Consider the following 54255-nt stretch of genomic DNA (forward strand, 5'->3'; position numbering starts at 1 on the left):
ACGAACCTGATCGGCGACGAGGTGGCGGACTGGGCGCGGCTCGCCGCCGAACCGCAGACCGCGATCCATCTCTACGGCAAGCGGGAAGCCCGGCCCGGCCGCAAGATGGGCCATGCGACAAGGCTTTACCCGCTGGGCAAGAGGCCGCCGGTTACACCTTCTTAACTCTCGAGGTTCCAAGCTGGCAGGGGGACAAAACGCCCCCGACCGAAAGCGCATCGAATGAAGCGCGGCGGAACCGCAAGAAGGGCATCGACATGGCCGCAGAGCAGGCCGTAGCCGAGCGTGACGAAGGCGCCGCAACGAAACTGCGGCGCTTCATGGACGAAACAGCGCCAAGCGCGGGACGTGCCAGCGCCTCGCCGCGTTTTGGCCCGCCCGCACTCACCGATCTCTTTGCCTATTGGAACGACCTGCCGCGCCGCGACGGCATGCCCGATGCCGCGGACTTCGACCCGCTGACGCTGATGCAGTGGCTTCCCGACATGACAATGGCAAGCCTGAACTCCCCGGACGAGATGATCTTTCGTCTCGTCGGTACGCGCGTCGCCGAACGCATGACGCACGACCCGACAGGCACGAATATGCTCGACCTCCTCTCGGCGGAGACGCGCCGGCAGGTTGCCCGCGACATGCACGAGATCGGCATGCGTCCCTGCGGCTATCACGCACGCTACATGAATGTTTACGGCTCGGGCCGCGTGTCGCATGTGCAGAGCATCTATCTGCCGCTGCGCGCACCCGTGGGACAGCCCTGCCGGCTCATCGCCGTGCACGCGCCGGAAGAAGCGCTGGAATATCAGCGCCCCGCCGACCTCACGATCTGCGCCACATCCATCGACGAAATCGTCTGGATCGATGTGGGCTATGGCACGCCGGAAACGGCCTAGCCGCGATACCGCAATCTGCCGAGCAGCGCGAAGGGATCGGGGAGTTTCGCGGCGACATTCTTTGCCGCCGCCTTCGCCTTCTCGATCCGCATGATGTCGTCGATACGGCGGTCAAGAAACTCCCAGGTCCGCGCGAAGCCTTCGGAATCGTCCGAGAACCAGTAGAGCGTGACCGACGAGAAGACGCCGGCGAGCGTCGCCCGCTTGGTGTAGAAATTGAAATCGGTGGAGGTGTCGCCGACGGCGCGCCAGATCGCATCCACCGTGCGGTAGAGCGCGCGGGGCCCGCGCGCGCCGGATGTCGGCAGCGCCAGCAGCGTGATGGCCCGGCGCATGGCCTCGCGATGCGCGAGATCGGCCTCGATGCGCGTGACGACCGCGAGCTTGATCCGCTCCCGGATTTTCATCGTGGCCAGGTCTTCCTTCGCCAGCGCCTCTTCCATGCGGCGGTCGCCATCGGCGAGGAAATAATCGACGAGATCGACGACGCCGTCCGGGAAGGCGAGACGCATTTCGCCATGCGCGACGCCCGCCGCGTCCGCCGCCTCGCGCAGGAGCCGCGGCGTCCAGCCGTCGAAGGCGACATTGGGCAGCGCACGGCCGAGGATTTTCGCCCGCACGGCTTCGAGACGATCCGTCTTCGGCTTGCCCGTACCGGGACGCTTCGCCCCGGGGCTTCGTGTCTCAGGCATCGGCTTTCTCCTTTTCGCTCTCTCTGGCCTCCGCGCGCGCGGCGAGCCATGCGCGGGCTTCCGTCTCGAAGATCAGTTCGGTGAGATCGTCCATCCGCTGCGGATAGAGGATGCCGTCGAGATGGTCGCATTCATGCTGGACGACCCGGGCATGGAAGCCCTTCGCCCGGCGCTCGATCAGCGCACCGTCGGGCCCGTAACCCCGGTAGAGAAGCTCGGTATACCGCGGCACGGCGCCCCGGAGGCCGGGAACGGAGAGACAGCCCTCCCAGCCCTTCTCCATCTCCGCCGTCAGGATCTCGATTTCGGGGTTGATGAGGATGGTGAGGGGGGCGGTACGGTCGAAAGCCTCCGCTTCGTCGATCCCTTCCGGCAGGCGGCTCTCCGGCGCCTGGAAGACCACGATCCGCCACGGCTCATGGACCTGCGGCGCCGCGAGCCCGGCGCCATTGGCGTCGATCATGGTTTCGATCATGTCGCGGACAAGCGCCTTCACCTCCGGGGCGGTCGGGTCCGGAACGGGCTTGGCGACACCCCGGAGGACGGGGTGGCCCATGCGGGCAATCTTGCGTATGGCCATGCGAGGAATATGAGGCCGGGGGCCGGTTCCGGCAACGGCCACCAAGCCGCAGGGGCCGGATTCAGGCGCTTTTCAGGGCTCGACAGTGGACAATCCCCCCAAGCTTTGCTAGAAAGCGGCTCGTTTGCGGGGCCGGACCCGGTCATCGCTGCTAACCTATTGAATCGAAAACAGGATCAGCTCGTGCAGGTACTCGTTCGCGACAACAACGTCGATCAGGCCATGAAGGCGCTGAAGAAGAAGCTTCAGCGCGAAGGCGTGTTCCGCGAAATGAAGCTCCGGAACTTCTATGAGAAGCCCTCCGAGAAGCGTGCCCGCGAGAAGGCCGAAGCGATCCGCCGCGCCCGCAAGCTCGCGCGCAAGCGCGCCCAGCGCGAAGCCGGCATCGTGACCGCCCCCGTCAAGAAGTAATCCGGCCCTTCGGAGCCGAACGGAACGCCTCCGGTTTTCGGGGGCGTTTTTGTTTTTGGGATCAGAGCCGCTTCGACATCAGCCGCTCATAGTTGCGGTAGCCGGCTTCCCGATAGATGCGCTGCGCGCGCGCATTGCCTTCCAGCACATAGAGCCTGATTTCGCCGATGCCCGAGGCCTTGGCATGGGCCTCCGCCGCGTCCAGCAGCAGGCGGCCTATGCCCTGCCCGCGCGCCGCCTCGTCGACGCTGATGTCCCAGATCATCGCGTGGCGGCGGTGCTCGGGCCGCACGAAGGCGCCGGGGTCTTCCTCGAAGGTGTAGCAGATGAACCCGGCGACGCGGCCCTGCGCCTCGGCGACCAGCATGACGCCGCCCTGGGCCTCGATCTGGCCCTCGACCCAGGCGAAATGCTCGGCGGCCGCGGAGGCATCCGCGCGGTTATCCTCGATCTCCGTCTCGAAATCGTTGAGCACGCCCATAAGGCGGACAAGCATGGGCCTGTCTTCGGCCCGTGCGGGACGCACAACGGCATCGGCCATGTCAGAAGCGTTCCTCTCCGCGCTCGCGCACCGGATCCGGGAAGTCGCGGTAGAGGCCGAACTGGATGTTGCGGACCAGCGAGTTGACGCCGTGATGCTCGACCTCGACCGGCTCGGCGCGCGTCGCGACCCAGTTGAAGGCGCTGTCGAGCTGCGTCATGTCGGTCACTTCGATCATGAAGTGAAACTCGCCGAGATGCGATGGCGCGAGGCCGAGCTTCTTGCGGGTGAGCCGCCAGCCCTCGATGACGCCTTCGGCTTCCAGAAGCTCCATGTAGCGCGTGAAGGCCTCCGCGAAGTCGATGTCGCGGACGCCGGGCTTCAGGTCGCACCAGCCGTGATAGATGTCCATGGATTCAGCTCCGGCTGAGGGTCCTGGCGGCGAAGACGGCAAGCACCACCATCGTGAATTCGACGACGAGCGGCGTTGCGATGCCTTCCGGCGCACCATCGACGGCAATGCCGACAAGACGGCCGAGAAAGGCGAGACCGTAGAGCGCCGCCGCCCCGAGCAGCCAGTGCGGACGGCCGCCGAAAAGTGCCAATCCGCTCGCGAGCGCGCTGGCAAGAAAGAAAGCACCGATATCGGCGCGAAGCGCATTGAGCCCGATGGGCGAAAGCGCCCCGAGGCCAAGCCCCTCACCCGTCTCAGCGGGCGACAGAATCATCATTACGCCCATCGCGAGCGAAAAGAGCCCCACCAGCACGGCAGCGATACGAGCTATCCAGATCATTTTTGTTTCTCCCCTCTTGATACCCACCCCGGACGAAAACGGGCGGTGCCCATCTTGAGCACCGCCCGCCTGTTTCGTCCAGCCGGAACCTTGCGCGGTTCGGCTCAGAGGTTCTTGACGATTTCCTCGACCATCTTCTTCGCGTCGCCGAACAACATCATCGTGTTGTCGCGGAAGAAGAGCTCGTTCTCGACGCCCGCGTAACCCGAACCCATGCCGCGCTTCACGAAGAGAACCGTCTTCGCCTTTTCGACATCGAGCACCGGCATGCCGTAGATCGGGCTTTGCGGGTCGGTCTTGGCCGAGGGATTGGTGACGTCGTTCGCGCCGATGACGAAGGCGACGTCGGCCTGGCTGAACTGATTGTTGATGTCTTCCAGTTCGAACACTTCGTCGTAAGGCACGCTCGCTTCGGCAAGAAGCACGTTCATGTGCCCGGGCATGCGGCCCGCGACCGGGTGAATGGCGTAGGAAACCTTCACCCCTTCGGCCTTCAGGACATCCGCCATTTCACGCAGCGTGTGCTGCGCCTGCGCGACCGCCATACCGTAGCCCGGCACGATGATGACGGAGCCGGCATTCTTCATGATGAAGGCCGCGTCGTCCGCCGAGCCCTGCTTCACGGGGCGCGTCTCGACCGCACCGCCACCCGCCGCCGACGTATCGGCGCCGAAACCGCCGAGGATGACTCTGATGAAGGAGCGGTTCATGCCCTTGCACATGATGTAGCTGAGGATCGCGCCCGACGAACCGACCAGCGCGCCGGTGACGATGAGCGCGAGATTGCCGAGCGTGAAACCGATGCCCGCCGCCGCCCAGCCCGAATAGGAGTTCAGCATCGACACCACCACCGGCATGTCGGCGCCGCCGATCGGGATGATGATCAGAAAACCGATGACGAAGGAGAGGATGGTGATGGCGAGGAAAAGCTCGGTCGTCTGGTTGGCCGGATCGGCGACGATGTAGCCGATGCCGCCGACGATGGCGAGCGCGAGCGCCGCATTGATGACATGACGGCCGGGCAGCATGATCGGCGCGCCCGACATGTTGCCGTTGAGCTTCGCGAAGGCGATGAGCGAACCGGAGAAGGTGATCGCGCCGATGGCGACGCCGAGACCCATTTCAATGAGGTTCGCGCCGTGGATGGCGTGATAGGCGCCGATGCCATAGGCCTCGGGCGCGAGGAACGCCGACCAGGCGACGAAGACCGCCGCGAGACCAACCAGCGAATGGAAGGCCGCGACGAGCTGCGGCATCTGCGTCATGGCGATGCGGCGCGCAATGACGGCACCGATACCACCGCCGATGGCGAGACCGACGACGATCAGCGTCCATGTCAGCGTGTTCTGCGCCTGCAGCACGGTGAGCGTGGTGACGATCGCGATCGTCATGCCGATCATGCCGTAGGTGTTGCCCTGACGGGAGGTCTCGGGCGAGGACAGGCCACGCAGCGCGAGAATGAAAAGAACCGCTGAAACGACGTACAGCAGGGCCGCTATGTTGGCTGACATGTTCGTGGCCCTCTCAGCGCTGCTTTTTCTTGTACATGGCCAGCATCCGCTGCGTGACCAGGAAGCCGCCGAAGATATTGACGGCGGCAAGGACCACGGCGACGAAGCCGAAAATCTTGGAGAGCCAGCCGCCCTCACCCGCCAGCGCGACATCGAGGCCGACGGCGGTGAGCGCGCCGACGATGATGACCGACGAAATGGCATTGGTGACGGACATGAGCGGCGTGTGGAGCGCGGGTGTCACGCTCCAGACCACGTAGTAGCCGACGAAGATCGCGAGCACGAAGATCGCGAGCCGGAAGATGAAGGGATCGATTGCGGCCGCTTCCATCAGTTGCCTCCCTCGCGAAGTGACGGATGCACGACCTGACCGTCCCGGGTCAGGCAGGTGCCCGTGATGATTTCGTCTTCCCAGTTGATCGCGAGCGCTTTCGTCTCCTTGTCGATCAGGGGCGTGATGAAGTTGAGCAGGTTCTTGGCGTAGAGCGCGGAGGAATCGACCGTGAGCTGGCCGGCGACATTGGTGTCGCCGATGATCGTGATGCCGTGCTTCACGACGCGCTTGCCGGCTTCGGAGAGCGGGCAGTTGCCGCCCCGCTCGACCGCGAGATCGACAAGGATCGAACCCGGCTTCATGGTCTTCACCATCTCTTCGCTTACGAGCTCAGGCGCCGGACGGCCCGGGATGAGCGCGGTGGTGATGACGATGTCCTGCTTCTTGATGTGTTCGGCGACGAGAGCGGCCTGGGCGCGCTTGTACTCGTCGCTCATTTCCTTGGCATAGCCGCCGGCGGCGTCGCCGCTCTCTTCCGATTCGACCATGATGAAAGTGCCGCCGAGGCTCTGCACCTGCTCCTTGGTGGCGGAGCGCACGTCCGTCGCCGAGACGATGGCGCCGAGACGCTTCGCCGTCGCGATCGCCTGCAGGCCCGCGACGCCGACGCCCATGATGAAGACGCGCGCGGGCGCGATGGTGCCCGCCGCCGTCATCATCATCGGCATGGCGCGGGTGAAGGCCGCGGCCGCGTTAATGACCGCCTTGTAGCCGGCGAGGTTCGACTGCGAGGAGAGCACGTCCATGGACTGCGCGCGCGTGATGCGCGGCATGAATTCCATCGCAAAGGCATTGATGCCCGCGTCGGCATATTTCTTCAGGCGGGGCTTGTCGTCCCACGGGCTGAGGATCGCGGCGAGCATCGTGCCGCGCTTCATCATGCCGATCTCTTCATCCGACGGGGCGCGCACCTTGAAGACGATGTCCGCATCCTTGAGCGCCTCGGCTTCGCTCGACGCGATGGCGGCACCGGCTTCCCGGTAGACGTCATCGGCGATGGAGGCATGCTCGCCGGCGCCCGATTCCACGATGATCTCGAGGCCGAGCGCGGTCAGCTTCTTCACCGTCTCGGGCGATGCCGCCACACGCGTTTCGCCGTCGAGCCGTTCCTTGGGGATCGCAAGTTTCATGGACCGTCGCCTGTTTTCCGGGCGGCTGCGAAAACCGCAGCCGCCAAGTGCGAATAAGAATTATTCTTATATGAAGCGTTAGAGACTGAAAGCAAGCATTGATTCCAGCCTGCCCTGCCCCAACTCGCCTTAAAGGAGGAAAATCGCCATCAGCACCAGCGTGAGCGCGATCAGGGCCGAGCCCCATTTGCTCGCCGTGATGAAACTGTCATAGGTGCCGAGGTGCAACTTAACGTCCATCTCTTCGCCCCAGCCGTCTTGCTTCTCTGCCATGGTACCTCGCCCGCTTGATGCCGCTCGTTAACGTCGATTTGAGCGAGGCGGACTATAGCAAACGAACCGTCCGCGGCAAGCACCGCGACCGGCGGCATTGCGCTAAATCCATGCAGCTCATGTGCAATTTCGTACAAGGCGACGCGAAGGCTCAGCCTCCGAAAGGCGACGGGATCGGCCCCGTTGCCGCCTTGCGCGACGGCGCGGAATGGTCCCAGTCGGCCAGCAGCGCCCGGAGCGCCGCCACGAAGGCCAGCGGCTGGTCGAGCATGACGTGGTGGCGTGACTGCGGGATCTCGATGACGGGCGCGGAACTGCCGAGCAGGCTGAACATGTAGTCGCCGATCTCCGCCGGCAGCAGCACGGAGAACTCGCCCCGCATGATGGCGATACGGCACCGCGTGGCGGCAAGCCGCGCGCTCATGTCGCCGATATCGAAACGCTGCCAGATGGCCGGATCGAACTTCCAGGTCCAGCCGCCCTCGACTTCCTTCAGCGAGTGGCGCGCGATGTAGTCGACGATATAGCGGTTTTCGCAGGGCTGCGGCGGCGCCAGACGGAAGCGCCCCATCGCCTCTTCAAGCGTCGGATAGATGCGGTGCGGCCGGAACTCGCGATTGGGCGGCCCGCCCGGCCGGTCCGGCGGATTGACCGGACTGTCGACGATGACGGTTCCGGCGAGGCGGTCGCCATAAAGCGCACCCGTCAGGATGGTGATGAAGCCGCCGAAGGAATGGCCGACGATGATCGGCGGCTCTTCGCCGTCGAAAAATCCCGCATCCTCGCAAACCGCGATCTGTTCCTCGGCGAAGGTCTCGATCGTGTATTTGTCGCGCCAGCCGCTGTCGCCCATGCCCGTGACGTCGATGGCGGCCACGGAATATTCGCGTGCGAGAAAAGGCGCGACGAACGACCACCAGCGCGCATGCGCGCCATTGCCGTGAACCAGCAGCAGGCCCGGCCGGGTGCGATCGCCCCAGCGGAGATAATGGACCTTCGTGCCCGCTACCTCGACATGACGGCTCTCGGGCTCGACGGCGATGGCGCGCGAGAACCAGCCGGGCGGAACCGCGATGGACGGGCCTTCCTCGTCGCCCGGCGCAAGTGCGAAATCGCTCATTTGGGCGGCCTCTCGCCAAGCGCCTTGAAGACGCCCGTGCCCGACATGATGGTGCGCTCGCCGCACCAGATCCGGCCCTGCACGGTGAAGAAATCATCCTCCGCGCCGACGACCTCGCCGGTGCCCTCGACCCATTCGCCGATCTTCGCGCCCGACAGAAAATCCGTCAGCAGGCGCACCGTCACCCAATAGCGGTGGGTGCTCATGGTAATCGCGTGGCCGAAGGCCATGTCCGCGAAGGCCATCAGCATGCCGCCATGGCAGTTGCCCATGCCGTTGGTGTGATACTCCTGCACGAGAAAGGCGCGCGTATAGCGGCCATCGGCCTCGATCTTTTCATAGAGCGGACCGATCTGGCGCCCGAAGCCGTGGAACCAGTTGAGGTTCACATAGCCTTCGGGCAGCGCGATGGTGTTTTCCTCGAGGAGATCGTCCGTCATCGCCGGAAGCCTTCGTTAAACGCGGAAAGGAAGGGAACCGCTCAGGCGGCGAGCGGTACGCCCGCCTTCTTTAGCGCGGCGCTCTGGCGCTTGTCGAGCTTCGCAACGTCGAAGTTCTCGATGGTCTCGTTGAAGAGCCTGTGGAAATTAAGCTCTGCGCCGAGATGGAGAAAGACCGAGCCGAGACCGACGGCCGCGCGATCCATGAAGACGAATTCCCGTGGCGGCGTCACGGGCCCGAGCTCGCGCAGACGCTTGTGGACACCGAAGGCTTCCTTGCGGCCATATTCGCCCGGGCGAATACCGTCGGCGACGGAACGCACGCGGTTATCGAGCAGCGGCGCATAGATGAAACCGGCCCAGACATTCAGGACGTCGATGAGTTCATTCGAGAGATTGCGAAAGCCCCAATTCTCATAGGCCGCCGCGGCGCGGTCGCGATCGTCCGTTTCGAGCGCGCGGTAAAGCTCGACCACGCCCGCGACGAAGGCCGGCGGGAAGATTCGGATGCAGCCATAATCGAGGAGATTGATGCCGAGATCCTGTCGCACCGTGTAATTGCCGAGATGCGGATCGCCGTGAATGACGCCGTAATGGCTGAACGGCATCCACCACGCGGCGAACATGGTCTCCGCGATGCGGTTTCTGTCTTCGAGCGGATGGTCGCGGAAGGAGAGCAGCGGCTTGCCCTCGAGCCAGCTCATGGTGAGGAGACGTTTCGTCGAAAGCCGGCTGTAGACGTCCGGCACGTCGATGCGCGGATCGCCGGCGAAGATATTGGCGTAGAGACGCATATGCGCGGCCTCGCGCTCGTAATCGAGTTCCTCGCGCAACCGGTCGCCGATTTCCTTGTACATTTCGCGCGTGTCGATGGCGCTGTCCATCCGGCGATGGATGGAGAAGATGAGACCGAGCTGTTTCAGATCCGCATCGACGGCCGACTGCATGTCGGGATACTGAAGCTTGACGGCAAGTTTCTCGCCATCGTCCGTCGTCGCTCGATGTACCTGTCCGAGAGAGGCCGCGGCGGCGGCTTCCTTCTCGAAGGTGCCGAACCGTTGCTCCCAGCCGGGCCCGAGTTCGGCGCGCATCCGGCGTTTGACAAAGGGCCAGCCCATGGGCGGCGCGGCGGACTGAAGCTCTGCAAGTTCGGCGGCAAACTCGGCGGGCACGGCCTCCGGGATGGTCGCGATCATCTGCGCGACCTTCATGATCGGCCCCTTGAGGCCGCCCAGCGCCGATTTGAGCTCCCGCGCGGTGCGGCCATCCGCCTGATCGAGACCGAGAAGCCGCGCGCCCGCCATGCGGGCCGCGATGCCGCCGACGCCCGCGCCGACCTGCGCATAGCGCTGCACCCGGCGGCCAAGACGGTTCGCCTCGCTGTCGCGGGTCTTCGGCGGATCGCCGCGCGGCGGCTCTTCGCTCATTCCATCGCCTCAAGCTCGTCGATGAAGCCGCGGATCATGGAGAGGCCCTTGTCCCAGAAGGCGGGATCGCTCGCATCGAGCCCGAACGGCGCGAGCAGTTCCTTGTGGCGCAGCGTACCGCCGGCGGAAAGCATCTCGAAATAACGCTCCGCGAAACCTTCCTGCGCATGTTCGTAGACCGCATAGAGCGAGTTCACGAGGCAATCGCCGAAGGCATACGCATAGACATAGAAGGGCGCATGTATGAAGTGCGAGATGTAGCACCAGTATGTTTCATAGCCCTCGCCGAGGTGAATGGCGGGGCCGAGGCTCTCGCCCTGCACGTCGAGCCAGATGCGGCCGATATCCTCCGCCGTCAGCTCGCCTTCCCGGCGCGCTGTGTGGACGCGGCGCTCGAACGTGTAGAACGCCGTCTGGCGCACGACCGTATTCAGCATGTCCTCGACTTTGGAGGCGAGCATCGCCTTGCGGCGCTCCTTCGTCTCCGCGCCGGCGAGGAGCCTGCGGAAGGTGAGCATCTCGCCGAAGACGCTCGCCGTTTCGGCAAGCGTCAGCGGCGTATCGGCCATGAGCGGACCTTGCTTCGCCGCGAGCACCTGGTGAACGCCGTGACCGAGCTCATGTGCAAGCGTCATCACGTCGCGCGTCTTGCCCTGGTAATTGACCAGCACATAGGGATGTGCGCTCGGCACGGTCGGATGGGCGAAGGCGCCGGTCGCCTTGCCCGCGCGCATCGGCGCGTCGATCCACCCCTTGTCGAAGAAGCGGCCGGCAATCTCCGCCATTGCCGGCGTGAAGCCGCGATAGGCGTCGAGCACCGTATCGCGCGCTTCGTTCCACGAAATCACGGCGTCGTCGGAATGAGGCAGCGGTGCATTGCGGTCCCAATATTCGAGGCGGTCGAGACCGAGCCATTTCGCCTTCATCGCATAGTAGCGATGCGAAAGATCGGGATAGGCCCGCCGCACGGCATCCACCAGCGCCTCCACGACTTCAGGCTCCACGCGATTGGCGATGTGCCGCGATTGCGCGATGTCTTCGAAGCCGCGCAGGCGATCCTCGATCTCCTTGTCCTTCGCCAGCGTATTGGTGATGAGCGTGAACAGTGGCGTGTTTGCCTTGAAGGTCTTAGCCAGCGCATGCGCGGCCGTCTCGCGCTTCCCTGCATCCTTGTCCGAGAGGAGATGCAGCGCGCCCTCGACCGTCAGCGTCTCGCCGTCCACTTCGAAGGAAAGCCGCGCCATCGTCTCGTCGAAGAGGCGGTTCCACGCCGCATGACCGGTGAGGCTTTTTTCATGGAGCAGCGTTTCGAGCTCGTCGGAGAGCTGGTAGGGCCGCATTGCGCGCAGATCGCGCAACCAGGGTGCGTAATGCGCGAGCGCCGGATCCTCCAGTGCCTTTGCCAGCACATCGTCCTCGATCCGGTTCAGCTCGAGCGCGAGGAAAAGGAGATCGGTGGAGATCGTGGTGATCCGCCCCTGCATGTCGCCGTAAAATTTGGCGTTGGCGGGATTGACGTTGTCCTGCGCATAGAGAAGCCCGGCATAGGACATGAGGCGGCCGAGCCTGTCCTCGATCTCCTCGAAGCTCCTGAGAGCGCCGGCTATCTCCGCGCCTCCGCCCGGCGCGGCGGCCAGCTTGCCGATACGGCCCTTGTATCGCTTGTTGAAGTCGGCGGCCGCCTCCGCCGCCCAGGTGAGATCGGCCTTCACCTCCGGCGCTTCGGGCGCTGCGTAGAGATCGGCGAGATTCCAGACCGGAAGCTTCCCAAGCGCCTTTTCCTCCGCCTTCGCGCCTGAAGCGGACGAATCTGGAGCGAAAGGGGGGATTGGACGCAACATCGGGATACTCCATCGGAAGAGGCGGGCCTCGAACCTATATTGCGCGCGGACCCCTGTCATTCAACGGAAGGGCGGAGTTGGCCTTAACAATTGCGGCAATCTCCACAAAAGAAAAAGGCCCCAGCCTTGCGGCTGGAGCCTTGATCTTAGGTTCGTCGGTGCTTCAGCAGCCCGCGACAACCGCACGGCGGTTGAGCGGCTCACGCACGCCGTCACCCGTCTGAACGGCAAGCTCGGTCTCGCCACGCGATACCGCGCTGCAGAGTTCCTTGCCCTGAGCCGTCAGCGCGTTGGACACGGAGTCCGCACGGCGCTGGCCGAGTGCCTGGTTGTAGGCATTGCTGCCCGACGTATCGGTGTGACCGACAACCGACAGGGCACCGGTCGTTTCAGCGACGATCTGATCGATCACCGACTGCGCTTCCGGCGTCAGGTTGTACTTGTCGAAACCGAAGTAGATGGTCCACGGACCCGACGGCGCCTGAAGGGCGCAAGCCGTGAGAGCCTCGTAGAACGCGGCCTTCTCGGCTTCCACGCGATCCGGCTGTACCGGGCCGCCTTCACCGCCGAAATAGGAGCCGTTCACGCCGAGCTTGTTGTCGCTCGCCTGTTCGACCCAGCCGTCGTAGTAACGCTGCGCCTTGGCGCATTCGCAGCCGCGATCGGTGCGGCCGCCATTGTCCAGTGCAGCCATGAGCTTGGACCGGGCGTCCTGCAATTCAGGCAGATCGCTCGAGAGAACCCCTTTTGTGGCGGGGTCGAAAGGAAGAACGGTTTCGCCAGCAGCCGCGGCGCGGCCCTTGGCGACGATCGTGGCCGTATCGACCCAGTTGCAATCGACATAGGCTTCCGAAGTCGCCCTGTCCTGATATTCGCGAGCCAGGCAAGCATTGAAGGTATCGCCCTGAATGTCTTCATGCAGGTACGATTCCGCCGTCCACGTGCCGCAACCAGCCAGCACAAGGAAAGAACCCAACGCTATAAGCCGGGATATCATTTTCATCCCAATCTCCGTCGTTATTTCGCTCTGCCCCCCGACGATACGACGGGTGGCCCGGACCCCACCGGTAAGCCCTCATAAGCCTAATTTCATCGCACGGAACCGCAGAAACCATCAACCCGTATTGGAGGAGAGACACAAGTTCTGCGCCATGCGTCACATGTCGGCAACACTGTTGCCCCGCGGAATCGGCGCCCCGGAAGCCGGAAAGAGCGCCGATCGCGGCTCCTGAGCGACTGTCCCAGCTTGTGCCACTAACCGGCGATTATCGGCCTAAGGATTAAGGGCCCCTTTACCAATACGGCCCAATATGAGGCAAAGGCGGGGTTTATCCCCGGTCCGCAGCCATTATGCTACCGAGGAACAGAATGACCCAGGCCATTCTCATTGTGGATGACGATCCGGCCCAGCGGCGGATTCTGGAGGAGGTCGTTAACCGTGACGGCTACCGGGCTGTCCCCGTGGATGGCGGCGAGGCGGCGCTGGCCTATCTCGAAGGACCGGGCGGCGCGGAAATCTCGCTGGTGATTCTCGACCTCGTGATGCCCGGCGTCGACGGCATGGAGGTCCTGAAGCGCGTCCACCCCAACAAGCCGAATCTCCCCGTGATCGTCCTCACCGCGCATGGCGGCATCGAAACCGTCGTCAACGTGATGCGCGAGGGCGCGTCGGACTTCGTCGTGAAGCCGGTAAGCCCCGAACGCCTCCACGTCTCGATGCGCAACGCCCTGAAGGTGAACGCCCTGACAGGCGAACTCTCCCGCCTCCAGAAACGCAAGACCGGCCAGCTCACTTTCTCGGACATCATCGCGCCGAGCGCCGCCATGGGCCCCGTCATCCGGCTCGGCAAGCGCGCCGCGCAATCCAACATCCCGATCCTGATCGAAGGCGAGTCGGGCGTCGGCAAGGAACTGATCGCCGCCGCCATCCAGGGCGAGGGCGACCGCGCCGGCAAGCCCTTCGTCACCGTGAACTGCGGCGCCATCCCGGAAAACCTCGTCGAGAGTATCCTGTTCGGCCACGAGAAGGGCGCCTTCACCGGCGCCTCGGACAAACATGCCGGCAAGTTCCAGGAAGCCTCCGGCGGCACGCTCTTCCTCGACGAGATCGGCGAACTGCCGCTCGACATCCAGGTGAAGCTGCTCCGCGCGCTGCAGCAGGGCGAGGTCGACCCCGTCGGCTCCAAGAAACCCGTCAAGGTCGATATCCGCCTCATCTCGGCGACCAACCGCGACATGCTGCAGATGGTGAAGGAGGGCCGCTTCCGCGAAGACCTCTATTACCGCCTCAACGTCTTCCCGATCCATGTGCCGCCGCTGCGCGAGCGCAAGGACGACATCCCCGAACTCGTCGCGCATTTCATCCGCCGTCTCGCGGCGGAAGAAGGAAAGCCCGTCGTCGGCATCTCGTCCGACGCGCTGTCGATGCTCAGGGCCTATGACTGGCCGGGCAATGTGCGCCAGGTCGAGAACACCGTCTTCCGCGCCATCGTGCTGTGCGACGACGAGATGCTGCAGGTCTCCGACTTCCCGCAGATCGCGAGCATGGTGGACGGCTACCAGGAAGCGGCGATGCCGCGCGCGGCAACCGCCTATGCTCCGCACACGTCCCATCCGGCGGCCGGCGGCGCGGCCGAACCCGGCTCCGTCTACCTGCCGCAACAGGCGCAGCCGCAACCCCAGAACCACACGCTGGCGGATTTCGCCCGCTCGAACTTCTCCGACGGCATCGCCATCACGGACGAGGCCGGCAATGTCAGGAAGCTGGAAGAGATCGAAGCGGAAATGATCCGCCTCGCGATCGACAAGTACAAGGGCCACATGACGGAAGTCGCCCGCCGCCTCGGCATCGGCCGCTCGACGCTCTACCGCAAGGTGCGCGAAATGGGCCTCGAGGTGCGGGAGAACTGAGACGACCCACCCTTCTTCGTTGGACAGGAACGGCGCGGAACCCACTCCGCGCCGTTTCTCTTTTGGGTGGCCCGAACCGGGGATAAAGCCCCGCCGGAACGGTCCCGGGAGGGCGATTGTCATCGAATTGTCACGGGATTGTCATAATCATCCGTAGACGGACTTATCCCCGCCCCGCACCCCGTCCGCCGGACGTTCCCGTCGCCAGCGCGACCCCCGCCTGCAACACTTGTCCCCGCCCTGCCCCGGCTCACCGCGCCACACTTGTCCCCGCTGTGGCGCGAACACCATGTGGCAGGAATGTATGTGGCGAGGAGGATACAGGGGGATAAGGCAGGCCCGATCTTAACTTCGGCTTCGGGATCATCCCACCGATCCTCCGGCCCTTCGTTTTTCGACCGCTTCTGACCCGAAGTGGTCATTCGGGAGCTTTATGCCAGTTCGTCACGCCAAAGGTTTTAACCAGTAGCATGGGACGTCACGAGCCGCTCCGCTCTATCACTTCAATTGAGCTACTGAAACAGCTCGCGCAACCACCTGCCAAGCCGAACCCACCATTTGCGATCGTGCGCACGGGCAGTGTAGTAGACCTCCCGCCGCTTCTGCTCCGCATTGCGACCAGCCTCGATACGCGCTTCGCTCCATTGGCCTGCCCAAAGCGTCTTGCCGCCTGTAATCAAGTAGTGAGAACGACATGTCAGCTGCCAGTTTCCGACAGATGGATCGAGGGTCGGCCCGCCGGCGGTATCGCTCACCTGCCATTCCGTGGGACCGAGCGGTGTCGTCACCTTCGTTCCGCATCCGCACGCGCAAAGGTGGGCGGCGATATCGAACTCGGCGGCCACATAAAGCACTCCGGGCTTAAGGGTTTTGGGAACGTACTCCACACGTTCGAGGCGGAAAGACTCGATCATCTGGGCTCACCGTGAATCTTGAGGTCGTTGACCTTGAAGAGGAAGTGATCGAAGCCATTCTCGTCGAGATAGAACCCTTTGAGCTGCTTGTATCGAATGACGGCAAGACAGGCATTGAGAGCGTTCAGCTCGGCAGTCTGCACCGTGACTCGATACTCGTCATCGGGATGGTCGGAAAGTTCGGCCAGGTTACGATCCCGCATCGTCTGTGCATTGGCTGGCTCATAGTAGGTGGCGCGCAGCGTGCCGTTGATCGCATACTGCTTGCGATTGAGACCCATGCCAACATCGATGAACGGGATTTGCAACTTCATCAGCAGATCGAAAATCCCCCGCCGCGAGCTGCCCTTATCGACGCAGACAAAGGCAAATGTCACGTCCTTCAGCTCCTCGATACAGGATTCATCGATGAATTTCGACAGGAGCGTGATGCCGTGCCGGAAGTTCTCGTACCGCCCCTGATATACCTCAGCCTTCGAATGATCGAGTTCGCCATCATCCGCCAGTCTGCCCGGCGAACGAAAAGCGTTGTGAACATGATAGAGATCGCGGTCGAAGCCGAGGATGCGCGCGACCGGCGTCTTGGCCATGTAATCAAGCACGTACGAGCCGGTGCCGCCGAGGCCGATGATGGCGACAACCTCATTTTTGAAGAACTGTGCCAAGTCGCCGATCTCGGCGCTGCTGGTCAGCGTATCGGCGAATTTGAAGACCGATTCTTCACCTTCCGATTTCACCTGTCGGAAAGTGAGGGGAGTTACCCCATAGCGTTCCATCGCGGGGCCGCTAAGAATGGCCACGTAGCGATCGATCTTAGCGACATGATCAGGATAACCGCCAGTCGGCTTGTTCGACATCGACCGCTGCACGACCACGTCGGTGCTGATCAAGGAAAGGCTGTGTGACCCACCGGCAAGGTTGGGGATGGGCTTACCATCAAGACCGTACGGGTGCGAGCCCGCGAAGTAGATCTGATGGTTCTTCATGACAAAGCGCTTCTTGTCCGTGGACTTCAACGTGCACACGATCGCGCCCCAGCAGAGCTCGCCTTTGTCGTCGAGATAAGGAATGTCCCGGACAACCAGGTGGCCGCTGTCGAGCGCGAGCGCGTAGCCCTTCACAAGCAGCTGTTCGATGTCCTTGTTATGCTTGACCAGTTCTTGAAACATTGAACACCATGCCATTCTTGATCTTCACAGTGCCGCCCGGCGACAGCGTGCCCTCGGGCTTGTTGCCCTGACCGCGCTTGTAGGTGACCGAATAGGTCGTCTCCGGATGCTGGGGATACTCGGGGTCCGCCAGCGTTACGAGTTCCACGTACGTCATGTCATCTTTCTCGACCTCGTACGGGGTTCCATCGATGACGATGGTGACCGTCTTTTTCTTATCCTTCTCTTCGTTGGTCATTTGCCTGTTCCTTTCGCGTCGAAGATGGGTGGCAGGTTCTGCTTAACCTGCCACCCGCTGGATTTTCTACTTCTTGTCCGGACGCTGGGTGAGCGCCGAACCCGCTGCCGTCTTTGCCGCCTTACTCGCCTTCGGGTCCCGCAGGACCTTCGACGCCGCCGAGGCAGCCTTCTTGCTGGTCACTTCCGACTTCGCCAAACCACTCACCCCCTTTCCGGGAACATTGACCTAAACGTCAAACTGGTAGTATCGTATCCTACGAATACGTAGGATATCCGGGTCTGAAAAAGCCACCTAGCGGTGGCGGCCAGCATCCTACGTATTCGTAGGAATAACATAGTCAGGAACGTCGTGTCAAACAAGCCGGAGAATGGACTCGAATTTGGGGATCGGTTGCTGGCCGCCCGTGAAGCAAGGGGGCTGAACCAGACTGAGCTCGCGAAGGCATCGGGGCTGCAACCCGCCGCTATAGGGCATTTTGAAAAGAACAGGCGCAAACCGTCGTTCGCAAATGTCCGGGCGCTGGCCAAGGCCCTAGAAGTGTCGGCAGACTACCTTCTGGGACGTTCGCCCACCATGAAGGGCGCGACGACCGCATTTCGCGGTGAGGAAAATCTGTCGGCGGGCGACCGCGAACATATCCAGATGATGATCGACCTCATCAACAAGAAGAAGGGCGGCGATGGCTAAGTTCCAGCTCACAAAGGCGCGACAGCACGGCGAGCGCGTCGCCGCCGAGAAAGGTTATACGGCTTTCCCGGTTAATCCGTTCGCCATCGCTGAGTCCGAGGGCATCCTGATCGTTCCGAAGCCCGCCGAGATCAAGGGTGTCAGCGGTGGAATCATCTTCGATGAGGACGTGCCATCGATCTTCTATGCCACCCACATCGAGAGCGAAGGGTTCCAGCGCTTCACCGTGGCGCATGAGCTGGGACATTACTTCTTGGACGGTCATCCCGAGGAAATCCTGAAATCAGCCAAGATGCATGTCTCGCGGGCAGGCTTCCGTCAGGGCGATAATTCCATCGAACTCGAGGCCGATCATTTTGCCTCGGGCCTCTTGATGCCCACCCAACTCGTGAAGAAGGAGCTGACATGCGGAGTCATTGGACTTGCCGGTGTCGAGCAGCTCGCCAATCGATCGCAATGCTCATTCACCGCTGCGGCGATCCGCGCCGCCGAGTGTAGCCCTTACCCAATGGCCATCGTCGTGAGCCAGGGATCGGACGTTTGTTATTGCTTCATGTCCGAAGGCTTCAAAGGGCTCGGCAAACCGCTCACGTTTCTGCGCAAGGGCTCGCCCCTACCTCTCAGTGCGACGCGGGACTTCAACAGCGATTCAAACAACGTTCGCTACGGCAAGCGGCAGACCACCGAGACCACACTTGCCGACTGGTTCGACGGCTCCAAGCAAATTCGCCTCGATGAGGAGATCGTCGGACTTGGCTCGTTCGGCTGTACGCTGACGGTGTTTTCGAGCGACGCCTTAGCCGAAGATCATGCTGACGAGGACGCGGATGAAGAGGCAAATCTGATCGAGAGCTACACCCCGAAGTTCGCTTACGGTCGCTAGTATCCTCAGGTCCCGGGCTACGACGTAGTCGAACAGCTCGACACGGACGAACGTCGACCTACCATTATCGCAATGTGCCACTGTTCCGGTCGAGCTCGCGGAACGTCCGCTCTTGGCGCAAAGCAGCTCTTTAGACGGCCAGGTAAGGGGCGACGCGCGTTTGAGGCAGAAAATATCCGTCGGACTTTTTCCATGAGGCCCTCACCCCTCCCGCCTGCACGGGCTCACGCCGCTCCGGCATCGGGACAGTGTGCATAACTACGTTCCGTTTCGCGGCGCCCCCTCACCCTTCCACGGCCGCCTTGCGGCCGTTCCCTCCCTCTCCCCGAGGGGAGAGGGAAATGAAATTTGCGGCGCCCCCTCGCCTTCCCGCAGGCTGAAGCGGGCGGTCGAACTCGAAAAGGCCCACCGGGCCTTTTCGCTTGCGTGCCGCAAGACGCCTCTCACCCCTCTCCCCGGGGGGAGAGGGAGATGATTTTGGCGCGCGGGCGCCGGAGGCGCGGGCCCTAGCCCACCGCCATGAAGCCCAGCCCGAGCAGGAAGGCGCCGGCAAGCGCCGTGCCGATGTAGAGCGCGAAGACGGGGAGGCGGACGAGCGCGAAGACGGCCATGGCGGCCGGCACGCTGGTGACGCCGCCCGCGAGCAGGAAGGCCATGCCGGCGCCGGGCGCCATGCCCTGGTCGATGAAGCCCGAGACGAGCGGCAGCGCCGCATAGCCGTTGAGATAGGCCGGCACGCCGACCAGCACCGCCGCGCCGACGGAGAGGATGCCGTCGGTGCCGACGAAGCGGATCACCGTTTCGGCGGGAAGCCAGGCGACCAGCAGGCTTTCGAGCAGGAAGGCGAGCGCCAGCCACTTGGCCAAAAAGAGAGCGATGTCGAGCGAGGCGGTGCGGAAGGTTTCGAGCCGCGCCGGCTCCTGCCAGAAGCGCCAGGCGACGGGCTTCGGATCGCGCACCACGCCGCCGCCGCAGCCGCCATTGGAGACGCTGTCGCGCAGCACATCGGTGAAGCCGCCCGCCGCCTGCACGCCCCAGGCGAGGAAGCCGCCGAGGAGGCCGATGGCGACGGCGGCGAAGGTCTTGTAGAGCGCGAATTCCGGCCCGAGGATGCCCGAGGTCAGCACGAACATGGACGGGTCCATGATCGGCGAGGCAAGCCAGAAAGCCATGACGGCCGGCAGCGACACGCCCATGGCGAGAAGCGCCGCGATGATCGGGATGACGCCGCAGGAGCAGAAGGGCGAGAGCGCGCCGAAGAGCGCCGCGACGAGGATCATCTGCGGCGTGGCGCCGGTGAAGACGCGCGCGATCAGATTGTCCATGCCGCTCGCCTTGGCGAAGCCCGCCAGCAGCACGGAGAAGGCGAGGAAGGGCGCGATCTTGAGGAGGCTTTGCGCGGTGAAGCCGAGGCTCGGCGCGAGTTGCGAAGGCGCGGCAAGCGCGACAAGGGCGAGAACCGCCAGAAAGGCGATCACCACGCGGTCGAAACCGATTGCCGCATCGGCCATGCGGCGGACGAGAACAGTCATCTTGCTATCTCCATATTTCCAGTTTTACCGTTATTTGAGGGTGCGAAAAATCCGGTTTCGCAGGCCGGTTTCAAACCTCTTGAATGATTAGCCGGGACGGCGGCGGTCGGCGCAGCATTCGCGCATGAGGAAGCCGAGCGTCGCGTCCATGACCCTCATGTCGGCATGGCAGATGAGGGTGGTGCCGTGGCGCTCCTGCACGACGAGGCCGACCTCGATCAGGCGCCTGAGATGGAAGGAGAGCGTCGAGCGCGGGATCTCGAGCATTTCCTGCAGCTCGCCGACCGAGCGGCCCTCCGGCCCGGCGCGCACCAGCGAGCGGTAGACGGCGAGGCGGACCGGCTGTCCCAGCGCCTCGAGGCATTGGGCCGTGCGGTCGAGATCGGCGGATTTCTTCGGGGCGGCTTTCAGGGCCGTGTTTCTCGCGCTCATGCCGTTGCTCCGCAGGCGGTGTCCGTACATTGGGCCTCGGCGCAGCCGGCTTCGGCGCAGCCTGCATCCGCCGTGGCGCTTTCGAGCCAGAGGATCGGCGCGAAGCCGGCACCCTCGCCCCGGAAGCCCGTGACCTGGCCGCCATAGAGCCGCGCGGCGGCGAAGAGGGGCTCGGCGCCATGCGCCCAGACGCGGATATCGGCCTTGTGCGCGGCGGGGCCGCCCGCGAGAAGCAGGGCGCGCTGCGAGGGCTCGGCGAAACGCTGCGCGAGATAGGCCTCGCCTGCGATCTCGCACCACTTCTTGCGGCTGATCTTGTCGCCGCGATAGACGCCGCGCGAGGCATAGCCTTCCGCCGGCTTGAAGACATAGTCGCGGCGCGCTTCCCACAGGCGCTCCGCGCTGGCGGGGCCGACAAGCTCCGTATGCGGAACGGTGTCGAGGACGAGGGCGGCGTCGGCATGCGCCTCGGCGGCGAGCGCGGCGGCGGCTTCCGGGTCGCTCAAGGCGATCAGGAGGTGCTTGTCGGCAAAGGCGCGGTAGACATCGGGGTTCGGCGCGACGACGGCCTCGCCTGCTTCCCAGGCACCCTTGAGCGCGGCGCTTTCGGGCTCGCGCAGATGGAAATCGACGAGCCGGTTATAGACCATGTCGATGGGACCGCGCGGCCCGAGAAGCGCGCCGCCCTCGCGGCGAAGCGCGGCCCGGTCGAGAATGTCGACGGCGATCCCGCGCGCTTCGAGGGCGGCGGCGCAAAGGCGCATGTCGAGATAGAGGGCCTGGGTTTCGGGCGCGTCGTCCACGATGGCGACGCGGCGAAGCGGGCGGCCGGGGCGAAGCCGCGCCCAGGCATCGAGCAGCATCTCTTCCGGCGCGAAGCCTCCGCTCGTGCGCGCGGGGGAAACGGCATCGAGGAAGAGCGGCTGCAGGAAGGCGCCGCCCGCATTGGTGTTGACCTCGATGAGCTTCGGGCCGCTGGCGGCGAGGTGGAAATCGAAACTGTTATAGGTGCCGGCGGCGGCGAGCGCCTCGGGGTCGAAGGGGCGCCGCGCCGCGCGGGCCCGCGTGGCGGCAAGCGCCAGCAGCAGCGCACCGACGGCACGGGCGCGATGGAAGAGATCGTCGCGCAGGGAGGTGGGCAGAAAGAGCGGCTGCCCGGCCGACAGCGCCTCGAGCTCGCCCGCCGCGGAAGCCCCCGCCTCCGCCCCGAGCCGCGCGGCAGCGGCGGCCTGAAGTGCGGCACGCTCCAGCGGCAGGCAGAAACATTCCTCGTTGAGGCGGGCGATGGTGGCGACGTCGATGGGCTGCATGGGGCACTCTGACGATATAACCAGAATTATCGTTATATGGGTGGAAGGAGGCCGACGGCAAGGTTTTTTTTGCGGGGCGGCCTTGTACCGGCCGGCAGGCACCCCATTTTCCAGTTGCGAATTGTTCGCAACTAGGCATAATGCCGGAAATCGCGCGAGGTGGATCATGTCGCTCAGGGAAAGCATCGTCAGGGAATTGTCGCTCGAGGAATTGCTGGTGGACCCGGTGGTGCGCCTCGTGATGCGCCGCGACGGCGTCCATGAACGCGACATCCGCGCGCTGGCGGAGCGGGCGGCGGAGAAGCGGGCCTGAGCCCGGCATTCGGCCGCTACCGCCCGAGCCGGTCCTCGATCATCCGCTTGAGGTCCGAGAGTTCGGCGCGCATGGCGCGGACATCCGCCGCGGTGGCTTCGCGTTCGGCATGCGCCCGGCGTTCGATTTCCGTGCGCTCGGCGCGTGCGCGTTCGTCGCGCGCATCCTGCGCCGCGTTCTGCTCCTCGTCATGCAGCGACTGCATGGAATTCACGATGATGGCGATAAAGAGGTTCAGCACCATGAAGCTCGTCATCACGATGAAGGGCACGAAGAAGACCCAGGCATAGGGATAGACCTCCATCACCGGCCGCACGATGCCCATGGACCAGCTTTCCAGCGTCATGATCTGGAAGAGCGAATACATCGAGCCGCCGATGGTGCCGAACCAGTCGGGGAAGGTATCGCCGAAGAGCTTGGTGGAGAGGACGGCGCCGACATAGAAGACGAGGGAGAGCACGGCGATGATCGAGCCCATGCCGGGCAGCGCGCCGAAAAGCGCGGCGACCACTTTCCGCAGCGACGGCACGACCGAGAGAAGCCGGAGCACGCGCAGGATGCGCAGCGCGCGGAGCACCGAGAGCGGCCCGGCGGCCGGCACCAGCGCAATGCCGACAATGATGAAGTCGAAGACATTCCAGCCGTCGCGGAAGAAGCGCAGCCGCGCGGCGAAGAGCTTCAGCGCGATCTCGGCGACGAAGATCGCGAGCGCGATGCGGTCTGTCAGGATGAGGACGGGGCCGGCCGCTTCCATCGCCGCCGCCGAGGTTTCGAGGCCGAGCGTGACAGCGTTGACGAGAATGACCGCAGTAATGGCGTTCTGGAACCAGGATGTTCCGACCAGCGAAGCGGCGCGCGCGCGCTGGCTGCCCGGTTCGGTTTCGGTGACGGTCATGAATGCCTGGCCTTCGATGCGGTGGAACCCTTCGCCGAGATAGGCGAGGGAAGGCCGCGATGCAAGCGCCCCCCGTCACACCAGATGCTTCACCATGCGGATATGCGAGGGCACGCCGTGGGAGGCCGCGATTTTCGGCACGGCGGTTTCCGCGATCCGCTCGAGCCCCATGCGCTCGTAGAAACGCACCGCCGGATTGACCGACGCGACGTCGAGATGGAGCGAGGCACAGCCCGCCTTCCGTGCGCGCTCGAAGCAGTCGAGCAGCAGCTTCTCGCCGATGCCCCGTCCACGCGCCTCCGGGTGGGCCGAGAGGAAGAGGAGATACCAGGCATCGTCCGGCACTTCCGGGAAGAGCCAGGGAACATGGCTCGCGACGCTGGGCAGATGCGCGAGCAGTTCGGGGCTCGCCATCTCCGCCATCGCCATCATGGCCGTGCCGAATTCCTGTTCGTAGAGCGATTGCGGAAAGCCGAGCGCAATGCCGGCGAGGCGGCCGTCATGCAGCGCGGCCTTCGCATGGACATGCGAGAAGGCGCCCGTATCGCGCTGCCAGAGGGCGCCGGTGATCTTCAGGAAAGCGGCAAAGTCGCGGTTATAGAGACAATCGAAGACATAGGAGCCGGTGTCGTAGATGAGACGGGCGGCGACATCCGGCTCGCCGGGGCCTGCTTCCGCCAGCGCGATGGTATCCGCGTTCATGACCGTCATCGTTTCTCTCCCTTTTTTATTCGGGCGAAACTAGCACGGCGCGGCGAAAGGAAAACGGGGACGGTGCGAGACGGATCGCCGCGCCTTTCCCGGAGATGAGAGATCAGGCCATGCCCAGGGCGCTGAGGTAAAGCTCCAGGATCGCTTCCTGCTCCTGACGCTCGGCCTTGTCCTGCTTGCGGATGCGCACGACCTGACGCAGCGTCTTGGTGTCGAAGCCGTTGCCCTTCGCCTCGGCATAGACTTCCTTGATGTCGTTCGCGAGCGCCGCTTTCTCTTCCTCGAGACGCTCGATACGCTCGACGATGGAACGAAGCTGGTCATGCGCGACGCCTGTATTGGGGGTATTGCCGTCCGCCATGATGCGTCGCTCCAATTATGCAGGTACATGAGTGAGGGTCGCGACGATAGTGCCGCCCGCGCGCGGCGGCAATATGCGGCAGCGAGAAAGCTGTGGATAGTCGGGAAGAACCGCGCTCAGCCGTGAGATTTTTTCTGCGCTTCGGCGAAGGCCGCGAGTTGTTCGGGCGTCGCTTCCGGCTGGTGCTTCGCTTTCCACTGGGCGAAGGGTTCGCCATAAATCTCTTCCCGCGCCGCGTCTTTCGAGATGCCGATGCCTTTTTCTTCCGCCGCCTCGCGATACCAGTCGGCAAGACAGTTGCGGCAGAAGCCGGCAAGGATCATCAGGTCGATGTTCTGAACGTCCGTACGCTCGCGCAGATGACCGACGAGACGGCGGAAGGCGGCGGCTTCGAGTTCGGTTTGCGTCGGCTGGTCCATGGGCTCGTCCTCTCTTTACGGCGATACGGGAAGGGCGGGATCGGCATGCGAGCCGAAATGACGAATGTCGCGCAGGCCCGGCATGGCGGCGATCCCGGCGAGATGGCGCGCATAGCGCGCGGCCCATGCTGCCTGCCCTTCTTCCGTCTCAATCAGGTCCTGCCGGATTTCGATGAGCGCGTGCGGCAGCCCGTGCATCGTGGCGTGGCGGTAGAGGCAATCGTTTTTCAGCCGGCCGGTATAGGGCTCGTTGTCGCCGACGACGATATCGCCTTCCGCCCGCAACGCCGCGATGAGCGGCACGGGCAGACGGCCGTCCTTGTCCCACAGGATGCCGGTGTGCCAGGGGCGGACATTCCCGCGCCAGCGCGGCGTGAAGCTGTGGACGGAGATGAGGATCGGAACGGCGCCCTTGCCGCGAGCGCGCGCGATCATGCTCTCCACCGCATCGTGATAGGGCGCGTGGAAGGCGGCGATGCGATGCGCGAACTCGGCCGCATCGCGATGCGCGTCGACATCGCGATTGCCGGGCACGATGGCGCCGTCGGACAATTTCATCACGATGGTCGGATCGTCCTCGCCGCGATTGAGATCGACGAGAAGACGCGAAAAGCGCGCAAGCACCGCCGGACAATCGAGCAGCGCCGACAGGTGCCGCGCGACGCCGGCCGCGCCGATGTCCCAGGCGATATGGCGCCCGAACTCCGCCGGCGGCAGTCCGAGCGTGCCATAACCGTCCGGCAAGGCATTCGAGGCGTGGTCGCACAGCACCAGAAAGCCCGGCAACCCGTCGGGGTTCACCAGTTGGAAAGGTTGTTGCGGAGAAGTTTCGGCCTGAAGTGACAGATCGTGCATTCACGCATTATATCTGAAGTATGAAAGCGCGGGATGCGGAAACGAGGGCGCGGCTGAAACGCCTCTACGACGCGGCGGTGCGGGACGCGTTGCCCGAGACGTGCCTGCCGCCGCATCTGCCCGAACCGCCCAAACCGGGCGAAGGCCGCCTCGTGATCTTCGCGATCGGCAAGGCCGCGGCGGCGATGGCGGCGGCGGCGGAAAATTACTACGACAGGGAATTCCCCGGCACGCAGATCGAAGGCCTGGCGCTGACGCGCTACGGCCATGCGCGCCCCACACGGCATGTCGAGGTGCTGGAAGGCGGGCATCCGGTGCCCGACGCGGCGGGCGAAGCGGCGTCGAAGCGGCTCCTGCGCATGGCGGAGTGGCTGGGGCCGGAAGATTTCGCGCTGGTGCTGTTGTCAGGCGGCGCCTCCGCGCTGACCGTGCAGCCTGTGCAGGGCATCTCGCTCGAAGACGAGATATTGCTGACGCGGGCGCTGCTCGCGTCCGGCCGGCCCATCGGCGACATCAATTGCGTGAGGAAACACATCTCGCGGATCAAGGGCGGCAGGCTCGTCGAGACGATCCACCCCGCCCGCTCGCTCACGCTGGCGATCTCGGATGTGGCGGGCGACGACCCGAGTACCATCGCCTCGGGACCGACCGTGCCCGACACGACGAGCAAGGCGCGCGTGATGGCCGTTGTCGATGCGTTGAGGCCGCCAGTGCCCGACGCGCTGCGCGAGGCAATCGCCGCCGCGCCCGAAACGCCGAAACCGGGGGCTGAAATTTTCACCCATGCAAGCTACAAGCTGGTGGCGAGCGGCACGGGCTCGCTCGGCGCGGCCGCCGCGCTGGCGCGGGCCGAAGGCTACGAGCCGGTGGCGCTCGGCGACGCCCTCGAAGGCGAGGCGCGCGAGCTGGCGCAAGAACATGCCCTGAGGGCCCTTCAGGCACGGGCCGAAGGACGCCGCGTCGCCATCATTTCGGGGGGCGAGGCGGCGGTGACATTCGAGGATGGTGGGAAGGCGGGCAAGGGCGGGCCGAACCAGGAGTATGCGCTGGCGCTCGCCATTGCGCTCGACGGAACGCCCGGCATCTCCGCGCTGGCGGGCGACACGGACGGGATCGACGGCGGCTCCGGCGCGGCCGACGATCCGGCAGGGGCGATCGTCATGCCCGATACGCTCGACCGCGCCCGTGCCCTCGGGCTCGATCCGGCGAAGATGCTGGACGGTCACGATTCCGGCACGTTTTTCGGCCAGCTTGGCGACCTCGTGAAGACCGGGCCGAGTTACACGAATGTGAACGATTTTCGGGTCATACTGGTCGAGAATACCGAGACAGACAGGAGCGACCAGGTTGATTCGCCGCCGTAACGTCAAGATCGTCGCAACGCTTGGCCCCGCTTCCGACACGCCGGAGATGATCCGGAAGCTGTTCGACGCGGGAGCCGACGTCTTCCGCCTCAACATGAGCCATCTCGACCACAAGAACCTGAAGCGGGTGCATGCCGCCGTACGCCAGGTGGAGGAGGAATGCGGACGGCCCATCGGCATTCTCGCCGACCTGCAAGGGCCGAAGCTCCGCATCGGCGAAATGAAGGACGGCGCCGCGACCCTGGAGACGGGCAAGCGCTTCCGCCTCGACATGGGCAAGAAGGCCGGCGACCAGACGCGCGCACCCCTGCCCCACCCCGCGATCTTCGACGCGGTGACAGCGGGCCAGATGCTCCTGCTCGACGATGGCAAGATCCGCCTGCTCGTGAAGGGCAAGGGACACGATTATATCGACACCGAGATCGTGACCGGCGGGCGCCTGTCGAACCGCAAGGGCGTGAGCCTGCCCGATACCGTGCTGCCGCTCGCGGCGCTGACCGAGAAGGACCGCAGCGACCTCGACATGGCGCTCGAACTCGGTGTGGACTGGGTGGCGCTTTCCTTCGTGCAGCGCCCCGAGGACGTGGCGGAAGCCCGCAAGATCGCGCGCGGACGCGCGGCCGTGATGGCGAAGATCGAAAAGCCGCAGGCGCTGAAACATCTGGAAGAGATCATCGAAATCTCGGACGCGATCATGGTGGCGCGCGGCGACCTCGGCGTCGAACTGCCGCTCGAACAGGTGCCCGGCTGGCAGAAGCGCCTGACGCGCGCGGCGCGGCGCTCCGGCAAGCCGGTGGTCGTGGCGACGCAGATGCTGGAATCGATGATCTCCGCGCCGACGCCGACACGCGCCGAAGTCTCCGACGTGGCGACCGCCGTGTTCGAGGGCGCGGACGCGATCATGCTGTCGGCGGAATCGGCGGCGGGACAGTTTCCGGTCGAGGCCGTGGCGATGATGGACAGGGTGGCGCAGTCGGTCGAGGGCGATCCGACCTATCCCGGCATCATCTATGCGCAGCGCGCGGAACCCGAAGCGACCGGCGCCGACGCGATCAGCGCCGCCGCGCATTCCGTCGCCGACACGCTTAAAGCGGCGGCAATCGTCTGCTGGACGAATTCCGGCTCGACGGGCCTTCGCGCCGCGCGCGAGCGGCCGCATGTGCCGATCATCGTGCTGACGCCTGTGCCGGCGACGGCGCGGCGGCTGGCGCTGGTCTGGGGCCTCCATTGCGTGCTGACGGAAGACGCGAAGGACCTCGACGACCTGTCGGATCGCGCCGGGCGCATCGCCTTCTCGGAAGGCTTCGCACAGCCTGGCCAGCGGATCGTGGTGACGGCCGGCGTGCCGCTCGGCACGCCGGGCGCGACGAACATGCTGCGGGTGTCGTTCGTGGGACGGCGCGAACAGGGCGAGTGAGGTATCCCTACTCCGCCGCCATTGCTTCTTCCACCGTTCCATCGGCGTAAATCGTCGTCATGCCGGCGCGGGGGCGCTCGCCTCGCGCAAGGCGGAGCGCCGCATCGACGACGATGTCGCGCCGCGCGTGGTGCGGCATGTGGCCGGTGCCCTTGAGCTTGATGAGCTCGGAGCCCGCCACCGCGTTGTGAAACGTGTAGGAATGGATTTTCGGCGAGACGGTGTAGTCGGCATTGCCGGTGACGACGATGGTCGGCACGGCGATCTCGCCATAGCGTGCGCTCTGGCGCGCGAGATGCGCCTTGAGGCCGACCGTATCCTCGCTGTTGGCGCGGAATTCGGAGGGCCGGAAGAGCAGCGGCAAGGCCGTCTTCAGGGCGTATCCTTCGGGCGCCTCGTCGGGATGGAAATTGCCGCGCACGCCCGGCCCCATCAGGAACTTGCCGCCGGGAACGATCAGGGTACGGACGAAGAGCGGGCCGACGACCGGCGCGGCGACGACCGGGTGGTACCAGGCGACGCCACCCGGCCAGGGATACAGCGCACCCGACAGCGGCAGCAGGCCGGTGAGTTCGTCCGGGAAGGCGAGCGCATAGGCAGCGGCAACGGAAGCGCCCCAGCTATGGCCGAGAACGACCGGCCGCTCGAGACCGAGCGCATGCACCGCCTCGCGGACGGCACGCGCCTGCACGGCGGGATCGGCAATGTCGAGATGGGGCCCGCGCTCGCTCCAGCCGTGACCCGGACGGTCGATGGCGACGACCCGGGTTTCGCGCGACAGCGGCCCCACAAGGCTTTCCGTCATGTCGCGCAGATTGCCGCTGGCGCCGTGAATGAGGACGATGGGAGCGACGCCCGGCCGCGCCTCGCCGCGATCGACATAATGGAGCCGCGTGCCCTCGAATTCGCCGCCGAGCGCAACGAACTCGCCTTGCGGCGGCCATGCCGTCGCCGCGCGCGCAAGCGCCCATGCCGAATAGAGCGCGAGCGCGCCGCCGAGACCGAGCAAAATCATCAGAAATGTCATGTCAGATGCCCCGGCCCTCGACCTCCAGCTCGAGCGGCTCGATGCGCGACTTGCCGTCCCGCAGCCAGGGATCGAGCGCAAGCGCGCGGCGATAGGCGTCGAGCGCACCCTTCTTGTCGCCAAGCTCTTCCAGAATGATGCCGAGCCCGGCGAGCGCCTCGTAGTGGCGCGGCTCGAGCCGCAACGTCTGCTCGATGTCGCGCAACGCGGACGCATAATCGTCGCGGATGTAATGGATGGTGGCGCGCTTGTTCCAGCCTTCGGCGAAACCGGGCGAGAGCGTCACCACTTCATCGAAATAGAAATAGGCGCGGTCGTAGTCTTCCTCGTGCAGCGCATCCAGGCCGCGCCCCATCAGGAGATCGACGCTCGGGCTGCCGGACTGGAGCCAGAGGGCCTGGATGGCGCTTTCCACCGCACGGCCTTCTTCCGCGCTTTCGGCGGCGGCGAGCTGACCGAACAACAGATCGAGCGCGCGCTGCCGCGCATCGGCCTCCTCCTCGCCTTGCGCAGGCGGCGGCGCTTCCTCCGCGCGAACGGCGGAAGCCGCCGAAGCGAAGCCCGGCAGCACCAGCAGGAGGTACAGGAAAAAGCGCATGGTCATGGACAGCGATGATAGGGCCAAGACCGGGCCGGACCAAATCAGCCGTTCAGGTCCTGCCGCGTGCAGCCCTCGAATCCGGTGATGAAATCGGCGCCGAAGACGGAGGACGGCGTCTGGAACCCGGGCTGCGCATCGCCCGCGAGAACGCGGCGAACGATTTCGAGCCCGGTCATGGCAGTGAGCGTGTAGCCCTCCGGCGTCCGCAGGCGCGACTGGACGCGCTCGCCCTCCGCATTGACCGCCTCGCCGAACAGGACGGCAAAGCCTTCGCGGCGCTGCTCGTCGGTCGGCCCTTCGGGCTGCTTTTCGATACGCTTTTTCAGGGCACGCTGCATCGGCCCGAGGCTCATGAGCCAGCGCGCCACGGCCCCCATCTTCGCCATCTGCTCGAACTGCGGATTGCTCTCGAAATAGACGGTGATGTCGCGGATCTTGGTCGAATGCCAGGCGGTCGAAACGTCGCCCCAGCCGACCGCGATGGAGGGTTTCGCGCCCTGCCCGTAATCGATGTCGCGGCGGAGCGGCTTTTTGGCGGCGACGATGCGGCCGTCGCGGCGGATGCGCGTTCCCTTGCCGATGCTCTCGATGCCGGTCTTCGCCGTGCCGTGCGACATGTGGCCAAGGCCGGAAATGCCGAGGGTCAGTTCCGTCGCGTCCGGCATCCGCGCTTTCATGTGAGCGGCAAGGCAATCGCTCGGCACGACGTCGAAGCCGACGCCCGGCATCAGCATGACGCCCGCCTTCTGTGCCGCCTCGTCGCGCGCGGCGCAATCCTCGAAGACGTCGATCTCGCCGGTGATGTCGAGGTAATGCGTACCGGTACGGAGGCAGGCCTCCACCATCGGCTTCGACGTCCGCGAGAAGGGACCGGCGATATGGAGGACGACATCCACCTGGCTGAGGCCGGCGTCCAGCGCTTCGGTCTCGTCGAGCGCGATCGCCTGGTATTCGAAGCCGTGCTGGGCGGCGATGGCCTTGAGCCGGGCCTCGTTGCGCCCCGCCAGAAGCGGCTTCATGCCGAGCGCCTTCGCGGTGCGCGCCACGAGCTTGCCGGTATAGCCGGTGGCGCCGTAGATCATGAACCGGTCGCTCATCGAGATATCCCTTTTTGCGTCATGTAACCCGCCCCCGAACGCAGGTGGCCCCGCCTATTAGGCCGCGACAGGGCGCGCGAGGCAAACGCGGAAGTCCCAAAAGCAGAAAGGCCGCTTGCCTGGCGGCAGCGGCCTTCAACTCAAGACGGCGCCCCCGAAGGGCCGCCATACGCGCGTCAGCCCTGGCGGGCCTTGAAGCGGCGGTTGGTCTTGTTGATGATGTAAACGCGTCCCTTGCGGCGCACGAGACGGTTGTCCCTGTGCCGATTCCGGAGCGATCTCAATGAGTTACGGATCTTCATGGCTCAACCTCGGATCGGGCCGCGCGGAAAGATGCAAACACCGCACCCCGCCTCCGGCCCGATGCCGGAACGCCCTTAAGTTGGCGCGGAACCTAAGCGGGCGGTCCCTCACTGTCAACCGCCAAAACCCTATAATCCGGGCCTTTCAGCTCATCGCGGAGGCCCGCCCCGCGAAGTTTGGTATCTTTCCAAAAAGGGCGGAATATCCTATGTCAAAATCTGCATTTCCTTGTCGCAGTGGCGGGGGCTAATCGGAGATGACCGGGCTGGGTCTGACGACGCGTATTTTCGGCATCGACCGCGCCGGCACCGAAGACATGCGCCGGACGAACGCCGCGCTGATGGCGGTCTCGTTCCTGCTGCTGTTCGGCGCCGCCGTGGCGGCCCTGATGCTGGCCGACCGGGCGCGGACAAATACCGACGCCGTTGCCCGCACGATCGAGGTGCGCTCTGAGCTTCTCTCCGTCCTCAATCTGCTGCAAGGCACCGAAACCGGCCAGCGCGGCTATCTGCTGACGCGCGAGACGAAGTATCTGGAGCCCTACAACCAGGCCCGATTCGAAATCGAGCAAACGCTGACATCGCTTGAGGGGCGCGTCGCCGACAATCCCCGCCAGCACAAGCGCGTCGAGGCGCTCCACGACACGGTAAGGCAGCGCATCGCCATTCTCGACGGCACGATCGCGATGGCCCGCGAAGGGGACTTCGAGGGCGCGATCCGCATCGTCGGCAACGACCGCGGCAAGGCGCTGATGGACGAGGCCCGCCGGCTGGCGAGCGAGGCCATCTCCGAGGAGAACGCGCTTCTCGCCGCGCGTGCGGAAAAAGCGAAACGCTCGCATACCTGGCTCTTCGTCTCGCTTATCGGCGCACTCAGCGCCTCGTTCATCCTCGCCATGCTGTCGATACAGCTTGCGCGGCGCCAGTTCCTGACCATGAAGGAACGGCGCGACCAGCTCGCCCGTCTCAACGAGGAACTGGAAAAACGCGTGGCGGAGCGGACCCGCGAAGCCGAAAAGGCACGTGCCCTCGCGGAAGCGGAAGCCGAGCGCGCGGAATACGAGCGCGGCCGTGTGGAACTGCTGCTGCGCGACGTGACGCACCGCGTCGGCAACAATCTCGCCATGGTGTCGTCGCTGCTGCGGATGCAGCAGACGAAGGTCGAGGACGGAGAAGCGCGCTCGGCGCTCGAAACAGCGCGCGGCCGCATCCAGACGATCAGCACGGCACAGCGGAGGCTCCGCCTCGGCGCCGATCTTCAATCGACGCGCGCCGACGAATTGCTGGAAGCCGTGGTTTCCGATCTCGCCGATTCGACGCTGGAAAACGGGACGATCACCATAAGAAGCACTTTCGATCCGCTGATTGTGGCCTCGCGCGACGCCACAACACTTGCGGTGGTGCTGGGTGAGCTAGTATCAAACGCCATCAAGCACGCCTTCCATGGCCGGAGCAGCGGTGAAATCACCGCTTCATTCACGCTGGGACCGGACGGTGTGCCGGTACTCGCCGTCGTCGATGACGGCATCGGGATGGGGGAAGCGTCCGAAGGACGGCCGGGCCAGGGCGGCCTCGGCACGATGATTATCGAGAATCTCTCGCGGCAGTATGCCGGCGAGATCAAAAAGCACAGGAACGAGGCGGGCGGAACATCCGTGTTCATCACCCTGCCAAAACTGCAAGTCAGGCAACCGGAGACGGTTTCCGAGGAAGGCGCCGAGCTATGATCGTCGAGAAAACAAGCCATCGCACATTCACCATGAAGGTCCTCTGGTGGCTGAGCGGCATCGATGGCAGTTCCGGCGACACGACCGGCGGCGGCGAGAGCCCGCGCGGCGGACTGCCGCTTGCCGGCAAGACGGTGCTGGTGGTGGAGGACGAGTTCTTCGTCGGCCTCGAAATCGCCCAGACGCTGGAATCGGCGGGCGCGGAAATCGTCGGACCGGCCCGCACGCTCGAGGAAGCCGCCGAACTGATGAGCGACGGCACGCCCGACATGGCGGTGCTCGATGTCGATCTCGACGGGCTATATTCTTTCGATCTCGCGCTCGACCTTCAGCGGCGCGGCATCCGCGTCGTCTTCGCAACTGCCCATGCGGACGACGGCAACCTCTTCCGCGGCCAGGTCGCGGCGATCCCGCGCATCGGCAAGCCCACTACCCCCCGCGCTCTACTGCGCGCCCTTTTGCCGCTCTCCTGAGCGAAACGATTTTCTGTAAAGCGAACCGCATGAGTATTACGACAGAGACAGGCGACTGGATGACGGAGCCTGCCGTCGCCACGCTGCCCGAAGAAGACATTATCCTGCACCGGCCGCAATGGTTCCGGAACGCCTTGGCTGCGCCATGCGAGAGCCGGCGCCTGACGGTCGACGGCACCGGCATTCATTACCTGCGCTGGGGCAATGGCGATCCCAGCCGCCCGGGCATCCTGTTCGTGCACGGGAACGGCGCGCATGCGCACTGGTTTCACTTCATCGCGCCGCTGCTCGGCGAACATTACAACGTCGCCTCGATGGACCTCGGCGGCATGGGCGACAGCGACTGGCGGATCGACTACACGCGCGAAACATTCGCGCGCGAGATCGGCGAAGTGGCGCTGTCGGCGGGCCTCGGTCCGAAGCCGGTCGTCGTCGGTCATTCGTTCGGCGGCTTCGTGTCGCTGATCGCCGCGCACCGCTACGGCGAAAAGCTGGGCGGCCTCATTCTCTGCGACTTCACCGTGCGCCCGGCAAACGACGCTCATGAGTGGTTCCTGAACGGTCCGGAGCGGCGGCCGACGAAAATCTACAAGAGTTTCGAGGAGGCGAAGTCGCGCTTCCGCCTTGCGCCGCTGCAGCCCTGCGCCAACGGCTTCATTCTCGATTACATCGGCCCTTTGAGCCTGCGGCAAGTGACGGCGGGCGAAACGCGCGGCAAGCGGACCTTCGAGGAAAGCGGCTGGACCTGGAAGTTCGACCACTCGATCTTCAACGGCCTGCGCATGGGCGACGATCATGCCGACATCTATACGAACCTCGCCTGCCGGGGCGCGACCATGTTCGGCCTCGACAGCAAGGACTATGAACCGGAGAAGCTCGACTTCCTGCGCCGCATCGCGCCCGAGAAACCGGCCTTCACCGTGCCGGGCGCGCAGCACCACATCATGCTCGATCAGCCGCAGGCTTTCGCCACCGCCGTGGGCGCGACAATGGCGCAATGGCAGGCGGAAGGCGCTTTGGAGTGACACTCCCGCTCACGCTGGCCGTTCTGGCGATGAGCGCCGCGGCGGCGGGCGTGCTGGTCTGGCTTGAGAAACGGCCGACGGAATTCGGCCGTGTGCGACTGTTGCCCACGACGACGCTGATCTTCCTCTGTATCATCGTCGCCGTCGTGATGCTGGTGCATCTGGTGACGCTGATGGGCGGCCATACGGGAAACCGCTTCTATTGAACGGAAGAGGCGCCGCCCTCCGGCTGCCTTAAAGGAACAAGCCGATGGACAGATCGCGCGCCCGTTCTCTTCTCGTTTTCTTCGCGCTGGTCTTCGCCCTGTCGGTCCCGTTCTGGGTGGCAGGCCATTTTGCCGGCTATCTTTCCGACCTGATCCCGATCGCGCTGCCGGCAAGCTCGCTGATGGCCTTCACGCCGGCCGCCGCCGCTCTCTATCTGATCTGGCGGCAAGACGGCGCCGGCGCCGCGCGGGAATTCCTCCGAAGGTCCTTCGATTTTCGTCGCATTCCACACCCGGGCTGGATTGCCGCCGCAGCGCTTTTCATGCCTGCCACGCTTTTCCTCACCTGGCTCGCGATGAATGTCGGGGGCGCACCGCTTCCCGAGCCGCATTTGCCGCTCGTCGTCCTCCCCGTCTTTCTGGTGATGTTCTTCGCCGCCGCGCTCGGCGAGGAGCTCGGCTGGCAGGGCTTCGCCTTCGACCGCATGCGCGAACGCTGGAACGCATTGACGATCGCGCTCATTGTCGGCGCCATCTGGACGATCTGGCACCTCATTCCCTATTTCCAGACCGGGCACGGCGCGGCATGGATTGCATGGCATTGCGGGGTCACGATGCTGCTGCGGGTCGTCACCGTATGGTTTTATGTCAACGGCCGAAGGAGCGTCTTCATCGCGGCACTCTTTCACACGATGAGCAATGTCGCCTTCTTCCTGTTCCCGAATTACGGCTCGCACTACGACCCGGCCTGGTTCATCTGGATCATCGGGGCCGCGGTTGCCGCCATCGTCGTCTTCTACGGGCCCTCGCTGACGCGAACCCGTCATCCCGCCGCCTAGTGGAGCCCGATCTCTTCCTCTTCCTCGTCGATCAGACCCATATCGTTGCTGCGAAGGTTCTTCAGCACCGGATGGAAGATCGCGAAGGCGAGAATCATCACCATCAGCGCGATACCGAGAATGAAGGGCGCCGAATGCAGGACGTAGAAGAGCGGAATGCCGATCGCCGGATTGAGGATGTGACCGGTCGCCGCCGTGGAGCCGATGAGCCCGGCGACCGCACCCTGATCCTTCAGTGAAACGGAGAGCGACGCACCGGCGGAAAGGCCCGAGCGCAGGAAGCCGAAACCGAGACCGGCCAGCGCCAGCGCCGAGACGAGTACGCCGTAGGAACCGCCAAACACCAGCATCGCGAACGAGACGATCATGGTGGCGGCACCCCAGCGCAGCAGGAACGGCACCGACAGATCGAACCGCTGGATGAGGCCGAGTTGCGCCACGAGCGTCGCCATCGCCATCGCCATCATGCCGACGCTGACGAGCTGCGTTGCCTCCGAGCCTTTCATGGAAAGCTCCGCCATCAGGTAGAAGGCGAAGAGCTGCATCATGATCGACTGGCTGAGGCTGAGAATGACACCGATGACGAGCCAGGGCATGACGTTGGGCGCGGTCCATTTGAGCGCCGCCTGCTTTTCCTGCTTCTCGGAAAGCATCTTTTTCGGCCGCGTGCGCTCCGGCAGCAAAATCCAGATGGCGATGCCGCTGACGAAGGCGAGCGCGCCGACCGCAAAGAACGGCGCGAGAATGTGGATTTCCGCGAAGGCGGCGGCGACGCCGGGCCCGACGACCGTGCCGAGGCCGAAAGCGGCGCCGATCTGCGCGATGCTGCCGGCCCGCTCTGCGCGCGTGGTGCGGTCGGCGACATAGGCCTGCGAGGCCGGCATGGAGCCCGAACCGAAAATGCCGAAGATCGCGCGCGCCCCCATGACCAGCGGAAACATCAGCACCATCGAAATCCAGTGCTGATAACCCGCCAGCAGCACGAAGCCGACAAGCGACGTCGAGAAGGCGAAGCCGAAGACGCCGATCAGGATGACGGGCTTGCGGCCCATGACGTCGCTGCGACGGCCCCAGAACGTGCTGGTGAGCACCCAGAGCGCGGCCGAGAGCGAAAAGATCATCGTCGTTTCGAACTCGGACATGCCGAGATCGGCGGCGATGGGCGGCAGGACGGCGAAGACGAGGGTTTGGCCCATGCCGACCGAGAGCAGGCAGACGAAGAGAATGAAGAAGGCGCGCTTGCGCTCCTGCGGCGTGGTCTGCCGATGAGGATCGTGCAGAGGCGGCGTTGTCCCGGCCGGCGCGGCGGCTGCGGCCGTTGTGGTTTCTTCCTCTGCCGACATCTGGTGGAGCGCCTCCCCGACAAACGTCCCTCTTGCGGGGACCGCCCTTCCTTTACGTCAAACGAGAGAACCTTTCCAGCCCGGCAGCAAAATCCGCCGCCTCGGTGACCTAGCGAAAAGCCCGGGAAATCCCGCAGATTTGACAGGGCTTGCCGGGGCGACGCCTACTCTCCCGCAAAAGCATTCGAGAAATACCGGGAGGAAGCCATGGAACTGGGGTTCAGCGCGGCCGATGGGGCCTTTCGCGACGAGGTACGAAGCTTTCTCGATGAGAAACTGACGCCGGAGCTGCGCGCGACGGGAAAGCGCATGACCAGCGTCTATGCCGACTACGACACGACCATGGCCTGGCACAAGGCGCTTTACGAGCAAGGCTGGGTCGCGCCCGCCTGGCCCGTTGAATATGGCGGCTGCGACTGGTCGGTGATCCAGCATTACATTTTCTCGAGCGAACTTGCCGCCGCCGGGGCGCCCTCGCTCTCGCCCATGGGTCTCGGCATGTGCGGGCCGGTGCTGATCGGCTATGGCACGCCGGAGCAGAAAGCCTTTTACCTGCCGCGCATTCTTTCCGGCGAAGACTTCTGGTGCCAGGGCTATTCCGAACCGGGCTCCGGCTCCGATCTCGCCAGCCTGCAGATGAGCGCCGTACCGGACGGCGACGACTTCGTCTGCAACGGCCAGAAAATCTGGACGACGCATGCGAATTACGCGAACCGGATTTTCAATCTGGTGCGCACCTCGAAAGAGGATATTCCCCAGCGCGGCATCACCTTCATCCTGATCGACATGGCGACGCCGGGCGTGAAGGTCGAACCGCTGGTGATGCTGTCGGGCGAGCACATCCAGAACCAGATATTCTTCACCGATGTGCGCGTGCCGAAACGGAATGTCGTGGGCAAGGTGGGCGACGGCTGGACGGTGGCGAAATACCTGATGCAGTTCGAACGCGGCGGCCATGCCTATGCGCCGGGACTGCACACGCGGCTCGACCGCATCGCCCGGATGGCCCGGCAGGAAGGCGGCAATGGCGGCGGGCGCCTGATCGACGATGCGAACTTCGCCGCCAAGCTCGCCGAAACCTCGGTCGAGATCACGAGCCTCGAATATACCGAACACCGCATCATGTCGGCGCTCAGCCATGGCGAGGCTCCGGGCGCCGAAAGCTCGCTGCTGAAAACGCGCGGCACGGAGATCAGCCAGCGCGTGACGGAACTGGCGTTGGAAGCCGTGGCCTACTACGCCCTACCCTTCCAGCCGCATGCGACGGCACCCGGAGGCCCCGTGCCCGGCGCGCCGGCCGTCACGCCGAACGAAACGCCTGTCGGTCCCGATTATTCCTGGCCGGTAACGGCGAAGTATCTCAACGACCGCGCAGGCTCGATCTATGCGGGCACCAACGAAATCCAGCGCAACATCATGGCGAAGGCCGTGCTGGGGCTCTAGGAACGGAGGCGGCGCCAGAGGCGCGGGCCGAACGCGAAGCCCGCCCAGACGAGACCGCCGAGCACAAGAACGAGAGCCACGAGAGCCGGCCACTTCTCCCTCAACTGATCGTGGATGCGATTGGTGGTGAGCTGCGCCATCTGGTCGTAGCCTTCCGGCACTTCCAGTACGCCGACGCGGGCGGCATAAGCTTCATATTCCGCCATCATCGTGGCGAAGAGCTCGGGCTGCGCGGCGGACAGGTCGTTCGTCTCGCCGGGATCGCGCGCGAGATCGTAGAGATACCATTTGGCGTCGCCGAGCGGCGGCATGTTGCGGACGAGCTTGTAGTCGCCGCGGAAGAGCGCCGCATTTCCCGCCGCCTCGATGCCGACGGAATCCGTCTCGGCATAGACCCTGTCCGCCTCGCCGCGAATGAGCGGCAGAAGGGAGCGGCCCGTCATCGGCTGCGCGGAACCGCCCGCCTGGGCGGCGCCCGCCATATCGAGAATGGTAGGTGCGATGTCCTTGATGAAGCTGAAAGCACCTGTCGTGCCCTCGCGCGTGACATGGGCGCCCGACAGGATGAGCGGCACGCGAAGACCGCCCTCGCCCGCATGAAGCTTGAAGAAGGCACCGGGCGAGGCGGCCGCGCTCGCGAATTCCGGGCCGATGAAGGCGTAGGAACCTTTCTCGCCCAAGGTTTCGATGTCGCGGCTGTAGCCGACCGACCAGAGCCACTGATTGAAACCGAAAGTGGCGGTGGGATCGCCCGGCTCCGGACCGTTATCCGACATCACGATGAAGACGGTGTTTTCGAACTGGCCCGTTTCCTTCAGATAGGCGACAAGGCGACCTATATGGAAATCCATCGCTTCGAGCATGGCGGCATTGACGGCCATGCTCTTGGCACGGAACTGCTTTTCCTTCTCGGTAAGGCCTTCCCATTCGACGAGGCCGCGCGGCATGGGCCCGAGCTCGGCATCGGCGGCGATCAGCCCGCGCTCGATTGCGGCGCGGAAGCGCGACTCTCGAAGCGCGTCCCAGCCATCGGCATAGACGCCGTCATACTTCTCGATGAACTCGCGAGGCGCCTGCACCGGAATATGAACCGCCTGAAAGGCGATATAGGAGAAGAAGGGATTGCCGTCCTTCTTGCCGCTCTCGATATAGTCGATGGTCTTGTCGACGAAGAATTTCGAGGAATAGAAATCGTCCGGCAGGCCCGTGGGCTTGCCGTCCTCGAACCAGTCGGCATCGTCGTAGATCGGCAGATAGGTCTTCTTTTCCCAATTGTCGGCACCGGATGCATCGAGCACGAAGGAGCGGTCGAAGCCGCGCGCGGAAGGCAGCGACTTCTCGTCATGGCCGAGATGCCACTTGCCGGTCATGTAGGTGTCGTATCCCGCTTGCTGGAGCAGGCTCGCAACCGTGACGACGTCGTCCGAGAGGCGGCCGAGATAGCCGGGCTTTCCGCGATGCTCGAGCGGCGCGGATTCGGGCAGGTTGCCGATCCCCGCGAGATGACTGTCGACGCCGGTCATCAGCATGGCGCGCGACGGCGCACAGATGGGCGAGGCGTGAAAGTTCGAGAACAACGTGCCGGATGCCGCCAGCGCATCGATATTCGGCGTCGCGATCTCGCTGCCGTAAGCGCCAAAATCGCTGAAGCCGACATCGTCCGCAAGGATCAGCACAATGTTGGGCCGCACTTCCTGCGCCTGGGCGGAGAGAACGATGAACGGCAGCAGGACCGCCGCCAGCTTCGAGCTATTAAAGATGTTCATCCCCATGCTTCTCATCCTCTTGCGGCCCGCCATTGCCGGTCGACCGGTTTCGCCGGCGCCGCCGGCATCGACGCCGTATATACGGCCGGCGCATTCAGAATCTCCTGTGGTCCCCCCAGCGCCGCGTCAACCCGCGAACGGGCTTCGGGGCCGAGTGCGGCATATGCATCGCGTAGTGCTGCGAGACAATGGGCACGGTAGGGACTGACCGGCACTCGCCAACCCACCCCCTCAACCGCATAGGAGACATGACGGTCGCCGCGCTTCAATGCTTCATCGTTCGCCGCCAGATAAGGAAGGTAGGCGGCGCATGCTTCCCTGAGGATGGGCGCCAGATCGGCGGGAACGGCAGCGGGCAAAGGCGCGCCCGCGAAATCCACCGGCGTCAGCGCCCACATCCGCGCCACCCAGGCAAGCACATGCGGCGCGCGGGTGCGCATGATGGCGGCGGGCGTCGGATCGCTTGCAAAGTGGCGGAACATGGATCCGAAGAAACCGAAATCCGCTTCCACCGGACGCTGGCCCATGAGAAAGGGGCGCAGCACGAAAACAGCCTCAAGCGCATCGAGCGTTTCGAGATAAAGCGCTTCGATCTGCGGTGCCGTTTCCTTGGTCACGCCATCCTGCGAGAGATAGACGCGACGCTGGCGCCGCAGGATCAATCTCCGCCTGAGCCAGAACGGCAGCTTCAGGTCGCGCATCATGGTGCGGGCAATGGCGGCGCTCATCAGCGTCATGTCGTCGGGAAAATGCCAGCGGTAGTAGAGCGCCGGCCGCCACAGCCACTCATCGCCATAGTCCTCGAGCAGAAGACTGATGAAATGCGTGGCGGGGTCGCGCGGCGACAAGGCGGGCTCCGCTCCCATGCTTTCGAAATGCCGGATGATCCGCGTCGTATCGGTGAGCCAGGTGCCATCGGGCATTTCAAGTTGCGGCATCTGGGCGATGCCGGTCGCCCGCGCCGTGCGGCGGAAAGACGCCATGTCCATTTCCGCGAAACGATAGGGAATGCCCTTGGCGCGCAGATAGGCTTCCATCTTGCCCGTGAAATAGGAAAGGCTGAGGCCATGCACGATGATCGGCTGTTCGGGCATAAGGGCTTTCTGCGGCCGGATTATTATGACATTTATAATGTCAATATAACAGTCCCGTCGCAACCGGCAAGCCCGTGTGCTACCACTCCCGGCAAAGAAATCATCTTGCCGGAGACCTTTCCATGGACCTCGACGAAGCGCTCAAGGCGCGGAAATCCGTTCGCGCGTTCAAACCCGATCCCGTACCGCTCTCGTTGGTGAACGAAATTCTCGAACTTGCACGGCACTCGCCGTCGGGCACGAATATCCAGCCATGGAAGGTGCATGTCGTGACGGGCGAGGTCCGCAGGCGGCTGGAAGCCGAAGTTCTCGCGCATCGCGACACGAAGCCCGCCGATGCCGCCGCCGAATTTCCACGCACCTCGAAGCGCAAGGAACCCTACACCACGCGCATGCGCACGCTCGGCAAGGAGATGTACGGGCTGCTAGGCATCCCCAAGGGCGATCAGGCCGCGAACTGGCGCCAATGGGGCCGCAACTATCAGTTCTTCGACGCGCCTGTCGGCCTGATCTTCACGATCGACAAGGACCTCGATGCGATGAGCTTCCTCGATATCGGGATTTTCATGCAGTCGATCATGCTGGCGGCGAAATCGCGCGGGCTGGACACCTGCTCGCAAGGCGCGTGGAACAATTTCTGGACGGTGACGCGGCGCGTGCTGAATGTGCCGGACGACGAATACATCGTCTGCGGTATGTCGCTCGGCTATGCGGACGAGACCTCACCGGTGAATACACTCGTCGCCGAACGCGAGCCCGTGGCCAGCTTCGCGACATTTCATGGCTTCGAATGAGGCTCAGAAGCGCGGGCGGCCGAGAGGATGCACGGGCCGCGCGCGGTCGCCCGTCATGGCGGCCTGACCGGCGGGGAGCGACGGATTGAAATAGAAGCCGTTGGACACGAAGACCACCGTCCTCGTCGCACCGACGCCGCCCGTGAAGCCCGCCGTATCGATAGAGCCGGTCAAATCGGCGGCATCTCTCGGTGCCTCATCGCCCGCCCAAGGGTCGATCCAGCGGATATTGTCCGCATGGGGCTCGGCGCCTGCCAGCTCATCCGGCGCCCAGGGATCGACCGAGCGCAACTCGCCGGCGAGCGCCGGAACTGAAAAACCCGCCGCCACAAGGCCCGCCAGAATGAAAAGACGCAGGGTCATAAACGCTTCCCGCACGATGTTTCATTTTGAAACATAAGGGCGCGGAGGCCTGAAATCAACGAGGCAGAATCGCGGAATTCCGCCAACTTGCCAAAGCCCGCCGCCCGGCTATCCTCCCCGCCAACAGAACAAAGGCAATGAGAAACAGGGAGACACCGATGGCGGAATATAATCGCCCGCTGCCCTTGCCCACGCCCGAAACCAGACATTTCTGGGAAGGCTGCAGGCAAGGCGAACTGAAACTGCAGCGCTGCACGGCCTGCAAGCAGAGCTATTTTCCGCCACGTCCCTTCTGCCCCGCCTGCGGCTCGCGCGATGTGGAAATCTACAAGGCGAGCGGCAAGGCGACACTTTACAGCTACGTCATCAACCATCGCCCGAGACCCGATTTCGGCACGGAGCCGCATTCGATCGCGGTGGTCGAACTCGCCGAAGGCCCGCGCATGATGACCAACATCGTGGACTGCCCGCAAACGCCGGAAGCGCTGCAACTCGACATGGCGCTCGAAGTCACCTTCGAGAAGGCAAGCGAGGAAATCAGCCTGCCGAAATTCAAACCGGCGAAGGGTTGAGGCCATGAAGCAGAAATCAGTAGCCGTCGTCGGCGCCGCCGAAACGACGGAGATGGGCAAGATTCCGGACATGTCGCAATTGATGTTGCATGCAGATGCGGCATTGAACGCGATGCGGGATGCAGGGCTGACCGCAAAGGATATCGACGGCGTGGCGACGGCGGGCGACAGCCCGGTCGAAATCGCGCATTACCTCGGCATCACGCCGACATGGGTGGACGGCACCAGCGTGGGCGGCTGTTCCTTCATGCTGCATGTCCGCCATGCGGCGGCCGCGATCAACGAAGGCCTGTGCAACACGGTGCTCATCACGCATGCGGAGAGCGGCCGCTCGCGCGTGGGCGCGCGCCGCTTCAGCCGCGACCCGGCGAGCCAGCAGGGTCAGTTCGAAGTGCCCTACGGCATCACCAATCCGCCGACCATGTTCACTATTCCGGCCCTTCGTTACATGAAGCAATATGGCGTGACGGAAGAAGACGTGGCTCATGTTGCCGTGGTGCAACGCGAATGGGCGGCCATGAACCCGCGCGCTTCCTTCCGCGACCCGATCACGGTCGAGGATGTGCTGAACTCGAAGATGATCGCCTGGCCGTTCCGGCTGCTGATGTGCTGCCTGGTAACGGATGGCGGCGGCGCGCTGATTCTGACAAGCGCCGATCGCGCGAAGGATTTTCCGCAAAAGCCCGTCTACATTCTCGGTACGGGCGAAAGCTGCGAAACACCGATGATCAGCCAGATGGAAGACTTCACGACATCGAAGGCCTTCCGCGTTTCCGGCAAGAAGGCATTCGATGAAGCGGGCATCAAACACAGCGATGTCGATCATCTGATGATCTACGATGCCTTCGCCCATCTGCCGATCTACGGGCTCGAAGACCTGGGCTTCTGCGAGCGAGGCGAAGGTGCGGCCTTCATCCGCGAAGGCAATACGAGGCCCGGCGGCAAGCTGCCGCTCAACACCAATGGCGGCGGTCTCTCCTACATGCATTCAGGCATGTACGGCATGTATGCCTTGCAGGAGAGCGTGCGCCAGATGCGGGGCATCGCGCCGGCACAAGTGCCGGGTGCGAAGATCTCCATCGCGCATGGCGTCGGCGGCATGTTCGCGGCATCGGGCACCATCGTCTTCTCGAACGAAGCACCCTGAACAAAGGAGAGGCCGGCATGGACCTCGCGAAACCGCGCATCGATGTCGGCCTCTTCACCACCAATCTCGAGCCGATGCTCGACTTCTGGCAGAACGAAGTCGGTCTGCCCTTCGACCATCTTCTGCCGCTTGGCGGCGGCCTGCAGCAGCATCGCCACGACCTTCTGGGGTCAGTGCTGAAAATCAACCACGCGCGCAACGCGCTGCCCGACGCATCGCCTTCCGGCTACCGGGAATTGCTGATCGCGCGCGAAGGATTGCTCGGGCCCAAACGGCTGACCGACCCCGACGGCAATCTCGTGACACTGGTGCCACCCGGCGCCCACGGCATCGAACGGATCGGCATTCGCCTCGGCGTCCGCGATGCCGTCGCGCATCGCCGCTTCTACGCGGTGGCGCTCGGTTTGCCCGACGTGCCGGAACGGGGTGGCGACAGCTTCATATGCGGCGACAGCGTGATCCTGTTCGACGAGACGCCGGACGCAAGCGGCGATGCGGTCTTCGAAGGCCCCGGCTTTCGCTATATCACCATTCAGATAAGAAACGTGGACGAGGAACATGCCGCCATCCTCGCACGCGGCGGCACGGAAGGCCGCGCGCCGCGAACGCTGGGCAAGGTGGCGCGCATCTCCTTCGTCCGCGACCCCGACGGCAACTGGATCGAGATGTCCCAGCGCGCCTCCCTGGTCGGCGCACTGGAATGATTTCTCGGGTACGGCTCTTCACGGGCGGGCGGACGTTCCGCTAGACTGGCCGCAGCGAAGACAAAGGCGTCCGAAGAGACGCCGCCAGGGAGATATCATGCTCAAGATTTACCACGCGAAAAACACGCGCTCCGTCCGCATCGTCTGGCTTTGCGAGGAATTGGGCATTCCCTATGAACTGCAGACGCTCAACTTCGCGCCGGCGGATCTGCAATCGGAGGCCTATCTCGCGATCCATCCGCTCGGCAAGGTACCCGCCGTGGACGAAGACGGACTGATCCTGAACGAGTCCGGCGCGATCACGCAATACCTCCTCGCCAAATACGGCAAGGGCCGGCTGGAACCGAAGCACGGCACACCCGAACACGCGAAGTTCCTGCACTGGTTCCATTTCGCCGAAGCCACCTTCATGGGTCCGCTCGGCAACATCGCGCAACACGCATTTATCCGCCCCGAAGCCGACCGCATTCCGCAGGTCGCGCAGGAGGGACAGCAGAATGCAAAGAAGATGCTGGACGTGCTGGAGAAGGAACTGACCGGCAAGAACTATGTATGCGGGTCCGAGTTTTCCGCCGCCGACATCATGCTCGGCTACGCGCTGCTTCTCTGCAAGCTGTTCGGGCTGCTGACTCCGGCTCACCCGAATGTCAGCGCCTATTTCGGGCGCCTGAGCGAACGCCCGGCCTTTCAGAAGGCGACCGCCTGACCGAAGGAAGGAACGTCTTATGGGATACAAGACAATCCAGGTGAAACCGATTTCCGGCGCGCTCGGCGCCGAAATCGAGGGCGTGGATCTGTCGAAGGATCTTTCCAACGAGACTTTCGACGATATCCATCAGGCTTTTCTCGATCATGTCGTGATCTTCTTTCGCGACCAGCACCTCAGCCATGAACAGCACAAGGCTTTCGGCCGGCGCTTCGGCACGCTCAACATCCATCCCTATGTGAAGGGAATGGAGGGCCACCCGGAAATCATGCGGATCGTGAAAGAGCCGGAGGATCGTATTAATTTCGGTGGCGGTTGGCATTCCGACATGTCGTTTCTGGAAGAGCCCGCGCTCGGCTCGATCCTCTATGCGAAGGAAGTGCCGCCCTATGGCGGAGACACATTGTGGGCGAACCAGTATCTCGCCTATGAGACATTGTCGGACGGCATGAAGGCGACGCTCGAAGGCCTGAAGGCCGTGCATACGGCGAAGGGAGAATACAGCGAGCGCGGCGCCTCCGCGCAGGCGCGGAAATCCATGGACGTGACAAGGGCAGGCGACGACACGCCGTCCTATGAGCATCCCGTGGTGCGCACGCATCCCGAAACCGGCCGAAAGGCGCTCTACGTGAACCCGGCCTTTACCGAGAAATTCGCCGGCTGGACGAAGCGCGAGAGCCGGCCGCTTCTGAACTTCCTGTTCGAGCATTGCACACAGGAGCCCTTCACCTGCCGCTTCCGCTGGACGGCGAACGCCCTCGCCTTCTGGGACAACCGGGCCGCGCAGCACTTCGCCCTGAACGACTATCACGGTCATCGCCGACACATGGAACGCGTAACCGTAAACGGCGACCGGCCTTTCTAGCCCCGGGCGTCCTTGCAGAAGCCGGGTTGAAAGCAAGATTTTCCCTTGGAACCGCCGACCCGTGCGGGCATCATCCCCATGAATCGGAACGGACGGGGGGGAAAACGTGACCGGATCGTCGAAACTCATACAAAAGTTCATGCTTGTTTTGGCCGCGCTGGTGCTGATGCGAAGCCCATCAGCGATGGCCGAGGCAACCCTGCCGCCGGAGAGCGACGCGGCCGCGCGCGGGCTCGCCATCGCCGAGGAAATGGATGCCCGCGACAAGGGCTGGGGCGACGCGAAAGCGAAGCTGAAGATGGTCCTCACCAATGCGGCGGGCGACACGAGCGAGCGCGAGCTGCGCCTGATGATGCTGGAGGTGACGACGGCAAACGAAGGCGACTGGAGCCTGATGATCTTCGACAAGCCGCGCGACATCGAGGGCACGGCGCTGCTGACCTATGCCCATGTGACGGCGCCCGACGACCAGTGGCTCTACCTGCCCGCCGTGAAGCGCGTGAAGCGCATTTCGTCGGCCAACAAGTCCGGACCTTTCGTCGGCAGCGAGTTCGCCTTCGAGGATCTTGCGGCGCAGGAGGTCGGCAAGTTCACTTACCGGTGGCTGCGCGATGAACCCTGCGGAACGCTGACCTGTCATGTCGTCGATCGCGTGCCGACCTATGAAGGCTCGGGCTACACGCGCCAGACCGTGTGGATCGACACCACCGACTACCTTTTGCGCAAGACGGACTACTACGACCGGAAGGGAAGCCTGCTCAAGACGCTCGATTTCGGCGAATACAAAAGCTATCTCCACGGTATCTGGCGTCCGCTCGACCTCGAAATGGCAAACCACGAAACGGGCAAGAAGACGAAACTCGTCTGGGAGAGCTACGAATTCAAAACAGGGTTAACGGAGAGTGACTTCTCGACGGCGAGCCTCGAAAGAGCGCGCTGAGGGCGGCCGCGCGTTCGCGGAAGGTTAAGACAGGTTACGTAGAATAGTTGCTTCGGTTGCGTTGCAGGGTTTGGTGCGGTGGCGGGCGCGAGTTCAATAGCGGGGCGCAGAGCTCTGTTTCTTTTCATTTCGTCGGTCCTGACCGTGCCCGGCGCGGTCCGCGCCGGCGATTTCGAGTTGCGCGGTTCGATCGAACCGGAACTGCGCGTCTTTTCGGAAAGCCCCTCGAGCCGGGATCAGCGCGATACGACGCTCTCCATTTCAGGTGAGGCCACCGCCAAATATCTCTGGGACAATGACGACCAGTCCTTCGTCTTCACACCCTTCGCGCGTCTCGATCAGCGCGATAGCCGCCGCAGCCATTGGGACATTCGCGAGGCGCGCTACGCGCTCTATGCCGGCAAGTGGGAATTCCGCCTCGGCATCGACAAGGTCTTCTGGGGCGTCACCGAAGCGGTGCATCTCGTCGATGTGGTGAACCAGACGGACCTTCTTGAAGATCCCATCAAACAGGAAGTGAAGCTCGGACAGCCGATGCTGCGCATCCGGACCGTGCAGGACTTCGGCACGTTCGATGCGTTCCTGCTTCCCTATTTCCGCGAACGAACCTTCCCGGGAAGGAGCGGCCGGCCGGCGACGGATATCCCCGTCGACACCCACCTCGCAACATACGAAAGCAGCGCCGGGGACCGGCACACGGATTTTGCCGGCCGCTACAGCAATACGCTCGGTGCAATCGACCTGGGGCTCGGTTACTTCCAGGGAACGGCGCGCGATCCGATTTTGCAGCCCGCGCTAAACGGCGGCGGCAATCTCGTGCTGGCGCCGTTCTACCCGCAAATGAAACAGGCCTCGCTCGACCTTCAGGCGACGGTCGGCGCATGGCTCTACAAGCTCGAAGGCTTCGGGCGTCGCGAACTTGGCGACAACTATGCTGCCGCGACCGGTGGCATCGAATACACGTTCTACGGCGCCTTCGGCAGCGAAGGAGACCTGGGTACCGTAGTCGAGTACAGCTACGACAGCCGCGGCATGAACCAGCGAAATCCCTATCAGAACGATGCATTCTTCGCCCTGCGCTGGGGTGCGAATGACACCGCCTCGACAAGCATGCTTGGCGGCATCGCCGTCGATACGGAAACGGGAGCCCTCGGATTCCGCTTTCGCGGCGAACGCCGCATCGCGGAGGATTATCGCCTCTCCATCGAAGCCTATGCTTTCAGTCACGTGCCGCCACGCGATCCGGTCTACAGCGTAGCCGACGACGACTACGTGCAGATCGGCATCGCCCGCTTCTTCTGATCCAGGCCTCCGACGTCACTCGGCCGGCGCATGCGACACGCGGGCAGCCTTGGCCGCGACCCGCCGCTCCCGCGCGCCGGCGATCAGAAGATAGACCGTCGGCACCACGAAGAGCGTCAGCAAGGTGCCGAAGCTGATGCCGCCAACAATCACGAGACCGATGGAACGGCGGCTTTCCGCGCCGGCCCCGCTCGCTAGAGCCAGCGGGAGAGCGCCCAGCACCATCGCGCCCGTCGTCATCAGAATGGGCCGAAGCCGAAGCCCCGCCGCTTCCACGACAGCCTCGTAAACCGAATGACCTTTCGCCCGCAGCTGGTTCGAGAATTCCACGATGAGAATGCCGTGCTTGCTGATGAGCCCGACCAGCGTGATGAGACCGACCTGACTGTAGATATTGAGCGTGGTGTTGGTGAGGAACAGCAGCAGCAGGGCGCCGGCAAGCGACAGCGGCACGCTGACCAGAATGATCAACGGATCGACAAAGCTTTCGAACTGCGCCGCCAGCACCAGATAGATGAAGAGCAGCGCCAGAACGAACGTAACGGCGATGGCGCCGGAGGATTTCACGAATTCGCGAAGCTGGCCGTCCACATCGGTCTGCGCATTGGACGGGAGAAGCCGCGCCGCGGCATCGTCGAGAAAATTCAGCGCCTGCCCCATGGAATAGCCCGGCGCCAGATTGGCCGAAATCGTGGCGGCACGAAGCTGGTTGAAACGGTTGAGCGAATTGGGTGCAACGCTTTCGTTCACGGTCAGAAGATTGGAAAGCTGCACCATCTCGCCGCCCCCGCCACGCACATAAATATTGCTGATATCGCCGGGCGTGCGCCGCTCCTCATCTCCCACCTGCACGATCACATCGTACTGCTGGCCGCCTTGTTCGTAGCGGGTGATCTGACGGCCGCCGAGCAGCGTTTCGAGCGTCCGGCCGACGGTCGAAACGTCGATGCCCGCATCGACCACCTTGCTCCTGTTGACCTGAATATCGAGCTGGGGCTTTTGCAGCTTCAGGTTCGAATCCGGATTGACGAAGCCCGGATTATTCCGGACCTCGTTCATCATCAGTTCGACATAGTGATCGAGTTCTTCATAAGTACCCGACGCCTGAATCACATATTCGACAGGCTGCGAACGGCCGCTCTGGCCGAGTGACGGCGGGTTGACCCCGAAGGCGAGAATGCCGGGGATGCGCGCAAGCTTCGGCTGGATCTCGTTGACGATTTCCTGTTGCGTGCGCGAGCGTTCGCTCCAATGCACCAGACGCGAGAACGACACGAGGTCGGTGATTTGCGGAAAGCCAGAGACGACGAGATAGCCCGCGACTTCCGGAATATCGATATAGATACTTTCGATCTGCTTCGCATAGCGCGCGGAGAATTCGAGCGTCGCTCCCTGCGGTGCCTGCCCGACGACGAGCAGCGTACCGCGATCCTCGACAGGCGCCAGCTCCTGCTGCAGCAGAAAGAAGAGCCCGACACAGGAAAGGGCAACGGCGGCAGCAATGCCGACAATGACGCGGTTCATGGCGAGCGCACGCCCGAGCATCCGCTTGTAGCCTGCATCGATCTTGTCGAGCTGAGTGCTCAGCCAGCGCTGAATTCTGCCCTCGTTCACCTCATGCCGGAGCAGCTTGGAACAGAGCATCGGCGTCAGCGTCAGAGCGACGAAACCGGAAACGACGACGGTGCCTGCAAGGGTAAGCGCGAATTCGAGGAAGAGCTTGCCCGTCCTGCCTTCGGCGAAACCGACAGGCGCGTAGACCGCCGCAAGTGTCAGCGTCATCGCGATGACCGCGAAAGTGATTTCCTTCGAGCCCGCGATGGCGGCATCGAACGGCGTCATCCCCTCTTCGATATGCCGGTATATGTTTTCCAGCATCACGATGGCGTCGTCGACCACGAGGCCGATGGCAAGCACCATCGCCAGCAGCGTCAGCGTGTTGATGCTGAAACCAAGCATCAGCATGATCGCGAAGCTGGTAATCAGCGAAATCGGGATCGTGACGACCGGAATGAAGGAGGCCCGCAGCGTCCGCAGGAACACGAAGATAACGAGCACGACCAGTACGATCGCCTCGCCGATCGTCTCGTAAACCGATGAAATGGATTCCGCGATGAAGATCGACGTGTCGTAGCCGACCGCGGAGGACATGCCGACCGGCAGCGTCGGCGCCAGATCTTCAAGCGCCCGGCGCACGCCTGCCGCCACTTCCAGCGGGTTCGCCGTTGCCTGCTTCACGACACCGAGCGAAATCGAGGTCTCTCCGTTGTAGGTCGCGGATCGCCTTATGTTGGCAGCGGCCACCTCGACGCGCGCAACCTGCGCCAGCCGAACCTGAAACCCGCCAGCCTGCTTGACGATGATGTTCTCGAACTCTTCCGGCGTCTGCAGGGCCGTTTTCGCCAGCACCGTGAACTCGCGGTCGAGGCTTTCGATGCGTCCCGATGGAATTTCCGCATTCTGGGCGCGGATCGCATTCTCGACGTCCTGCACCGTAAGGTTGTAGGCGGCAAGACGCAGGCGGTCGATCCATATCCGCATGGAATATTCGCGGCCGCCGAAAATGCTCACCTGTGCAACACCGGGCTGGTTCTGCAGCCGGTCCGTCACGATACGATCGAGATAATCGGTGATTTCCAGCGCCGACATGCGGTCGCTCTTGAAAGCGATATACATGATCGGCTGCGCGTCGGCTTCCACCTTCGCGATGATCGGCTCATCGACATCGTCCGGCAGCAGTCCGCGCGCGCGTCCCACGCGGTCACGCACGTCGCTCGCCGCCACGTCGGGGTCCGTCTCGAGCGTGAACCGTGCCGTCACCTGGCTCTCTTCCGGGCGGCTCGCGGAAGAGAGAACCTCGATACCCTCGATACCGGCCATCGAATCTTCAAGCGGCTGCGTCACCTCCCGTTCGACGACGGAGGCGCTCGCCCCGCGATAGACAGTCGTAACCGTAACGACGGGTTCGTCGATCGCCGGATACTCGCGCACCGAGAGCCGGTCGTAAGAGACCAGCCCGAGAAGCATCAGGATCAGACTGACCACGGTCGCGAAGACCGGGCGGCGAATGAAAAGCTCTGAAATATTCATGGCGCCCGCTTTCCCCTTCGCTCTCTATTCGCCCCCGGCAGCGGCTTCAGCAGCACCGGCGTCCCCCGCCTGCGGCGACGGCACCGGCTCGACGGGTGCGCCGTCCCGCACCTTGAGCTGACCGGCAACGATGACCGTCTCGCCCGCTTCCAGGCCGGATACGATCTCGACCTTGCCCGGCAGGCGCTCGCCGGTTCCGATTTCCTTCATTTTGGCGTGGCCTTCCACGACGACGAACACCGCTTTCGCGCCCGTCGGCGACGTCACGATGGCCGCCTCCGGCAGGACGATCGATGTTCGCGTCTCGGTCACGATCTCCACCCGGCCGAAAAGACCGGGGCGCAGCGTTCCGTCCTCGTTCGCCAACAATGCGCGCGCGCTGAGGGCGCGGCCCTCGGTACTCACGACCGGATCGACAGCGCTGATGACCCCTTTGTAGGCCTTGCCCGGATTCGCATCGAACACCACATGCACCTCCTGACCCTTGCGGATCTGGGTGAGGAATACCTCCGACACGCTGAAGTCGATCCGAAGATTGTCCACATCCGCGAGCGTCGCGATGGGCTGCCCTGCCGTCAGATACTGTCCGAGGCTGACCTGCCGCAATCCAATGATCCCGGGAAAGGGCGCCGTGATCGTTGCCTTGTCGAGTGCAGACTTCGCGGCCGCAACCTCGGCTTCCGCCGATTTGAAATCGTTCAGCGCCTCGTCGCGCGCGCGCGCGGTGCCCGAGCCCTGCTTCACCAGTTGTTCGGCGCGCTGATAATTGGCGCGGGTAAGCGTGAGACGTGCCTCCGCCTGCATCAGGCGCGCCGTCAGGTCCTTGTCGTCGATCGTGATGACCAGGTCGCCCGCTTCCATCCGCTGACCGTCGGTGAAATCGATGCTCGTGACTATGCCTGTGATTTCCGGCGTGATCGTGATCGCCTGATCCGCCTGCAGCGTGCCGAGAGCCGCCACTTTTACAGTAACGGGCTCCATCGTCGCATCGACAACCTCGACCACGGGCGGCGGGAAGCTGCCGTGCCCCTGCTGCCCGGCGAGTCGCGCATAGACGAGATAGACAAAGCCAAGCACGGCAACGCCAGCTATCGCGCCAATTATCAGTGTACGCGGAGGAAGCTCTCTCAAGGACTGCATGGATGTCGCTCTCTGGGCTTTAACTCACCTCACGGCGGCAGCCCATTGTATCTATCTGCGGCTGGGGCGGCGCCGCTTCGAGGCGATACCGCAAGCTACCTGAAATAGGTCATTTACACCGGCAGGAAAATGGCAATTTGCCAGCATATCCGCACAATTTGGCCGACGCCGCGGGGGCTGTCGGAATGGCAATGGTGGGCGTGACAGGGATTGAACCTGTGACCCCTTCGATGTCAACGAAGTGCTCTCCCGCTGAGCTACACGCCCATTGCCATTCGGAAGGCGGGGCGCGGTCGTGCCCCGCCGGCACGGATGAAGTGCCGAAGGCCGTTCGTATATCTAGGATAAACCGCAAAGACAAGCCGGAAACGGCGCCGCAAAACGCCCCTCAGGCGGCCGCCATCAGCCGGTCCACCTCGGCCACCAGATCGCGCAGGTGGAAAGGCTTGGAAAGAACCTTTGCATCCCGCGGCGCCGCCACCTCCGGATTGAGCGCAACGGCGGCAAAACCGGTGATGAACATGATCTTGAGGGTTGGATCGAGCTCTGCCGCCAGACGCGCCAGTTCGATGCCGTCCATTTCGGGCATAACGATATCGGTCAGCAGGATGTCGAAGATGTCCTGTTTCAGGCAGCCATGCGCTTCGTCGCCCTTGCCGAAAGAGACGACCTCATGGCCGGCATTTTCAAGCGCCTTGGACAGAAAACGGCGCATGGATTCATCATCTTCGGCAAGGAGAATTCGTGCCATTGGCCCAGCCCAGTCGATCTTTAGTGTGCCCCACCAGTCCGAACGGCGCTCCCCTGAGGGAAGGCTCGATTCGTAACGCCAGCTTAGGGCGCGACGGGTAAACAGGATATGAACCAGGGGCCGCGCCGGCCGCTGTTTCTCTTTAAATTGCAGGGGGAGGTCCGTAGGGAAGGCATATAGCGGGAACCTGCCCTTTTTCAGCCCTCGGTCGCCCCCGGGGAAGAAGCCATGCTATGCTTCCCCAAAGCGCACTTCGAGCGCCGTCATCTCGACACAGGCAGTTCGGCGACCCTCCCAGATGGACCTTGCCTCCGAAACAGCAGCGGACGATTCGAATGCCGGGGCGGCGTCCTTCGAGGCGGACGAAGCCGATCTGTTCGAACGGCCGATACTGGTAGAGCGGCCGCAGCGGCAACTCATCCCCTTCGTCTTCAGTTCGCCCCATAGCGGCCGGAACTACCCCGACGCTTTCGTGGCGGGTTCCAATCTCGATCCGGTGACGCTGCGCCGCTCGGAAGACTGCTTTGTCGAGGAGATTTTCGGTGGCGTCGTGCCGCTCGGAGCACCGCTCCTGCAGGCCCGGTTCCCCCGCGCCTATCTG

At 63.9% G+C, this 54255-nt stretch carries 60 protein-coding genes, 1 tRNA gene and 1 pseudogene (1 of these 62 only partly in view); 24 read left to right on the top strand and 38 right to left on the bottom strand.

Features of this window, described 5'->3' with window-relative positions; genetic code table 11:
• Positions 1-165, top strand: a pseudogene (locus tag Q8S60_RS01380) (5-(carboxyamino)imidazole ribonucleotide synthase); the annotation flags it as partial.
• 92 nt (positions 166-257) lie between these two features.
• On the top strand, positions 258-890 hold the full coding sequence (locus Q8S60_RS01385) for a PAS domain-containing protein (RefSeq protein ID WP_305326136.1): 633 nt from the start codon (positions 258-260) through the stop codon (positions 888-890).
• Here Q8S60_RS01385 and Q8S60_RS01390 read toward each other — a convergent pair.
• On the bottom strand, positions 887-1582 hold the full coding sequence (locus Q8S60_RS01390; RefSeq protein WP_305326137.1) for a COQ9 family protein: 696 nt from the start codon (positions 1580-1582) through the stop codon (positions 887-889). The two genes, Q8S60_RS01385 and Q8S60_RS01390, sit on opposite strands and share 4 nt — an antisense overlap.
• On the bottom strand, positions 1575-2162 hold the full coding sequence (def, locus tag Q8S60_RS01395; RefSeq protein WP_305326138.1) for a peptide deformylase: 588 nt from the start codon (positions 2160-2162) through the stop codon (positions 1575-1577). The genes Q8S60_RS01390 and def overlap by 8 nt, the downstream gene beginning before the upstream one ends.
• A gap of 183 nt (positions 2163-2345) precedes the next feature.
• Here def and rpsU point away from each other — a divergent pair, with 183 nt between their 5' ends.
• Positions 2346-2573, top strand: coding sequence for a 30S ribosomal protein S21 (gene rpsU, locus Q8S60_RS01400; protein WP_305326139.1), 228 nt, complete (start codon positions 2346-2348; stop codon positions 2571-2573).
• A gap of 61 nt (positions 2574-2634) precedes the next feature.
• Here rpsU and Q8S60_RS01405 read toward each other — a convergent pair whose 3' ends face one another.
• The 12 genes from Q8S60_RS01405 to Q8S60_RS01460 form a co-directional block, all read right to left on the bottom strand.
• On the bottom strand, positions 2635-3114 hold the full coding sequence (locus Q8S60_RS01405) for a GNAT family N-acetyltransferase (protein WP_305326140.1): 480 nt from the start codon (positions 3112-3114) through the stop codon (positions 2635-2637).
• 1 nt (position 3115) lies between these two features.
• Entirely contained in the window at positions 3116-3466 is a 351-nt protein-coding gene (locus Q8S60_RS01410; protein WP_305326141.1) for a DUF6614 family protein, read from the bottom strand.
• Positions 3467-3470: 4 nt separating this feature from the next.
• Entirely contained in the window at positions 3471-3848 is a 378-nt protein-coding gene (locus tag Q8S60_RS01415) for a DUF4345 family protein (protein WP_305326142.1), read from the bottom strand.
• 104 nt (positions 3849-3952) lie between these two features.
• A complete protein-coding gene (locus Q8S60_RS01420; RefSeq protein ID WP_305326143.1) occupies positions 3953-5359 on the bottom strand; it encodes an NAD(P)(+) transhydrogenase (Re/Si-specific) subunit beta in 1407 nt (468 codons plus the stop codon).
• 13 nt (positions 5360-5372) lie between these two features.
• A complete protein-coding gene (locus Q8S60_RS01425; protein ID WP_370867314.1) occupies positions 5373-5747 on the bottom strand; it encodes an NAD(P) transhydrogenase subunit alpha in 375 nt (124 codons plus the stop codon).
• On the bottom strand, positions 5690-6823 hold the full coding sequence (locus Q8S60_RS01430; protein ID WP_305278323.1) for a Re/Si-specific NAD(P)(+) transhydrogenase subunit alpha: 1134 nt from the start codon (positions 6821-6823) through the stop codon (positions 5690-5692). Before Q8S60_RS01430 ends, Q8S60_RS01425 begins: the two co-directional genes overlap by 58 nt.
• 129 nt (positions 6824-6952) lie before the next feature.
• Complete coding sequence (locus tag Q8S60_RS01435) at positions 6953-7096, bottom strand: aa3-type cytochrome c oxidase subunit IV (protein ID WP_305278324.1); 144 nt, start codon at positions 7094-7096, stop codon at positions 6953-6955.
• A 151-nt stretch (positions 7097-7247) separates the two neighbouring features.
• A complete protein-coding gene (locus tag Q8S60_RS01440; RefSeq protein ID WP_305278325.1) occupies positions 7248-8216 on the bottom strand; it encodes an alpha/beta fold hydrolase in 969 nt (322 codons plus the stop codon).
• On the bottom strand, positions 8213-8656 hold the full coding sequence (locus tag Q8S60_RS01445; protein WP_305278326.1) for a PaaI family thioesterase: 444 nt from the start codon (positions 8654-8656) through the stop codon (positions 8213-8215). Before Q8S60_RS01445 ends, Q8S60_RS01440 begins: the two co-directional genes overlap by 4 nt.
• Before the next feature lie 41 nt (positions 8657-8697).
• On the bottom strand, positions 8698-10083 hold the full coding sequence (locus Q8S60_RS01450) for an AarF/ABC1/UbiB kinase family protein (protein WP_305278327.1): 1386 nt from the start codon (positions 10081-10083) through the stop codon (positions 8698-8700).
• Positions 10080-11924 (bottom strand): M3 family oligoendopeptidase, encoded by a 1845-nt coding sequence (locus Q8S60_RS01455; RefSeq protein ID WP_305278328.1) that lies wholly within the window; start codon positions 11922-11924, stop codon positions 10080-10082. The genes Q8S60_RS01450 and Q8S60_RS01455 overlap by 4 nt, the downstream gene beginning before the upstream one ends.
• A gap of 163 nt (positions 11925-12087) precedes the next feature.
• Positions 12088-12927, bottom strand: a complete 840-nt coding sequence (locus tag Q8S60_RS01460) for an OmpA family protein (protein ID WP_305278329.1) — start codon at positions 12925-12927, stop codon at positions 12088-12090.
• 365 nt (positions 12928-13292) lie between these two features.
• Between Q8S60_RS01460 and Q8S60_RS01465 the strand changes: the two genes are divergently transcribed.
• Positions 13293-14834, top strand: coding sequence for a sigma-54 dependent transcriptional regulator (locus tag Q8S60_RS01465; protein WP_305278330.1), 1542 nt, complete (start codon positions 13293-13295; stop codon positions 14832-14834).
• Positions 14835-15346: 512 nt separating this feature from the next.
• Here the strand turns inward: Q8S60_RS01465 and Q8S60_RS01470 are convergent.
• The 4 genes from Q8S60_RS01470 to Q8S60_RS01485 all read right to left on the bottom strand — a co-directional run bounded on the left by Q8S60_RS01470 (position 15347) and on the right by Q8S60_RS01485 (position 17362).
• Positions 15347-15748 carry a DUF6527 family protein gene (locus tag Q8S60_RS01470; RefSeq protein WP_305278331.1) on the bottom strand — a complete coding sequence of 134 codons (402 nt, stop codon included), beginning with the start codon at positions 15746-15748 and terminating at the stop codon, positions 15347-15349.
• Positions 15745-16917 carry a ThiF family adenylyltransferase gene (locus Q8S60_RS01475; protein WP_305278332.1) on the bottom strand — a complete coding sequence of 391 codons (1173 nt, stop codon included), beginning with the start codon at positions 16915-16917 and terminating at the stop codon, positions 15745-15747. The genes Q8S60_RS01470 and Q8S60_RS01475 overlap by 4 nt, the downstream gene beginning before the upstream one ends.
• Complete coding sequence (locus tag Q8S60_RS01480) at positions 16892-17155, bottom strand: multiubiquitin domain-containing protein (protein ID WP_305278333.1); 264 nt, start codon at positions 17153-17155, stop codon at positions 16892-16894. The genes Q8S60_RS01475 and Q8S60_RS01480 overlap by 26 nt, the downstream gene beginning before the upstream one ends.
• A gap of 66 nt (positions 17156-17221) precedes the next feature.
• Complete coding sequence (locus Q8S60_RS01485) at positions 17222-17362, bottom strand: hypothetical protein (RefSeq protein WP_305278334.1); 141 nt, start codon at positions 17360-17362, stop codon at positions 17222-17224.
• Positions 17363-17506: 144 nt separating this feature from the next.
• Here Q8S60_RS01485 and Q8S60_RS01490 point away from each other — a divergent pair, with 144 nt between their 5' ends.
• Together Q8S60_RS01490 and Q8S60_RS01495 are read left to right on the top strand one after the other, a co-directional pair.
• Positions 17507-17845, top strand: coding sequence for a helix-turn-helix domain-containing protein (locus Q8S60_RS01490; protein ID WP_305278335.1), 339 nt, complete (start codon positions 17507-17509; stop codon positions 17843-17845).
• Positions 17838-18728: an ImmA/IrrE family metallo-endopeptidase gene (locus tag Q8S60_RS01495; RefSeq protein WP_305278336.1), complete on the top strand. Its 891-nt coding sequence runs from the start codon at positions 17838-17840 to the stop codon at positions 18726-18728. Before Q8S60_RS01490 ends, Q8S60_RS01495 begins: the two co-directional genes overlap by 8 nt.
• 506 nt (positions 18729-19234) lie before the next feature.
• Here the strand turns inward: Q8S60_RS01495 and Q8S60_RS01500 are convergent.
• The 3 genes from Q8S60_RS01500 to Q8S60_RS01510 form a co-directional block, all read right to left on the bottom strand.
• Entirely contained in the window at positions 19235-20260 is a 1026-nt protein-coding gene (locus tag Q8S60_RS01500) for a permease (RefSeq protein WP_305278337.1), read from the bottom strand.
• An 87-nt stretch (positions 20261-20347) separates the two neighbouring features.
• Positions 20348-20692, bottom strand: a complete 345-nt coding sequence (locus Q8S60_RS01505) for a helix-turn-helix transcriptional regulator (RefSeq protein ID WP_305278338.1) — start codon at positions 20690-20692, stop codon at positions 20348-20350.
• On the bottom strand, positions 20689-22002 hold the full coding sequence (locus Q8S60_RS01510) for a hypothetical protein (RefSeq protein ID WP_305278339.1): 1314 nt from the start codon (positions 22000-22002) through the stop codon (positions 20689-20691). The genes Q8S60_RS01505 and Q8S60_RS01510 overlap by 4 nt, the downstream gene beginning before the upstream one ends.
• A 166-nt stretch (positions 22003-22168) precedes the next feature.
• On the opposite strand from Q8S60_RS01510, the gene Q8S60_RS01515 reads away from it, so the two are divergent.
• Entirely contained in the window at positions 22169-22315 is a 147-nt protein-coding gene (locus Q8S60_RS01515; RefSeq protein WP_305278340.1) for a hypothetical protein, read from the top strand.
• Positions 22316-22331: 16 nt separating this feature from the next.
• On the opposite strand, the gene Q8S60_RS01520 is transcribed toward Q8S60_RS01515, so the two are convergent.
• The 5 genes from Q8S60_RS01520 to Q8S60_RS01540 form a co-directional block, all read right to left on the bottom strand.
• On the bottom strand, positions 22332-23210 hold the full coding sequence (locus tag Q8S60_RS01520; protein ID WP_305278341.1) for an ion transporter: 879 nt from the start codon (positions 23208-23210) through the stop codon (positions 22332-22334).
• A 75-nt stretch (positions 23211-23285) separates the two neighbouring features.
• The gene (locus Q8S60_RS01525; protein ID WP_305278342.1) at positions 23286-23921 is read right to left on the bottom strand and encodes an N-acetyltransferase; all 636 of its coding nucleotides are present in this window, start codon (positions 23919-23921) and stop codon (positions 23286-23288) included.
• A gap of 103 nt (positions 23922-24024) precedes the next feature.
• On the bottom strand, positions 24025-24282 hold the full coding sequence (locus Q8S60_RS01530; protein ID WP_012110952.1) for a DUF2312 domain-containing protein: 258 nt from the start codon (positions 24280-24282) through the stop codon (positions 24025-24027).
• A gap of 116 nt (positions 24283-24398) precedes the next feature.
• Positions 24399-24701 carry a DUF1244 domain-containing protein gene (locus tag Q8S60_RS01535; protein WP_305278343.1) on the bottom strand — a complete coding sequence of 101 codons (303 nt, stop codon included), beginning with the start codon at positions 24699-24701 and terminating at the stop codon, positions 24399-24401.
• 15 nt (positions 24702-24716) lie between these two features.
• On the bottom strand, positions 24717-25556 hold the full coding sequence (locus Q8S60_RS01540; RefSeq protein ID WP_305278344.1) for an N-formylglutamate amidohydrolase: 840 nt from the start codon (positions 25554-25556) through the stop codon (positions 24717-24719).
• 20 nt (positions 25557-25576) lie between these two features.
• On the opposite strand from Q8S60_RS01540, the gene Q8S60_RS01545 reads away from it, so the two are divergent.
• Together Q8S60_RS01545 and pyk are read left to right on the top strand one after the other, a co-directional pair.
• Positions 25577-26920 (top strand): glycerate kinase, encoded by a 1344-nt coding sequence (locus tag Q8S60_RS01545; RefSeq protein WP_305278346.1) that lies wholly within the window; start codon positions 25577-25579, stop codon positions 26918-26920.
• On the top strand, positions 26904-28337 hold the full coding sequence (gene pyk, locus Q8S60_RS01550; protein WP_305278347.1) for a pyruvate kinase: 1434 nt from the start codon (positions 26904-26906) through the stop codon (positions 28335-28337). The genes Q8S60_RS01545 and pyk overlap by 17 nt, the downstream gene beginning before the upstream one ends.
• 7 nt (positions 28338-28344) lie before the next feature.
• Here pyk and Q8S60_RS01555 read toward each other — a convergent pair whose 3' ends face one another.
• The 4 genes from Q8S60_RS01555 to ykgO form a co-directional block, all read right to left on the bottom strand.
• Positions 28345-29364 (bottom strand): alpha/beta fold hydrolase, encoded by a 1020-nt coding sequence (locus Q8S60_RS01555; RefSeq protein WP_305278348.1) that lies wholly within the window; start codon positions 29362-29364, stop codon positions 28345-28347.
• Position 29365: 1 nt separating this feature from the next.
• Positions 29366-29968, bottom strand: coding sequence for a tetratricopeptide repeat protein (locus Q8S60_RS01560; protein WP_305278349.1), 603 nt, complete (start codon positions 29966-29968; stop codon positions 29366-29368).
• A 38-nt stretch (positions 29969-30006) separates the two neighbouring features.
• Positions 30007-31062 (bottom strand): trans-acting enoyl reductase family protein, encoded by a 1056-nt coding sequence (locus tag Q8S60_RS01565; RefSeq protein WP_305278350.1) that lies wholly within the window; start codon positions 31060-31062, stop codon positions 30007-30009.
• A gap of 176 nt (positions 31063-31238) precedes the next feature.
• Entirely contained in the window at positions 31239-31364 is a 126-nt protein-coding gene (gene ykgO, locus Q8S60_RS01570) for a type B 50S ribosomal protein L36 (RefSeq protein WP_012110943.1), read from the bottom strand.
• 257 nt (positions 31365-31621) lie between these two features.
• Between ykgO and Q8S60_RS01575 the strand changes: the two genes are divergently transcribed.
• Genes Q8S60_RS01575 through Q8S60_RS01595 form a run of 5 tightly spaced genes read left to right on the top strand, consistent with a single transcriptional unit; the run spans position 31622 to position 35634 of the window.
• Entirely contained in the window at positions 31622-33091 is a 1470-nt protein-coding gene (locus Q8S60_RS01575; protein WP_305278351.1) for a sensor histidine kinase, read from the top strand.
• Positions 33088-33564, top strand: coding sequence for a response regulator (locus tag Q8S60_RS01580; protein ID WP_305278353.1), 477 nt, complete (start codon positions 33088-33090; stop codon positions 33562-33564). Before Q8S60_RS01575 ends, Q8S60_RS01580 begins: the two co-directional genes overlap by 4 nt.
• Positions 33565-33593: 29 nt before the next feature.
• Complete coding sequence (locus Q8S60_RS01585; protein WP_305278354.1) at positions 33594-34589, top strand: alpha/beta fold hydrolase; 996 nt, start codon at positions 33594-33596, stop codon at positions 34587-34589.
• Complete coding sequence (locus Q8S60_RS01590) at positions 34586-34795, top strand: hypothetical protein (protein WP_305278355.1); 210 nt, start codon at positions 34586-34588, stop codon at positions 34793-34795. Before Q8S60_RS01585 ends, Q8S60_RS01590 begins: the two co-directional genes overlap by 4 nt.
• 44 nt (positions 34796-34839) lie before the next feature.
• Complete coding sequence (locus tag Q8S60_RS01595; protein WP_305278356.1) at positions 34840-35634, top strand: CPBP family intramembrane glutamic endopeptidase; 795 nt, start codon at positions 34840-34842, stop codon at positions 35632-35634.
• On the opposite strand, the gene Q8S60_RS01600 is transcribed toward Q8S60_RS01595, so the two are convergent.
• A complete protein-coding gene (locus Q8S60_RS01600; protein ID WP_305278357.1) occupies positions 35631-36977 on the bottom strand; it encodes an MFS transporter in 1347 nt (448 codons plus the stop codon). The genes Q8S60_RS01595 and Q8S60_RS01600 overlap by 4 nt on opposite strands.
• A 207-nt stretch (positions 36978-37184) precedes the next feature.
• Between Q8S60_RS01600 and Q8S60_RS01605 the strand changes: the two genes are divergently transcribed.
• On the top strand, positions 37185-38420 hold the full coding sequence (locus tag Q8S60_RS01605; RefSeq protein ID WP_305278358.1) for an acyl-CoA dehydrogenase family protein: 1236 nt from the start codon (positions 37185-37187) through the stop codon (positions 38418-38420).
• On the opposite strand, the gene Q8S60_RS01610 is transcribed toward Q8S60_RS01605, so the two are convergent.
• Positions 38417-40192: a sulfatase-like hydrolase/transferase gene (locus Q8S60_RS01610; protein WP_305668276.1), complete on the bottom strand. Its 1776-nt coding sequence runs from the start codon at positions 40190-40192 to the stop codon at positions 38417-38419. The genes Q8S60_RS01605 and Q8S60_RS01610 overlap by 4 nt on opposite strands.
• Positions 40193-40197: 5 nt before the next feature.
• Positions 40198-41280, bottom strand: a complete 1083-nt coding sequence (locus Q8S60_RS01615) for a glutathione S-transferase N-terminal domain-containing protein (RefSeq protein WP_305278361.1) — start codon at positions 41278-41280, stop codon at positions 40198-40200.
• 122 nt (positions 41281-41402) lie between these two features.
• Here Q8S60_RS01615 and Q8S60_RS01620 point away from each other — a divergent pair, with 122 nt between their 5' ends.
• Entirely contained in the window at positions 41403-42074 is a 672-nt protein-coding gene (locus Q8S60_RS01620; RefSeq protein ID WP_305278362.1) for a nitroreductase, read from the top strand.
• Between the two features lie 3 nt (positions 42075-42077).
• Here Q8S60_RS01620 and Q8S60_RS01625 read toward each other — a convergent pair whose 3' ends face one another.
• Positions 42078-42437, bottom strand: coding sequence for a hypothetical protein (locus Q8S60_RS01625; RefSeq protein ID WP_305278363.1), 360 nt, complete (start codon positions 42435-42437; stop codon positions 42078-42080).
• A gap of 158 nt (positions 42438-42595) precedes the next feature.
• Here Q8S60_RS01625 and Q8S60_RS01630 point away from each other — a divergent pair, with 158 nt between their 5' ends.
• The 7 genes from Q8S60_RS01630 to Q8S60_RS01660 all read left to right on the top strand — a co-directional run bounded on the left by Q8S60_RS01630 (position 42596) and on the right by Q8S60_RS01660 (position 48673).
• Positions 42596-43009 carry a Zn-ribbon domain-containing OB-fold protein gene (locus Q8S60_RS01630; RefSeq protein WP_305278364.1) on the top strand — a complete coding sequence of 138 codons (414 nt, stop codon included), beginning with the start codon at positions 42596-42598 and terminating at the stop codon, positions 43007-43009.
• 4 nt (positions 43010-43013) lie between these two features.
• Positions 43014-44156: a thiolase gene (locus Q8S60_RS01635; RefSeq protein WP_305278365.1), complete on the top strand. Its 1143-nt coding sequence runs from the start codon at positions 43014-43016 to the stop codon at positions 44154-44156.
• A gap of 17 nt (positions 44157-44173) precedes the next feature.
• Complete coding sequence (locus Q8S60_RS01640; RefSeq protein ID WP_305278366.1) at positions 44174-44860, top strand: VOC family protein; 687 nt, start codon at positions 44174-44176, stop codon at positions 44858-44860.
• Positions 44861-44957: 97 nt separating this feature from the next.
• Positions 44958-45566 (top strand): glutathione S-transferase family protein, encoded by a 609-nt coding sequence (locus Q8S60_RS01645; protein WP_305278367.1) that lies wholly within the window; start codon positions 44958-44960, stop codon positions 45564-45566.
• Between the two features lie 19 nt (positions 45567-45585).
• Positions 45586-46431 carry a TauD/TfdA family dioxygenase gene (locus tag Q8S60_RS01650; RefSeq protein ID WP_305278368.1) on the top strand — a complete coding sequence of 282 codons (846 nt, stop codon included), beginning with the start codon at positions 45586-45588 and terminating at the stop codon, positions 46429-46431.
• 139 nt (positions 46432-46570) lie between these two features.
• Positions 46571-47371, top strand: a complete 801-nt coding sequence (locus tag Q8S60_RS01655) for an outer membrane lipoprotein-sorting protein (protein WP_305278369.1) — start codon at positions 46571-46573, stop codon at positions 47369-47371.
• A 144-nt stretch (positions 47372-47515) separates the two neighbouring features.
• On the top strand, positions 47516-48673 hold the full coding sequence (locus Q8S60_RS01660) for a hypothetical protein (protein WP_305278371.1): 1158 nt from the start codon (positions 47516-47518) through the stop codon (positions 48671-48673).
• Positions 48674-48688: 15 nt separating this feature from the next.
• On the opposite strand, the gene Q8S60_RS01665 is transcribed toward Q8S60_RS01660, so the two are convergent.
• The 4 genes from Q8S60_RS01665 to cpdR form a co-directional block, all read right to left on the bottom strand.
• On the bottom strand, positions 48689-51763 hold the full coding sequence (locus Q8S60_RS01665) for an efflux RND transporter permease subunit (RefSeq protein ID WP_305278372.1): 3075 nt from the start codon (positions 51761-51763) through the stop codon (positions 48689-48691).
• 24 nt (positions 51764-51787) lie between these two features.
• Positions 51788-52903 carry an efflux RND transporter periplasmic adaptor subunit gene (locus tag Q8S60_RS01670; protein WP_305278373.1) on the bottom strand — a complete coding sequence of 372 codons (1116 nt, stop codon included), beginning with the start codon at positions 52901-52903 and terminating at the stop codon, positions 51788-51790.
• A 192-nt stretch (positions 52904-53095) separates the two neighbouring features.
• A tRNA-Val gene (locus tag Q8S60_RS01675) sits at positions 53096-53170 on the bottom strand.
• A gap of 121 nt (positions 53171-53291) precedes the next feature.
• Positions 53292-53654: a cell cycle two-component system response regulator CpdR gene (cpdR, locus tag Q8S60_RS01680; protein ID WP_305278374.1), complete on the bottom strand. Its 363-nt coding sequence runs from the start codon at positions 53652-53654 to the stop codon at positions 53292-53294.
• A gap of 298 nt (positions 53655-53952) precedes the next feature.
• On the opposite strand from cpdR, the gene Q8S60_RS01685 reads away from it, so the two are divergent.
• On the top strand, positions 53953-54255 hold the 5' end (the start) of the coding sequence (locus Q8S60_RS01685; RefSeq protein ID WP_305278375.1) for an N-formylglutamate amidohydrolase. Its footprint extends 654 nt past the window's final position; 303 of the gene's 957 nt are visible here — the first part of the coding sequence; its start codon is at positions 53953-53955; its stop codon lies beyond the right edge, outside the window.

This window comes from Parvibaculum sp., assembly GCF_030694575.1.
Lineage (GTDB): Bacteria > Pseudomonadota > Alphaproteobacteria > Parvibaculales > Parvibaculaceae > Parvibaculum.

What these genes read in the sequence shown, in the direction of transcription:
- Q8S60_RS01435 (WP_305278324.1), bottom strand. Translation starts at nt 7,096, where the DNA reads ATGGCAGAGAAGCAAGACGGCTGGGGCGAAGAGATGGACGTTAAGTTG.
- cpdR (WP_305278374.1), bottom strand. Translation starts at nt 53,654, where the DNA reads ATGGCACGAATTCTCCTTGCCGAAGATGATGAATCCATGCGCCGTTTT.
- Q8S60_RS01555 (WP_305278348.1), bottom strand. Translation starts at nt 29,364, where the DNA reads ATGACATTTCTGATGATTTTGCTCGGTCTCGGCGGCGCGCTCGCGCTC.
- Q8S60_RS01615 (WP_305278361.1), bottom strand. Translation starts at nt 41,280, where the DNA reads ATGCCCGAACAGCCGATCATCGTGCATGGCCTCAGCCTTTCCTATTTC.
- Q8S60_RS01670 (WP_305278373.1), bottom strand. Translation starts at nt 52,903, where the DNA reads ATGCAGTCCTTGAGAGAGCTTCCTCCGCGTACACTGATAATTGGCGCG.
- Q8S60_RS01390 (WP_305326137.1), bottom strand. Translation starts at nt 1,582, where the DNA reads ATGCCTGAGACACGAAGCCCCGGGGCGAAGCGTCCCGGTACGGGCAAG.
- Q8S60_RS01565 (WP_305278350.1), bottom strand. Translation starts at nt 31,062, where the DNA reads ATGAGCGACCGGTTCATGATCTACGGCGCCACCGGCTATACCGGCAAG.
- Q8S60_RS01595 (WP_305278356.1), top strand. Translation starts at nt 34,840, where the DNA reads ATGGACAGATCGCGCGCCCGTTCTCTTCTCGTTTTCTTCGCGCTGGTC.
- Q8S60_RS01575 (WP_305278351.1), top strand. Translation starts at nt 31,622, where the DNA reads ATGACCGGGCTGGGTCTGACGACGCGTATTTTCGGCATCGACCGCGCC.
- Q8S60_RS01560 (WP_305278349.1), bottom strand. Translation starts at nt 29,968, where the DNA reads ATGACCATGCGCTTTTTCCTGTACCTCCTGCTGGTGCTGCCGGGCTTC.
- Q8S60_RS01580 (WP_305278353.1), top strand. Translation starts at nt 33,088, where the DNA reads ATGATCGTCGAGAAAACAAGCCATCGCACATTCACCATGAAGGTCCTC.
- Q8S60_RS01545 (WP_305278346.1), top strand. Translation starts at nt 25,577, where the DNA reads ATGAAAGCGCGGGATGCGGAAACGAGGGCGCGGCTGAAACGCCTCTAC.
- Q8S60_RS01515 (WP_305278340.1), top strand. Translation starts at nt 22,169, where the DNA reads ATGTCGCTCAGGGAAAGCATCGTCAGGGAATTGTCGCTCGAGGAATTG.
- Q8S60_RS01505 (WP_305278338.1), bottom strand. Translation starts at nt 20,692, where the DNA reads ATGAGCGCGAGAAACACGGCCCTGAAAGCCGCCCCGAAGAAATCCGCC.
- Q8S60_RS01495 (WP_305278336.1), top strand. Translation starts at nt 17,838, where the DNA reads ATGGCTAAGTTCCAGCTCACAAAGGCGCGACAGCACGGCGAGCGCGTC.
- Q8S60_RS01650 (WP_305278368.1), top strand. Translation starts at nt 45,586, where the DNA reads ATGGGATACAAGACAATCCAGGTGAAACCGATTTCCGGCGCGCTCGGC.
- Q8S60_RS01520 (WP_305278341.1), bottom strand. Translation starts at nt 23,210, where the DNA reads ATGACCGTCACCGAAACCGAACCGGGCAGCCAGCGCGCGCGCGCCGCT.
- Q8S60_RS01405 (WP_305326140.1), bottom strand. Translation starts at nt 3,114, where the DNA reads ATGGCCGATGCCGTTGTGCGTCCCGCACGGGCCGAAGACAGGCCCATG.
- Q8S60_RS01635 (WP_305278365.1), top strand. Translation starts at nt 43,014, where the DNA reads ATGAAGCAGAAATCAGTAGCCGTCGTCGGCGCCGCCGAAACGACGGAG.
- Q8S60_RS01600 (WP_305278357.1), bottom strand. Translation starts at nt 36,977, where the DNA reads ATGTCGGCAGAGGAAGAAACCACAACGGCCGCAGCCGCCGCGCCGGCC.
- Q8S60_RS01460 (WP_305278329.1), bottom strand. Translation starts at nt 12,927, where the DNA reads ATGAAAATGATATCCCGGCTTATAGCGTTGGGTTCTTTCCTTGTGCTG.
- Q8S60_RS01645 (WP_305278367.1), top strand. Translation starts at nt 44,958, where the DNA reads ATGCTCAAGATTTACCACGCGAAAAACACGCGCTCCGTCCGCATCGTC.
- Q8S60_RS01585 (WP_305278354.1), top strand. Translation starts at nt 33,594, where the DNA reads ATGAGTATTACGACAGAGACAGGCGACTGGATGACGGAGCCTGCCGTC.
- Q8S60_RS01540 (WP_305278344.1), bottom strand. Translation starts at nt 25,556, where the DNA reads ATGCACGATCTGTCACTTCAGGCCGAAACTTCTCCGCAACAACCTTTC.
- Q8S60_RS01480 (WP_305278333.1), bottom strand. Translation starts at nt 17,155, where the DNA reads ATGACCAACGAAGAGAAGGATAAGAAAAAGACGGTCACCATCGTCATC.
- Q8S60_RS01440 (WP_305278325.1), bottom strand. Translation starts at nt 8,216, where the DNA reads ATGAGCGATTTCGCACTTGCGCCGGGCGACGAGGAAGGCCCGTCCATC.
- Q8S60_RS01385 (WP_305326136.1), top strand. Translation starts at nt 258, where the DNA reads ATGGCCGCAGAGCAGGCCGTAGCCGAGCGTGACGAAGGCGCCGCAACG.
- Q8S60_RS01610 (WP_305668276.1), bottom strand. Translation starts at nt 40,192, where the DNA reads ATGGGGATGAACATCTTTAATAGCTCGAAGCTGGCGGCGGTCCTGCTG.
- Q8S60_RS01415 (WP_305326142.1), bottom strand. Translation starts at nt 3,848, where the DNA reads ATGATCTGGATAGCTCGTATCGCTGCCGTGCTGGTGGGGCTCTTTTCG.
- Q8S60_RS01475 (WP_305278332.1), bottom strand. Translation starts at nt 16,917, where the DNA reads ATGTTTCAAGAACTGGTCAAGCATAACAAGGACATCGAACAGCTGCTT.
- Q8S60_RS01510 (WP_305278339.1), bottom strand. Translation starts at nt 22,002, where the DNA reads ATGCAGCCCATCGACGTCGCCACCATCGCCCGCCTCAACGAGGAATGT.
- Q8S60_RS01410 (WP_305326141.1), bottom strand. Translation starts at nt 3,466, where the DNA reads ATGGACATCTATCACGGCTGGTGCGACCTGAAGCCCGGCGTCCGCGAC.
- Q8S60_RS01640 (WP_305278366.1), top strand. Translation starts at nt 44,174, where the DNA reads ATGGACCTCGCGAAACCGCGCATCGATGTCGGCCTCTTCACCACCAAT.
- Q8S60_RS01430 (WP_305278323.1), bottom strand. Translation starts at nt 6,823, where the DNA reads ATGAAACTTGCGATCCCCAAGGAACGGCTCGACGGCGAAACGCGTGTG.
- Q8S60_RS01655 (WP_305278369.1), top strand. Translation starts at nt 46,571, where the DNA reads ATGCTTGTTTTGGCCGCGCTGGTGCTGATGCGAAGCCCATCAGCGATG.
- Q8S60_RS01450 (WP_305278327.1), bottom strand. Translation starts at nt 10,083, where the DNA reads ATGAGCGAAGAGCCGCCGCGCGGCGATCCGCCGAAGACCCGCGACAGC.
- Q8S60_RS01445 (WP_305278326.1), bottom strand. Translation starts at nt 8,656, where the DNA reads ATGACGGACGATCTCCTCGAGGAAAACACCATCGCGCTGCCCGAAGGC.
- ykgO (WP_012110943.1), bottom strand. Translation starts at nt 31,364, where the DNA reads ATGAAGATCCGTAACTCATTGAGATCGCTCCGGAATCGGCACAGGGAC.
- Q8S60_RS01465 (WP_305278330.1), top strand. Translation starts at nt 13,293, where the DNA reads ATGACCCAGGCCATTCTCATTGTGGATGACGATCCGGCCCAGCGGCGG.
- Q8S60_RS01455 (WP_305278328.1), bottom strand. Translation starts at nt 11,924, where the DNA reads ATGTTGCGTCCAATCCCCCCTTTCGCTCCAGATTCGTCCGCTTCAGGC.
- Q8S60_RS01420 (WP_305326143.1), bottom strand. Translation starts at nt 5,359, where the DNA reads ATGTCAGCCAACATAGCGGCCCTGCTGTACGTCGTTTCAGCGGTTCTT.
- Q8S60_RS01525 (WP_305278342.1), bottom strand. Translation starts at nt 23,921, where the DNA reads ATGACGGTCATGAACGCGGATACCATCGCGCTGGCGGAAGCAGGCCCC.
- Q8S60_RS01605 (WP_305278358.1), top strand. Translation starts at nt 37,185, where the DNA reads ATGGAACTGGGGTTCAGCGCGGCCGATGGGGCCTTTCGCGACGAGGTA.
- Q8S60_RS01620 (WP_305278362.1), top strand. Translation starts at nt 41,403, where the DNA reads ATGGACCTCGACGAAGCGCTCAAGGCGCGGAAATCCGTTCGCGCGTTC.
- Q8S60_RS01500 (WP_305278337.1), bottom strand. Translation starts at nt 20,260, where the DNA reads ATGACTGTTCTCGTCCGCCGCATGGCCGATGCGGCAATCGGTTTCGAC.
- Q8S60_RS01625 (WP_305278363.1), bottom strand. Translation starts at nt 42,437, where the DNA reads ATGACCCTGCGTCTTTTCATTCTGGCGGGCCTTGTGGCGGCGGGTTTT.
- def (WP_305326138.1), bottom strand. Translation starts at nt 2,162, where the DNA reads ATGGCCATACGCAAGATTGCCCGCATGGGCCACCCCGTCCTCCGGGGT.
- Q8S60_RS01470 (WP_305278331.1), bottom strand. Translation starts at nt 15,748, where the DNA reads ATGATCGAGTCTTTCCGCCTCGAACGTGTGGAGTACGTTCCCAAAACC.
- Q8S60_RS01665 (WP_305278372.1), bottom strand. Translation starts at nt 51,763, where the DNA reads ATGAATATTTCAGAGCTTTTCATTCGCCGCCCGGTCTTCGCGACCGTG.
- Q8S60_RS01535 (WP_305278343.1), bottom strand. Translation starts at nt 24,701, where the DNA reads ATGGACCAGCCGACGCAAACCGAACTCGAAGCCGCCGCCTTCCGCCGT.
- Q8S60_RS01630 (WP_305278364.1), top strand. Translation starts at nt 42,596, where the DNA reads ATGGCGGAATATAATCGCCCGCTGCCCTTGCCCACGCCCGAAACCAGA.
- Q8S60_RS01530 (WP_012110952.1), bottom strand. Translation starts at nt 24,282, where the DNA reads ATGGCGGACGGCAATACCCCCAATACAGGCGTCGCGCATGACCAGCTT.